This window comes from Desulfobulbus sp. (assembly GCF_030824455.1).
Classification (GTDB): Bacteria; Desulfobacterota; Desulfobulbia; order Desulfobulbales; family Desulfobulbaceae; genus Desulfobulbus.
In genome coordinates, this window is the sequence record NZ_JAVBXR010000109.1 from 1 (window position 1) to 48,571 (window position 48,571).

General features: G+C 56.0%; 40 protein-coding genes and 3 pseudogenes. 26 read left to right on the forward strand and 17 right to left on the reverse strand.

Annotated elements, in window-relative coordinates; genetic code table 11:
• Positions 1 to 133 precede the first annotated feature (133 nt).
• Positions 134 to 1,147: pseudogene (locus tag RCH93_RS13625) on the forward strand (reverse transcriptase domain-containing protein); the annotation flags it as partial.
• 472 nt (positions 1,148 to 1,619) lie between these two features.
• Here the strand turns inward: RCH93_RS13625 and RCH93_RS13630 are convergent.
• From RCH93_RS13630 to RCH93_RS13645, 4 genes are all read right to left on the reverse strand, one after another.
• Complete coding sequence (locus RCH93_RS13630; protein WP_306548967.1) at positions 1,620 to 1,931, reverse strand: hypothetical protein; 312 nt, start codon at positions 1,929 to 1,931, stop codon at positions 1,620 to 1,622.
• A 607-nt stretch (positions 1,932 to 2,538) separates the two neighbouring features.
• Positions 2,539 to 3,042, reverse strand: a complete 504-nt coding sequence (locus tag RCH93_RS13635; protein WP_306548968.1) for a hypothetical protein — start codon at positions 3,040 to 3,042, stop codon at positions 2,539 to 2,541.
• Between the two features lie 47 nt (positions 3,043 to 3,089).
• Positions 3,090 to 6,080: a GDSL-type esterase/lipase family protein gene (locus RCH93_RS13640; protein WP_306548969.1), complete on the reverse strand. Its 2,991-nt coding sequence runs from the start codon at positions 6,078 to 6,080 to the stop codon at positions 3,090 to 3,092.
• A gap of 650 nt (positions 6,081 to 6,730) precedes the next feature.
• A complete protein-coding gene (locus RCH93_RS13645) occupies positions 6,731 to 7,876 on the reverse strand; it encodes a hypothetical protein (RefSeq protein WP_306548970.1) in 1,146 nt (381 codons plus the stop codon).
• A 66-nt stretch (positions 7,877 to 7,942) separates the two neighbouring features.
• On the opposite strand from RCH93_RS13645, the pseudogene RCH93_RS13650 reads away from it, so the two are divergent.
• Positions 7,943 to 8,140 (forward strand): annotated as a pseudogene (locus RCH93_RS13650) (IS4 family transposase); the annotation flags it as partial.
• Positions 8,141 to 8,282: 142 nt separating this feature from the next.
• Here RCH93_RS13650 and RCH93_RS13655 read toward each other — a convergent pair.
• Positions 8,283 to 8,735, reverse strand: coding sequence for a hypothetical protein (locus tag RCH93_RS13655; RefSeq protein ID WP_306548971.1), 453 nt, complete (start codon positions 8,733 to 8,735; stop codon positions 8,283 to 8,285).
• 450 nt (positions 8,736 to 9,185) lie between these two features.
• Here RCH93_RS13655 and RCH93_RS13660 point away from each other — a divergent pair, with 450 nt between their 5' ends.
• The 5 genes from RCH93_RS13660 to RCH93_RS13680 all read left to right on the forward strand — a co-directional run bounded on the left by RCH93_RS13660 (position 9,186) and on the right by RCH93_RS13680 (position 15,725).
• Positions 9,186 to 9,404, forward strand: coding sequence for a hypothetical protein (locus RCH93_RS13660; protein ID WP_306548972.1), 219 nt, complete (start codon positions 9,186 to 9,188; stop codon positions 9,402 to 9,404).
• A 148-nt stretch (positions 9,405 to 9,552) separates the two neighbouring features.
• Positions 9,553 to 9,993 carry a hypothetical protein gene (locus RCH93_RS13665; RefSeq protein WP_306548973.1) on the forward strand — a complete coding sequence of 147 codons (441 nt, stop codon included), beginning with the start codon at positions 9,553 to 9,555 and terminating at the stop codon, positions 9,991 to 9,993.
• Positions 9,986 to 10,384: an antirestriction protein gene (locus RCH93_RS13670; protein ID WP_306548974.1), complete on the forward strand. Its 399-nt coding sequence runs from the start codon at positions 9,986 to 9,988 to the stop codon at positions 10,382 to 10,384. Before RCH93_RS13665 ends, RCH93_RS13670 begins: the two co-directional genes overlap by 8 nt.
• Before the next feature lie 852 nt (positions 10,385 to 11,236).
• Entirely contained in the window at positions 11,237 to 14,035 is a 2,799-nt protein-coding gene (locus RCH93_RS13675; RefSeq protein ID WP_306548975.1) for a phage/plasmid primase, P4 family, read from the forward strand.
• A gap of 511 nt (positions 14,036 to 14,546) precedes the next feature.
• Positions 14,547 to 15,725, forward strand: coding sequence for a site-specific integrase (locus RCH93_RS13680; RefSeq protein ID WP_306548976.1), 1,179 nt, complete (start codon positions 14,547 to 14,549; stop codon positions 15,723 to 15,725).
• Positions 15,726 to 15,919: 194 nt separating this feature from the next.
• Here the strand turns inward: RCH93_RS13680 and RCH93_RS13685 are convergent, their stop codons facing one another.
• The 5 genes from RCH93_RS13685 to def all read right to left on the reverse strand — a co-directional run bounded on the left by RCH93_RS13685 (position 15,920) and on the right by def (position 19,496).
• Positions 15,920 to 16,291 (reverse strand): hypothetical protein, encoded by a 372-nt coding sequence (locus RCH93_RS13685; RefSeq protein ID WP_306548977.1) that lies wholly within the window; start codon positions 16,289 to 16,291, stop codon positions 15,920 to 15,922.
• Positions 16,292 to 16,362: 71 nt separating this feature from the next.
• On the reverse strand, positions 16,363 to 16,821 hold the full coding sequence (locus RCH93_RS13690) for a phosphatidylglycerophosphatase A (RefSeq protein ID WP_306548978.1): 459 nt from the start codon (positions 16,819 to 16,821) through the stop codon (positions 16,363 to 16,365).
• Positions 16,822 to 16,828: 7 nt separating this feature from the next.
• Complete coding sequence (larC, locus tag RCH93_RS13695) at positions 16,829 to 18,049, reverse strand: nickel pincer cofactor biosynthesis protein LarC (protein WP_306548979.1); 1,221 nt, start codon at positions 18,047 to 18,049, stop codon at positions 16,829 to 16,831.
• Complete coding sequence (gene fmt, locus RCH93_RS13700; protein WP_306548980.1) at positions 18,049 to 18,990, reverse strand: methionyl-tRNA formyltransferase; 942 nt, start codon at positions 18,988 to 18,990, stop codon at positions 18,049 to 18,051. The genes larC and fmt overlap by 1 nt, the downstream gene beginning before the upstream one ends.
• A complete protein-coding gene (def, locus tag RCH93_RS13705) occupies positions 18,987 to 19,496 on the reverse strand; it encodes a peptide deformylase (protein WP_306548981.1) in 510 nt (169 codons plus the stop codon). The genes fmt and def overlap by 4 nt, the downstream gene beginning before the upstream one ends.
• Before the next feature lie 182 nt (positions 19,497 to 19,678).
• Between def and RCH93_RS13710 the strand changes: the two genes are divergently transcribed.
• Genes RCH93_RS13710 through RCH93_RS13720 form a run of 3 tightly spaced genes read left to right on the forward strand, consistent with a single transcriptional unit; the run spans position 19,679 to position 21,535 of the window.
• Positions 19,679 to 20,539: a YkgJ family cysteine cluster protein gene (locus RCH93_RS13710; RefSeq protein ID WP_306548982.1), complete on the forward strand. Its 861-nt coding sequence runs from the start codon at positions 19,679 to 19,681 to the stop codon at positions 20,537 to 20,539.
• A 37-nt stretch (positions 20,540 to 20,576) separates the two neighbouring features.
• The gene (gene plsY / locus RCH93_RS13715; RefSeq protein WP_306548983.1) at positions 20,577 to 21,206 is read left to right on the forward strand and encodes a glycerol-3-phosphate 1-O-acyltransferase PlsY; all 630 of its coding nucleotides are present in this window, start codon (positions 20,577 to 20,579) and stop codon (positions 21,204 to 21,206) included.
• Positions 21,203 to 21,535: a DnaJ domain-containing protein gene (locus tag RCH93_RS13720; protein ID WP_306548984.1), complete on the forward strand. Its 333-nt coding sequence runs from the start codon at positions 21,203 to 21,205 to the stop codon at positions 21,533 to 21,535. The genes plsY and RCH93_RS13720 overlap by 4 nt, the downstream gene beginning before the upstream one ends.
• Positions 21,536 to 21,569: 34 nt before the next feature.
• On the opposite strand, the gene RCH93_RS13725 is transcribed toward RCH93_RS13720, so the two are convergent.
• Positions 21,570 to 21,722, reverse strand: coding sequence for a hypothetical protein (locus RCH93_RS13725; protein ID WP_306548985.1), 153 nt, complete (start codon positions 21,720 to 21,722; stop codon positions 21,570 to 21,572).
• Positions 21,723 to 21,974: 252 nt separating this feature from the next.
• On the opposite strand from RCH93_RS13725, the gene RCH93_RS13730 reads away from it, so the two are divergent.
• Positions 21,975 to 22,847, forward strand: coding sequence for a methylenetetrahydrofolate reductase (locus RCH93_RS13730; protein ID WP_306548986.1), 873 nt, complete (start codon positions 21,975 to 21,977; stop codon positions 22,845 to 22,847).
• Here RCH93_RS13730 and RCH93_RS13735 read toward each other — a convergent pair.
• The 4 genes from RCH93_RS13735 to RCH93_RS13750 form a co-directional block, all read right to left on the reverse strand.
• The gene (locus RCH93_RS13735) at positions 22,801 to 24,225 is read right to left on the reverse strand and encodes an MATE family efflux transporter (protein WP_306548987.1); all 1,425 of its coding nucleotides are present in this window, start codon (positions 24,223 to 24,225) and stop codon (positions 22,801 to 22,803) included. The genes RCH93_RS13730 and RCH93_RS13735 overlap by 47 nt on opposite strands.
• Positions 24,226 to 24,443: 218 nt before the next feature.
• The gene (locus RCH93_RS13740) at positions 24,444 to 25,568 is read right to left on the reverse strand and encodes a glycosyltransferase (protein ID WP_306548988.1); all 1,125 of its coding nucleotides are present in this window, start codon (positions 25,566 to 25,568) and stop codon (positions 24,444 to 24,446) included.
• Between the two features lie 213 nt (positions 25,569 to 25,781).
• A complete protein-coding gene (cysS, locus tag RCH93_RS13745; protein WP_306548989.1) occupies positions 25,782 to 28,109 on the reverse strand; it encodes a cysteine--tRNA ligase in 2,328 nt (775 codons plus the stop codon).
• A 173-nt stretch (positions 28,110 to 28,282) separates the two neighbouring features.
• On the reverse strand, positions 28,283 to 28,966 hold the full coding sequence (locus tag RCH93_RS13750; protein WP_306548990.1) for an arginine N-succinyltransferase: 684 nt from the start codon (positions 28,964 to 28,966) through the stop codon (positions 28,283 to 28,285).
• 222 nt (positions 28,967 to 29,188) lie between these two features.
• On the opposite strand from RCH93_RS13750, the gene RCH93_RS13755 reads away from it, so the two are divergent.
• From RCH93_RS13755 to RCH93_RS13770, 4 genes are all read left to right on the forward strand, one after another.
• Positions 29,189 to 30,457, forward strand: coding sequence for a M48 family metallopeptidase (locus RCH93_RS13755; RefSeq protein ID WP_306548991.1), 1,269 nt, complete (start codon positions 29,189 to 29,191; stop codon positions 30,455 to 30,457).
• Positions 30,458 to 30,461: 4 nt separating this feature from the next.
• Positions 30,462 to 31,598: a DUF2786 domain-containing protein gene (locus RCH93_RS13760; protein WP_306548992.1), complete on the forward strand. Its 1,137-nt coding sequence runs from the start codon at positions 30,462 to 30,464 to the stop codon at positions 31,596 to 31,598.
• Between the two features lie 129 nt (positions 31,599 to 31,727).
• A complete protein-coding gene (gene speA / locus RCH93_RS13765) occupies positions 31,728 to 33,629 on the forward strand; it encodes a biosynthetic arginine decarboxylase (protein ID WP_373693298.1) in 1,902 nt (633 codons plus the stop codon).
• A gap of 285 nt (positions 33,630 to 33,914) precedes the next feature.
• Positions 33,915 to 34,307 (forward strand): hypothetical protein, encoded by a 393-nt coding sequence (locus RCH93_RS13770; RefSeq protein WP_306548994.1) that lies wholly within the window; start codon positions 33,915 to 33,917, stop codon positions 34,305 to 34,307.
• Positions 34,308 to 34,764: 457 nt separating this feature from the next.
• Here the strand turns inward: RCH93_RS13770 and RCH93_RS13775 are convergent, their stop codons facing one another.
• On the reverse strand, positions 34,765 to 36,078 hold the full coding sequence (locus tag RCH93_RS13775; protein WP_306548995.1) for a transposase: 1,314 nt from the start codon (positions 36,076 to 36,078) through the stop codon (positions 34,765 to 34,767).
• Between the two features lie 94 nt (positions 36,079 to 36,172).
• Between RCH93_RS13775 and RCH93_RS13785 the strand changes: the two are divergent.
• The 8 genes and pseudogenes from RCH93_RS13785 to RCH93_RS13820 all read left to right on the forward strand — a co-directional run bounded on the left by RCH93_RS13785 (position 36,173) and on the right by RCH93_RS13820 (position 45,637).
• Positions 36,173 to 37,410: pseudogene (locus tag RCH93_RS13785) on the forward strand (ISAs1 family transposase).
• Between the two features lie 79 nt (positions 37,411 to 37,489).
• Entirely contained in the window at positions 37,490 to 38,053 is a 564-nt protein-coding gene (locus RCH93_RS13790; RefSeq protein ID WP_306548997.1) for a transposase, read from the forward strand.
• A gap of 36 nt (positions 38,054 to 38,089) precedes the next feature.
• A complete protein-coding gene (locus RCH93_RS13795; RefSeq protein WP_306548998.1) occupies positions 38,090 to 39,280 on the forward strand; it encodes a saccharopine dehydrogenase family protein in 1,191 nt (396 codons plus the stop codon).
• Positions 39,280 to 40,473 (forward strand): carboxynorspermidine decarboxylase, encoded by a 1,194-nt coding sequence (gene nspC / locus RCH93_RS13800; protein WP_306548999.1) that lies wholly within the window; start codon positions 39,280 to 39,282, stop codon positions 40,471 to 40,473. Before RCH93_RS13795 ends, nspC begins: the two co-directional genes overlap by 1 nt.
• Positions 40,474 to 40,709: 236 nt before the next feature.
• A complete protein-coding gene (locus RCH93_RS13805; protein ID WP_306549000.1) occupies positions 40,710 to 41,903 on the forward strand; it encodes a Xaa-Pro peptidase family protein in 1,194 nt (397 codons plus the stop codon).
• Positions 41,904 to 42,167: 264 nt separating this feature from the next.
• Positions 42,168 to 42,680 carry a DUF4388 domain-containing protein gene (locus RCH93_RS13810; RefSeq protein WP_306549001.1) on the forward strand — a complete coding sequence of 171 codons (513 nt, stop codon included), beginning with the start codon at positions 42,168 to 42,170 and terminating at the stop codon, positions 42,678 to 42,680.
• A gap of 239 nt (positions 42,681 to 42,919) precedes the next feature.
• A complete protein-coding gene (locus RCH93_RS13815) occupies positions 42,920 to 44,797 on the forward strand; it encodes a GspE/PulE family protein (protein ID WP_306549002.1) in 1,878 nt (625 codons plus the stop codon).
• Complete coding sequence (locus RCH93_RS13820; protein WP_306549003.1) at positions 44,798 to 45,637, forward strand: HDOD domain-containing protein; 840 nt, start codon at positions 44,798 to 44,800, stop codon at positions 45,635 to 45,637.
• Positions 45,638 to 45,711: 74 nt separating this feature from the next.
• Here the strand turns inward: RCH93_RS13820 and RCH93_RS13825 are convergent, their stop codons facing one another.
• Positions 45,712 to 46,134, reverse strand: coding sequence for an acyl-CoA thioesterase (locus RCH93_RS13825; protein ID WP_306549004.1), 423 nt, complete (start codon positions 46,132 to 46,134; stop codon positions 45,712 to 45,714).
• Positions 46,135 to 46,368: 234 nt separating this feature from the next.
• Here RCH93_RS13825 and RCH93_RS13830 point away from each other — a divergent pair, with 234 nt between their 5' ends.
• From RCH93_RS13830 to RCH93_RS13840, 3 genes are read left to right on the forward strand one after another with little or no spacing between them, the layout of a single operon-like run.
• Complete coding sequence (locus tag RCH93_RS13830; RefSeq protein WP_306549007.1) at positions 46,369 to 46,662, forward strand: ArsC family (seleno)protein; 294 nt, start codon at positions 46,369 to 46,371, stop codon at positions 46,660 to 46,662.
• A 6-nt stretch (positions 46,663 to 46,668) separates the two neighbouring features.
• Positions 46,669 to 47,850: an 8-amino-7-oxononanoate synthase gene (locus RCH93_RS13835; RefSeq protein ID WP_306549005.1), complete on the forward strand. Its 1,182-nt coding sequence runs from the start codon at positions 46,669 to 46,671 to the stop codon at positions 47,848 to 47,850.
• Between the two features lie 4 nt (positions 47,851 to 47,854).
• Positions 47,855 to 48,511 (forward strand): DUF452 family protein, encoded by a 657-nt coding sequence (locus RCH93_RS13840; protein WP_306549006.1) that lies wholly within the window; start codon positions 47,855 to 47,857, stop codon positions 48,509 to 48,511.
• Positions 48,512 to 48,571 lie beyond the last annotated feature (60 nt).

Below are 48,571 nucleotides of genomic sequence, written 5' to 3' on the forward strand. Positions count from 1 at the left end.
GGTAGCGAGTCCTTGGAGGCTTTATGGTAACATAAAGTTTTAAGCGTAGGATAGCAAGCAGGCAGGCCGTAAGCCGAAAGGTTGAAGGGATTGAGCCCCGTAATTCTCGTAATAGGAAGTACCATGTTTTGAAGACAAACTTGTCCAGGCAGGCTTTGTCCGCATACTGGAATCGGTATATGAGCAAGATTTCATAGAAGACTCATACGGATTCCGGCCTGCCCGAAGTTGTCATGATGCTCTCAGAGCATTGAGCACGACGGTAGAGTACCAGCCGGTCAACCATATTGTTGAAGCGGATATAAAAGGCTTCTTTGATAATGTGAACCAGGAATGGCTATTAAAGTTTCTGGCACATCGGATTGCTGACAAACGGATTCAGCGCATGGTGAAGCGTGTTCTCAAGGCAGGGGTAGCAGAGGATGGAAGCGTGACGATTAGCGACGATGGTACCCCGCAAGGCGGTGTTATCTCTCCGCTGTTGGCGAATATCTATCTGCATTATGCTCTTGATCTCTGGTTTGAAAGGATCTACCGCAAGAGTTGCGCTGGCTATGCCCGACTCATCCGCTATGCCGATGATTTCGTTGTTTGCTTCCAATACAAGGTAGACGCTGAGCGGTTTCGGACAGAATTAGGGCAACGTCTGGGAAAATTTAGCCTTGAGGTGGAACCGACAAAGACCAAGGTGTTGGAGTTTGGCAAATTTGCCGTCCGAAATGCGAAGAAAAGAGGGGGCCGGGCAGAGACGTTTGATTTTCTTGGCCTGACCCATTATTGCGGTACAAGACGGAACGGTATGGGGTTTCGGATGAAGCGGGTTACTGCCCGTAAGAAGTTTGTCGCCAAGCTAATAATCTTCAAGGAATGGCTGAAGAAGGCCAGGAATCTGAAGACCAATGAACTCTGGAAAATAGCCAGTGCCAAATTGAGGGGTCATTATAACTACTACGGGGTAACCGACAATTATCGTGGGCTTATACGATTTGAACAAGCAGTGAATAGGCTGCTGTTCAAGTGGCTGAACCGTAGAGGAAAAAGAAGCTGTCTTAATTGGGAAAAATTCAATGAAATGCTGAAGCGATTCCCTCTGCCGAAACCACGAATTGTGGTCAGTATGTTCGTAATTCCTGTGAATACTATGTGAGGAGCCGTGTGCGTAAATAGCGCAAGCACGGTTCTGAGAGGGGCCGGGGACAACGGTGAAAACAAGTCAAAAGGCAGAACACGTAATAGCTGCGTGCGGCGAGGCGTCAACAAAGGGCTTGCAGTGGTTATTTGTTTTCATTGGAGAAACCGGTCTACTCGACCTTTGGTAACGCAAAATACGCCTGCTCGTCGAGTGCCTTTGCCTACCGAATTCAATCTAACCTTGGCTAAACGGTGCATTTTCAATAGTTCATTGTTTTGTCCAATGTTCGTGCATTTTGGCGATTCGCAACCCCGTATCAATCCGCAATACCATTGTCAGTCATCAGACAAAATAATTCATTTTGTCCCATGTTCGCGGACAGAGAGGTTTGCCAATTTGAGAAGCAGGAACCTGAGTCAAAATATTTCAGAGATATCTTGACTATTTCAATTTTAGAAAAAAATAACTGCCGCCCAATTCTGTCACATTATAACTGAATATCGTCATACTCTGGTTCTTCAATTCCTATTTCTTTCCAATCAGCATGCTCAGGTAGTAAAACTAGGTCGCAAGGATAAAACTCACTGTAAGATTTTCTCTTCACATGCCATTTTGATTCCACTCGAAGGCACTTCACTGTCCCTGTGTCTGATGGCAATGAAACCAGCACGACTTTCTCACCACGCAGTTTCTTTGCTGCTGGGTTTATTTGGTCGATTTTGTAAAGTGATCCGATAATTATATGCACTGATCGAACATACTTGCGATTTGAATAACATTCAATATAATCAGACTTCATTTCAACTGCCTCCTCACAAATTTAAAGTAGTACATTTGAGATCATACTTTTGGCTTTTTCCTTTCACATTGCACACAACCAGCAACATCATTTCCAATCAACATCAACAGTAGGAATATGGACTCATGAACTGTGACATCGTCAACTTTCCGATTTTAACGGATTTCTGATGAGGTTCTCGAAAGTAAAAGAAAAATAGAACGCACTTGCCGCAATATATGCATTCACAATAAAATTGCTCCATTCAGAAAATATGCCAAACCCTCCGTAAGTATTAGCATAAACTATGACGACACCTGCCGACACAAGAAAAACAACGAGGAGATGTGCAGCTTTCTTTTCATTTATTCTCCAAAAAATAAATCGCCCTCGGCAGCATGATTTTCAATCAAGATAAACAGGAGAAATGTTGACTCGCCCACCCCAAGATTTCATCAAAAACAAGGGCATTGGAATTGCTGGTACCAGTGCACCAAGCCGGGATGGTCAGGAACCTGGTACTTTCTATACTGGGTTCGGTTGGGGTGGTTGGCAGTGGCGAGGTAAAAATGGAAAGGCAGAGCCCTGAGACCCTGCCTTGGCGTGACTGCTGTTGCGAGTTTGTGGATCAGGCTGCTGCTGCTCTCCTTCTTTTGCCCAATCCGGCAAGGCCGATCAGACCGGAGCCTAGGAGCAGGGCTGCACCGGGGACGGGGACAGGAGAAGCAGGAGTTGCTGATTCGTTGGAGTTGATAAGAATGGAAAATACGTTTGTCGGGTCAATCCGTTGTTCGAACTTTAAGAGAAACCCATTTAACGAATCTCCCGATGGGATGGAACTGCCCATGGGCTCATAAAAGGTAGCAAAACTCGGCAATAGACCCGAACCCTGCCCATAGATGACGTCCCAACCATTGTTTGTGCTTGCGCTAAACGGGAGGGTGTTGTCAAAATCAATAGTAACATCGAAAATGTTCTCGGTTGTGTCAGAAGAAACGAAAAGAGTCAAATCGTATTCAAATCCTCCAGTTACTGAGTTTTCTGTATAACTATAAGTGTAGGCGGCCAACACCTCGGTGGGAATTGTTGATAGAAAAAATAAACCTACAAAAACAAACGGCAGATATCGCATGGTTATGCTCCTTGGAATTGAAGTGTTTGAAGGTAAAGTTCCACTTGTTAATTGGTTTGGATGAAGTTGCCACCAGACAAGGTCATGGCTCCGGTGTCGAGGTGAATCCCGCTGCCCTGGGAAGCAGGTTGAATGATCGTCAGACCGAATCTATCAGCGGCGCCCTCTGGGGATCCATCCTCGATAAACGCCTTGTAACCATATCCGGCTGTGCCTTGAAGCGTTCCCTGACCGCTTACGGTGATTCGGAGCCGGTTGTCAACTATGGAAAAATCCATTTTATCAACGGTGGTTCCAATAAAGGACATTCTTGATTTGGATTCGTAGAATTTTACCCATCCAGCTGGGTTCGAGGGGCCATTGAGATTTACAGAAAAATTTGTTCTAAATGTCGTGTTTGGAGTGACAGCGTACCCTCCCCCAGTAATAGCGACAGGGTCACAGCTATCGCCTTTGCTGTCTCCGTCCCAATCTTCTTGATCGGTATTAGCCACCCCTTTGCAATTATCTAGAGAATCAGGGACATCGTCTCCGTCTGAATCTATGAGTTCGTTAGCCACATAAACAACGCCCGAAAGAACCAAAGCCGTTGTGCTGTTGGTCATGCCTCCGGCCTGAATAACTCGCAAGGCCTCTCTTTTGTCTGTAGCTAGGGGGGGCAAAATTATCTCGTGTTCCAGATGACCGTTTGTGTCTGCAAAGGTTTCTTCAAGTGCGGTGTATTCATCGTTCCTTGAATCTCGGTACAGAAGGATTACCTTAGCCCCTGGAAGAAATCCTTGTCCGTGAACAGTTGCGATATCACCAGGTAAAAAAATTGACGCCCCATCCTGAGGAAGATCTATGGTTAGCTTTCCAAGAGTTGCCATGGGGGGATTCGTCTCGTTTTGGGATTCGGTCTCTGTGATCTGTGGTGAATCGACGAAGGTAGAAGCCGTTAAGTTAAAAGAGGCTTGGGGGGGCTGAGCATTATTAGCCTTAATAGCATTGGAAAGTGCTTTCGCATATACGCCGTGCCCATACATGTTGGGGTGAAATGATTCATATGGAGATATGAACGGCGCATTCTTTGTAGCGCTGAACAAATCTATATTGTTAATATAAGCTTTTTTTGCACATGCTTCATGTCCTCTGAATTGGTCGACGACATCGACAAAATGGGCACCATAAGCTTCGCTGATATTGCGAATGGTGTCGTTAAGTTTATCAGTAAGCCTGTTTGCGGCTTCGAGTTCGTCCTGAGTTATTCCGTTTATGAACGGTTGGAGGAATATTCCATTTAGACAGTCCTCAATGGCTTGCACATCTTCTGTTGTTGAAATTTCTGGAAAAACATGTGGATAGCCAAGGTGATAAATCTTTGCTTCTGGCTTTGAGCTCTTAATTAAAACCTCATATGTTGCGCTTAACTTTGGTGCAATGATTAAATCAATACCCCGTGAAATGGCACTCTCCACAGTAAATGCCTTTCGCAATTCTTCGTTAAAAAGAGGAGTTCCATCACTATTATATATTTCATTCATTCCCAGTTTTTTGAACAATTCTTCGGGAAGGGCCGATTCAGTATATTTTATTTGTTTAAGCATTTCCTTAACGACAGGGCCAAATTGTCCGTCATTCCCACCAATAGTCAGGGAAACAATATCGGCGTGCTTTAAACCGATTCGGGTAGCTTGTTCTGGCTCTGCATCATTTGTATAACCCTCAGCGCCTGCCCACAATAGTGGTTCGTTTTGTGGTATAATGTTTATTGTTTCTGCACCGTTACATGCATAAAACCATCTTCGCAATCGAAAGCTAGGGTATAGTTTATCAATTTCATCGCTCATGGAATATGCATTTCCCGAGCGGTGGCACAAATTGTTGCCGTTTGAATGTTTTGAGGGCAGGTCAAAATAATTGCCTGCACCAGTCCCAGCAGAATAGGAATCACCCAAGGCTACATAGTCGAGTGTCGGGATATCGAGAACAGGCAAGTGTAGAGGCTTTTCAAGCTGAGCAATAGGAGCGTTCCATTGCTTTTTATTGATGTCAAATGAAGATATCGCTATTATGTTATCTTTGTAATATTGCGTATAGGCCAGATCACTGTCGGGGTCTTTTGGAAAAAAGAATGCTGCGTGGGGATAAGCTTTGGATGAAATGTTGCTTACGTCACTTGACCCCAAAGAACTTCTAAAGAAAGAAGCCCCGCTGTCATTAATTTCAAGTGGTGAACCAAACACTACGAAACTACCTGTGGAGAAAGCAAATTTAAGCCCAAATAGAGTCTGTGAATAAGGGTCGTACGTCGACACACTTGCGAGAGGTGGAATTGCTTCTTTGTTAACGACTGTAAGTGATAACCCGTTTCGATCTTTAACTTGAGTCTGCCTAATTTTCTCAAAATCAATTTCAATTATAGGGTTCGTGTCGTCAGGCTTGAATTGCTGAAGATAGATGCGACTCTTTTCTAAATTATGCCCAAGAATGGTTGGATTAAATATACCACCATTGTTCAGTTCGGTCGGTGAGTAGGACAAGGTTATCTCTCCAGTGTTTGGGTTGACACAGGAAAAAGTTTTTCCGAAAATACGATATCCTCCTCTATTGGGGATGAAAAAATTGACAGGTCCTGACACCTCATAGACTAACCCGCACAAATCCCCAGTATGACCATCGACCACGAAATTAGCAAATGGTGGGGACACCAACGCAAGGGGAGAGAGTGCATTGCTTTCTAAATTGATAGCGATCAACTGGTTGTGGCTAATATCATTTGGCGCCCGCCTTTGAAGATAAATTTGAGCGGAGAAAGGATCTTTAGCATACGCTGTCGAACTGTACCACCCGGTAGGTAATTCTACGATATTCTCGGATTTGCCGTCGGACAAACTTATGCCGACCAGTTTTATTCCATTATACCAAAATCCAGCACCATCAAACCCACCTTTACTGTCCGTAAGAAGTCCAACAATCTGACCTGGTTCAGATCTGCTGATAGATGTCCCAAGGAACAAAAATGGAAGAATTACTAATAAAAATGCCCTACGTAACATATGATGATCTCCTGGAAACTTGTTGGAATGGTCAACTGTGGCACTTTTCTGTTTAAAAATAATGTTTAATTAACATTATTCTGAAAAACAGGCAAGTTATGCTTTGGTTATACTCCTGTTAGCTCGCAATTAATGCGCTACTTTGTAGGATAAACACAACGCCATTCTTCTTTGATAGCAAGCCCTCCATGGTACTTGGAGGGTCAGGTGCTGAATAATGGTTAAAAATGGAAGATGACCAATAGCTGGCCTTCATGCAGAACGGTGATCGTATCGCCATCGGCAACAGATATGACTTTGCCTGGCCATGAGAAGCGAGTCACCGGTATGGAGAGTAGATTGTGGAGCTTGACTCAATCCGTATCTCAGCAGGCATAATAACTTCACCATGCCAAGAATCGGTTTGTAAGCACAACTGAGGTTTGAGCTTTTTTCTGATTATCTCTGGTGAATGGGCGAGTAAACATATTTCCAATAATTTTTGACCAGGAAGATTCTTTGGGAACAAATTATCCTATCGCATATGGCTGCTGATGAGCTGTTGTCACGATCACATACCTCTGCATTAACGTCTAGCTTTCTCTCTGGGCGATATATGCGCTAGGCGCCAAGCGTCGCATTTGGTCTGGATAAATTAGTGGAGTTTATTTTTAAAGCGTATTGTCGATTGAAGGTGGTTTGGGTTGTATGCTGTAGATTCGTTTAATAAGGGGGAATAGTGCATGCCATGGGAGCCACGTCGCGCAACAAACAGCTATAATTCCATATAACAACCAAATCGGTGCCATCAGCAATAAGCTGGCAACCAGCCGGAAAATTTCACCTTTGTAAATCGTTTTTGAAGCTCGGGCGGAGTATTTGCTAAATTGAACAGCCCCGACTTTATCAAGTGTGCGCAACCCGTTTTGGCCAAAAGTTGCGGCTAGCTGAACAATATCTTTTCCTGTCTTGCCAAATTTTTGTGCGGAATTAACGATTAGGTCGCCTCCAATGTGATAGAGAGTGACACTATTCGAGCCGAAAGTTGCAGCGAATGTGCCCATACGATTGAGCGATGCGGCATCTTTAGTCATGCTTAATAAATTGCAACCGCCACGTGTCTTGGCAAGTGTGCCGACATCACCGAGAACACCAGAGATTGTGCCTAAATTTTTGGTTTCCTTTGTCATCTTGACCGCTTTAATGATAGCTTCGCCCAACCACGGCGGCAACTTCCCGAGTTTCCGGGCGATCTTTAGCGCGGTAAGGCTACCTTTAGCTGCAGTTGTTCCGGCCACAGTCGGTGCAGCCATTCCGCCTGTTGCAACAGTCCCCGCACCGCTCGCGACCTGCGCGCCCGTTGCGATCACCCCCAAAGAGGCTAAGGCAACCAGAACTTCGTCAGTATCCTCTCCCTTGATGTGCTTTACGCCCTGTTTGGCCAGATCACGTAGATCGCCAATGACCAGAAAATCGGTGATAACTCCCGTCACCTTCCCTGTTGCTTCATCGCTAGTGCCTTGAATCAACCCTTCGGCAAATTTGCTAGCTTGATAGCGCCAGTTCTCGCGCTTATTTGAGATGTTTCGGTACAGTAACTGTGCGTCGGGATTTTGGCTGACATAATCGTAGCCCATGAAAAAACCAAGATAATCGGCAGCCTCTGCATAATGTTCCTTTGCAACCATTACGCGGGTTTCTGGTATTGGATCGATCTGGTTTAAGGCGAGAATGCACAGTTGCGCCTGTTGCCAGATTATACCGCCAGAAATGACAGCAAGTATTAGGATTACGAGTTTGACGAGACGCTTAATCATGCACTCCTATTACAGTCTCCAGAGTAAAGTCATATCGTTGCAGCAATTTCAAATGACGAGGATCCGACCTTCCTCGGCACCACAAGCAACGCGGTGCTAACCCATGTTTGGATCGACCTCTGCGTTTATTTCATGTTGGTCTATTTGAAATTCAAAGCCAAATTGGACAGTTCCATGCAACAGATGCTTCGTCTCTTGCAACTTAACCTCTTCACCAGAAAAGATTTGATCGAATTATTTAAACCGCCATTAGTTCATGCTACTGTTTCTCAACAAATTTCACTGTGGAAAAATTTACGAGACAGCGGTGCCTTTCGAAGCTTCCTGTTTGATATATATTTGATATTAAAAGCTGTCTCGGTCAGGTTTGGTCGAATTTTTGTATCCTCAGCGGGAATGCTAAGTCTTAATTAGGTGTATTTCGGGGGAGGGGCTGGCCTGCTTTTATGATATCTACCGCCTGGGCAAACCTTTTGTGATATGTACTTTCTGTCAGAGTTGTTGCAACGTTTACGGTTATCCTGCGCTTGGTAACAACAGTGACTTTAGTATTGTTTTTATCAATAGGCTCAAACCACGCCCCCATAACTGCTCCCCACGAAACCATGTTCATCCCACTACTGGTTAACATGTACCTTTCGACCTTATGTTCTTCGATTGCATCCGAACCTTCCCAACGGAAAACTGATTTCGATATTTCCCATGCCTGATCCATGGTAACCGGATAAACTTCTGTCGTACCTTCCGTCCCGGCTTCCTTGACACGTACCACGTCATTCATCGTGGCGCACCCGTTGATAAGAGCCGCTAAAGACAAGAAAATAAAGGTTATCATAATTTTCACTTTGTTTTCTTTCATGTCATTTCCCTCCTTAAGATTATCTAGTAGCAGCTGGTTAATGGTAAAACTATGGCTTGCAAATCCTGTAAGGCTCATATCCCTTGGCAGCAGCCTCTCCCTCGTTTTGAATACTTGCGAGCAGTTAGGACAAATTAACTGTGGGCAACTAGAGCGATGCAATTTGTGACTATTGACATTGCCGTGGTAGAAGAGAAAGGTGAGGTGGGAACAACTCATGCAGATCTCCCCTGATTTGTGTTGAATCTTGGTTGTCTACCGTATCGCAGACAAGAAATCAATCCGGTAATGGCACTTATTGCCCATGATATCAGATAAATAACCACGGTGTGGCATCGCGCAACTCCTGCCATCTTATATGAAATAGGCTGAAATCGTTTCAGCCATCCCCATTCTAGCCCCTTCGGTCATTGCGACCCGAGGGGCTTTTCTTATTTAAGGAGACGCAACATGAAGATCGACCCCAATGAAGTCATCCACAGCATCACCGTGCACGACATTATCCGAGCCCTTGAACGTCGTATAGGCAAGGAGGAGGTAAATAACCTGTCAGAAGACGATCTGGCCTTAGTCAAGGCGGAGGTGGTGGCCGTCATCGAGCACAGTCTGGACATCCGTGACCACATTGAGGAGGGCATCGAACTGTGGCTGGAAGCCCGGAATCTATGACCAGGAATCAGAAAGCAAAATTGGTGGCCCGAGTTGCGACTTTCATCGTCGTCTTTTCGTTGATGGTGGTTTGCATCCCCTATGTGGCAATACCCCTGGCTATTTGCTTTGCCGTGAAGGCGGCCAGACAATTATGAGGAGAAAAATTATGAGTGAAGATATCCGTGTTTTGAAAGTTGCATCATGTCCGTCCCTGTCCAGCCGTTCAACCCTGACCTACCAGATAGGATGCAAGGGCGAGGAGGTTTTTCTCAGCCTTCAGGGAAACAGTTCTGGGGGCATGTTCTCTGATGAGTGGATCAGGCTTGATCTGTTCGAGCTGACCAAGGATGAGTCCATCTCCGCTCGGTCCATCCATAAGCACTATCAGGGGAAATCGATCAACAGTGCCGGCTTCATGATGGCGGTATTGAAAGACTTGGGCTTGATCCAGCCTTTGGAGGTGAAAAGCCGTACATACAAGCGGTGCAATCCGGCTCAATTCAAGGTGGCCATGCAGGCGTTGATGGAAGCCGAGGTTATGCCGGAAACACAGGAGGAACCTAATCCAATATCATTACGGAAGAAAGGGAGGAAAACTCATGAATAGAGAATTGTTGCATGACGACGATCGCATCAATATCCCTGCCGATTTGTTTGGTGTCTATTTTTCATGTCGCGTGGAACCGACTATCTATGTCACCGCAGACCGTTTGTCCGGGGATTACCGTGGCGGTTACTGGCACATGTACCGGCTTGAGAATGGCGGCTTCTATATGGCCCCTGATGGCAGCCAGTTCCGCGTGATCTGCATGAACGGCTACCAGGGTGGTCTGTCGGGAGATGCGTTTGGCATTGTCGCCTGCTTGTACGCGTATAGTGAAGTGTCGTTTACTGGTGTCCCCGGCCTCGTTGAAGCATGTGCCGCGCAGTATCACTGCCTAAGGGCGTACCTGTTTGAGCATCCGGAGGCAGAGGGCATCCTGAAGGCTATCGACTGACGCAGCGGAAACGGTCCGGTCGTCGGAGGCTAGACGGCGGGAGTGGTAAAAGTGGGTTTTTCGAGCGCCCTTGGGCTGGCTCAAAAAAAGTGCGCCTCGACGTGATTTTCACCGGGGCAGCGTAGTGAGGCTCAATTGTCCACTTTTATCGCTTCGGAATTGCTTGAGGGCGAAAATGCCGTGAGCTGCCAAGTGGTAAAAGTGGATTTTTCTGGTGGGGCTAGGGGGGGCACAAAAAAGTGCGCGTGCTCTTGGTGGCGGTGCAGTCGAGTTGGCGGTGAAATTTGGCACTCCTTAACTGGCGACTTGGAGACGGGCCCGCTGTGGTTCTGCCGTAAGCAACAAGCCGTTGCAGCTTACCAGAGTGCCATAACTAAGGATAAATTATCTTCCAATGGTTATGGCACGTCCATAAAGGTATTTGTGATATTAAGTTTTAAGGTCCATAAATATTGATATTTATTTATTGTAATATTTACATGATTTGAACAGCGAATATTATTTATATAATGTTTGTATGTCTTGCTAGGAAATTTTGATATATTTCGAATATTTCAGCGATTTTTTTTGAATTAATACTATTGCATCAAGTGCTATAATGTGCTTTTCTAAAATAAAAAATGTGTAATTAAATATTATTGAGGTGATATTGAGGAAAATGACATGTGATATGTAAATGGTAACTCAGCAAGCGCGCCGGTATTGGATGATCAATACGAGGGCGTCACAGCCAAAGGGCAAGAGTTCCGGAGTGTTTCCGGAGCCGAGTCGGGGATACAGTGCAGCGTGTCTTTGGCTTCAAATTAACGAAGTCTAACGATAAGGAAAAAAATTATTATGAAGAGATAATTTATGGATATCAATCTTGATCAGCCACAAGTTAGTGAACCTACTCCAGGAGCCAGCACATCAAAATCATCAGCTGTCCCATCTCCAGGCATCATCACCGTTGTACGCGACCCGCATAATACCCTCGGGAAGGGATTTGCGATAAATCCCGACGGTGCGATCAGCAAGGAAGCTAAAGTTAATGTTTCTTCCGGTGTTGCAGTTCAACATCGCGTCGAAACCCTCGAAGACCTCGCCAAATTGTTGCAAGATGTCGGTGATAATCCCAATGCGGCAATTATCAATTCCTATTTCCCCGATATTCCGGCTGGTGAAGAGTTTGTCATTCTGTCCGCCAAGGAAATTGAAAAACATACCGGCATTCCAACAAACAATCGCGAGAAACAGAAGGGCATCCATGAAATCACGTATGAAGGCAAAACCTATAAAGCCGTCGGCCGGTTCAAGGAAAACGTCCTTCCCTCTTCTTGGCAATACTTCGACCGCGACATCGATAACCATACCCCAGAAGCTTTTGCCAACCTCTCAACCGAAGAATGGCTGGCCAAGATAGCGGTGTTCGTGCCAGGTATGGCCGACGTATCTTATCTCCATGTCGGCTCGACTTCCGCCAGGGTGCTCCGTGATGGTGTTCCGGTCAGTGCTGGCAGTGGTCATTTTTGGTTCAAGGTGCTTGACCCCTCTGACATTGAACGCTTCCGAACAGCCATACTCATCGCTGCCGCCCAAGCGGATATGACGTGGTCGAAGCCGCGCTATAGTCGTACTGAACCGGGCAAAGTAGTTGGCCACAACCTTACCACTATCCTTGACCCCAGCGTCCTGACACCTGGACGGCTAACCTTCTCCGGACAGCCTGTGGTCAGTGAGGGTCTGACCGTCAGGCCCTTGCAGTGTCCCATCCATAAGGGCAAAATCAATGTTCTCGATACCTCCAAGGTTGTTCTCCCGGAGCCTGAAAAGATTCGTGAGATAACCCGCAAGGTGGGCGTCGTGATGGAGGTGACGAGCGGTGGCAACGGACTGCGAATCACTGCCAATGATTTGACCCTGGATGCCGAGATCGAGACCGAAGATCACGAGGTAATAACGGTCCGGGAATACATCGAGAAAGGGCATGGAAAGCTACGCTGCCAAACACCGTTCAGGGATTCATCCAGTTTTGCTGCCTTTATTAGTGTCGGGCAGGATGGCAAGCCATTTATTTACGACTCCGGCACAGGAATCACACACTGGCTGGGTGACAAGGAACAGGACAAATTCGAACTGGTTGCCGCTCGTGGAGTCGTAAAGCGTGTCATAGAAAGGGCGAATAATGACTGCGGTGCTCCATTCGAACCCGAGGCAATTAAAGCGCTGGCTGTCATTAAAAAGCATGATTCGGCAGGGTTTGCCCGGATTCGTTCTAATTTGAAAAAGGCCAATAAGGATATATCGGTTGTCAACCTTGATAAGGCCATTAAGGAAACTGCCACCAAGGATAATCTTGCCCAGACACATCATGCCTACGCAACCAATGTGCTCAACAGTCTGACCGTTGGTGGATGGCGGCCCGTGGGATACCAGGGCAGCCTCTATGTGGTGGATTCCGCCACGGGCAGATGGGTTCCATATTCCCTTGAAGCACTGGCACGACGTGTCGCCGAAGACCATGACGGCAAAGATAATTGCGAAAGGAGTTCCGATTATAGAGGAATCGCCGATCATGCGCTCAAGCTTGCCACCGATGCTACATTCTTCGCAAACGCACCGGTTGGCTTGGCCTGTCCCGATGGTTTTTATCAAATTAAAGAAAATGAGATAATCCTTGAACAGCTTTCGCCCTCGCATCGGCAGCGGGTGCTGATCGATGTAACACCCCAGCAGCGAGATACGCCGATGTTTGATGCATTTATGCATGAGACATTCAAATCCGACGTATCGGGAGAGGAGGAGCATCAACTGGCGTTGTTACAGGAGATCGCCGGGGCCATCATGCTCGGGCTCATGGCCAGGCATCAGAAGGCCGTGCTATTTTATGACCCGTTTGGCCGCGCCGGTAAGGGGACGTTGGAGCGAATATTAACGCGGTTGGTTCCGCCTTCTTTCACATCAGCTGTATCGCCGCACAAATGGGACGGAGAATACTACCTTGCATCGTTGGCGGGCTCCCGACTCAATACCGTCGGCGAATTGTCCGATTCCAAGCCCATTCCTGCCGCTCCATTTAAAACCGTAACCGGTGGCGATCTCCTCACGGGGCGTCATCCCTCTGGCCGGCCCTTTACCTTCAAGAATGAAGCCGCTCATTTGTTTATGTCGAACCATCTCATCACTACGAATGACCACAGCGAAGCCTTTTATACGCGGTGGCTGCTTGTCGATTTCCCTAATAGTCGACTTTGTACTGGATTGCCGATCGATCCAGGCCTTGCTGATCGCATGATACAGCACGAGCTTCCGGGGATAGCTCATTGGGCTTTGGAAGGAGCCAGACGACTCATGGCGAACGGTAAATTTTCGCCATCAATTGTCCATGACCAACTCCTGGCCAAGTGGCGACGGACCACCAATTCTTTGGAAGAGTTCATCCATGAAGATTGCGAACTAGCCGGCGAATACAGTATGCGCCGCTCTAAGTTTTATGAAGTGTATAAAATCTGGTGCGGCGAAAATGGACGGCGGCCTTTCTCGAAAGGTAGAGTTTTGGAATTGCTCGCCTACAATATTAAACTGGGTGTTCGGCGTGGTGGTGAAGATGGTTATGAAGTCTTTCGAGGCTTGAGAATGAGAGAGACCCCTGCTGTTACCTCCGTTGATTAACCAATTGGGGGTAATGCGCCAAATCCGGTTCATTGCCCCCGGTGGTCTTGCAGTAGGAGTGGATCAAGTGGATGATTTGAGCAATGGGGTTGCTCGAAAAAAAACATAAAGGGGCAGGGGGAGGCGACTTTTAGTTGGACGTGGAGGGGGGTGTGAAAAAATCCACTTTGTCCACTAGTTGCTGACTGTTGCCCCGCATCGGTTTGTGGGCGACGTATGCACCTGGCCCCCAGTTGGCCCGCTCTGCACGCGGTCGCCCCGACCATCCTCGCCCCATGCCGACCCCCAAAAATTGCCCTCCGGTGCAGCTGGGACACGACTGGAGCGCCCCCGCCTCACCCTGTGCCCCGCCCGTCGAAGCCCCGGAGTTGGCGTTTGAAAAGCACGAAATTTCAAACTGATGTGCAATAAAATGCGCAAAATTGCCACGGAGAGGACGGGTTGGCGGCATCCGCAAAATAAACCGCTGCCGTTATTATTCGCAGCACTACTACACATAAGGAGGCTAATTATGCCTGTCGTTACATTATCAGCGGAATTTACCCGCAATGTTGTCTGCCCAGAGGGCAAGACCAAGGAAAACTTCTATGACACAAATATCACCGGCTTCATCCTGGAGGTCAGAGCCAGCGGTGGTAAGACCTTCGCGCTGCGGTATAAGGACGATCATGGTCGCCAGATCCAGCACAAAATTGGTGACGCCAAGGATATCACCTTTGACAAGGCCAAGAACACAGCCAAGGTTCTACGGTCAAAGGTCGTTCTCGGCGATAACCCTTCAGCGGACCGCAAGGTAAAGCGGGCAGTTCCGACGCTGGCAGAGTTCACTGCCGAAAAATTTATCCCTTACATTACAAGCTACAAACGCAGTTGGCTTAAAGATGAATCTTATTTGCGCAATCATGTCCTGCCAAAGTTTGGCTCTCTTTGTATGGACGAGATTGGCCAGGAAGCGATCATCGAACTTCAGCAATCGATGAAGGCCAAAGGATATGCGTCGGGGATGGCAAACAAAGCTGTGATCCTGCTGAAGTATATGTTTAATTTGGCGATTAAAAAGTGGTCTGTTCCAGGAGTCAAAGCCAATCCGGCTATCGGCGTCAAGCTCTATGTGGAGATAATCAGAGAACGGTATCTGACAGTTGAGGAGACGCAGCGATTGCTTGCCGAACTGGAAAAAAGCAGGAATAAGCAGCTCAAATATATTGTCTCTTTGCTCCTGTTGCTTGGTTGCCGGAAAAGAGAACTGCTTGATAGCCGATGGAATGAGTTTGATCTGGAACGCCGTAGTTGGCGAATTCCGATGTCAAAATCAGGTAAGGCTCGCCACGTGCCTTTGCCTCTAGCCGCCGTCGACATGCTCAAGAACTTGCCACGGTGGGAAGGTTGCCCGTATGTCATACCCAATCCAAAAACTCTAGCGCCCTTTGTGCAGATACAACGACCTTGGGATAATGTGAGAAACGCAGCCGGTCTGCCAGATGTCAGGATACACGACCTGCGCCACAGTATGGCTTCTAATATGGTCAACTCCGGCCAGTCGCTCTTTCTTGTGAGCAAGGTGCTCGGCCATAGCACTCTGAGAATGACTGAGCGGTATGCGCATCTCAGTCAAGATACCCTGTTGGCCGCCGTGGATGCAGCAGCCACCGCCACCGGGACGAACTGGGGGCAGAAAGATAACCGTTGACACCATACCTTCATCCACCCAATCGGCAGTCGGTATCAGCTGGGTTGGGTGGATGGTGGGTGAAAATTTAGAAGCCGATTTGGGCAAAGAATTTATTCTGGAAAAACGGAGGGAAAGGTGCGGCGAGCAGTTGGGTGATGGCTGGGTGAGCGTGGGGCGAGGCAGAGGAAAATGGCGTAAGACGTTGAAAATAATCAAGAATTGCGTATGATTTTTTCTAACTGATAATAGGAGTGCATCTTCACCCCTTTGAAGCCCGCGTCATGGATGAGTTGCACATGCTCAAGCAGGTCGGGATCTTCAGGGTGGAGCGAGGGAAAGGGGATGATGCGCTCTGAACGGACGGCTTTGCACCATTCCAGGATGGGGGTGAACTGTTCCGGGCGGGTGGCTATTGAACAGAGCACCGACTGCTCGACGCCGCTGCGGTCCATGGACTGAAGTAGGCCCGCCACCGTGCCGTTGAGGTACGCCTTGATGTTGCCCTCGCGCTCCAGTGCCGGGATGGCAATCTTGGCGATGGGGTCGGGAAAGGCGTGGGTGTGAATGTCGATGATGCCGGCCATATGGAACTCCTGGGCGCCCTGATTGGACTTCGTGTACCTTTCCGTTGTTACAAGCTTACAGCATTACAGCATTACAGCAATCTGAACAGCCACAGTCCCAGTTGCAGCACGATCAGGGCATACAACCCGGCAACAACGTCGTCGAGCATGATGCCCAGGCCGCCGTGCAAATGGTTGTCGATCCAGTTGGCCGGGAAGGGCTTGAGGATGTCAAAAAAACGAAACAAGCAAAATCCGGCCAAGGCGGCGGCCGGATGGGCGGGGGCCAGACTGAGGGTGATCAGTTGGCCGACGATTTCATCAATGACCACAATGCCCGGATCGCCCTGGTCGACAATTTTCTCCGCCGCGCCGGCGCTGAACACGCCGATGACGAACAGGGCGGCCAGGATGGAAAAATAGGGCCCCATCTCCAGGCGGCTGAGCAGCAGCCAGACGAGCACGCCCACTGCGGAGCCCCAGGTGCCGGGCGCCTTGGGCAGATAGCCGCTGTGGGCCCCGGTGGCGATGAACATCAGCAGGCGATCCATGGCGTTTCTAGGGGCGGGTTGCAGGCGTGTGGCTGCGGACGGCGGCGTACACCTCCTGGAGCGGAACCTGATGCGCTTCCGCAACCTTCCGGCAGGCCTCGTATTCTGGGGTGATGACTGTGCCATTGGGGGTGCTGATTTTCTTTGCCGCCAGATCGCCCCAGGGCGTGGCGACCATCACCGCCTCTCGAGGCAGGGTAAGGCGCTGCTCCCGTCGCGTTCGCAGGCCGATGGCGCTGGTTTCGCTGAAAAGGACCGTGGCGACGGCGGCGCTGACGGCCGGTTCGACGATCACCCGCAGCAAAAATCCAGGCCGCCCTTTTTTCATCTGCATCGGAATCAGGCAGACGTCGAGGGCGCCGGCGCTCATCAGCCGCTCGCTCACATAGGGCCAGAGCTCGGGGTTCCAGTCGTCGAGATGGGTTTCGATCACCTCCACCTGTTGGGCCTCGGCAACTTCGGCACTTTGACCGATGAGCAACCGGAGGAGATTGGGGCGTCCGTCGCGGCGTTCCATCGAACCAGCCCCATAGCCGGTGCACGACAGCCGCATCGGCGGCATCGGGCCGAAGTCCTGGGCCAGTTCGCACACTAGGGCCGCGCCGGTGGGGGTAACCAGTTCCTGGTCGATGTTCTCGCCGTAGACCGGCGCCTTTTCGAGCAAACGGCAGACCGCAGGGCCGGGCAGAGGAATCTCACCGTGGGCGCATTGAATCCAGCCGCGGCCCATGGGCAGGGGCGAGCAGATCAGGCGGTCAATGTTGAGATAGGCAAACCCGGCCACCGTGCCGACAATGTCGACAATGGCGTCCACTGCGCCGACTTCGTGGAAATGGATCTGCTCGAGGGTTGTGCCGTGGACCGCCGCTTCAGCCTCGGCCAGACGGGTGAAGACCGCGAGCGATTTGTCCCGGATCTGCGCGGGGAGCTCGGCTTTGTGAAGCAGGTCGCGGATCTCGGCCAGACCGCAGTGTTGGTGATGGGCATGGTCCGGCGGGGAGCCATGATGATGCTCATGTCCGTCGCCGTCGCCGCCGCATTCCACCGTTGCCCGCGTGGCGGCAAAACCCTGCGTCACAATGCGCTCTGCGGTCAGGGTAAAGTCGTGCAGCGGCAGGGCGGCCAGCACTTGGCGCAGATGGGCTTCGGGCACGCCGGCGTCCATCAGGGCGCCGAGCAGCATGTCGCCGCTGACCCCGGAAAAACAGTCGAGATAGGCGGTGTTCATCAGCTGATCAGGGCGCCTGGGGCAATGGCGGCGCCGCGAAGACAGGCGGCCACGTCCATTCGTTTTTTGCCCTCGGGTTGGATTTCCCGAATAAGCAGACAATCCTCGCCGGCGGCAATCAGGAGCCCCTGGTTGTCGGCGCGACAGATGGTTCCGGCCGGTTGGGGGGAGGTAAGGCGAACGATCTCGGGATTGAAAAATCGGTGCCGCTTGCCGTCGATAAACCCGTAGGCCGAGGGCCAGGGATCAAGGCCGCGAATCAGGCTGTGGAGACGCGCAGCCGGCAGGCTCCAGTCGAGATGGCCCATTTCCTTGCTCAGCATCGGAGCGGCGCTGGCCAGGGCGTGATCCTGGGCCTGCGGCGCGAGTCGGCCCTGTTTGAGCTGTTCGACGGCTGCGATCAGGGTCTCGCCGCCCAGCAGCGACAAGCGGTCAAACAGTTCGCCCGCCGTTTCCTGCGGGCCAATGGCCACCGGCGCGCTCAGGAGGATGTCGCCGGTGTCCATGCCCTCGTCCAGCTGCATGATGGTGACGCCGGTCTCGGTCTCGCCGTTGATCACCGCCCACTGGATTGGGGCCGCGCCCCGGTATTTGGGCAGGAGCGAGCCATGGACGTTGATCGCCCCCAGGCGCGGCAGCTGCAGCAGGGCGGCGGGCAGGATCTTGCCGTAGGCCACCACCACCAGGATGTCCGGCGCCAGCGCCCGCATCTGTTCAAAAAACGGTTCCTTGCGCACCGATTGCGGCTGCAGCGTCGGCAGGCCGTGCCGCTCGGCCAGCACCTTGACCGGCGGCGGGCTCAGCACCTTGCCCCGGCCGCGCTGGCGGTCGGGTTGACAGACCACGGCAACCACCTGATCCGGGCCGTCGAGCAGCGCCTGGAGCGAGGGCACGGCAAAATCCGGCGTGCCCATGAAGACGATCCGCAACGGCGCGCTCATTCCTCCCCCTGGAGGAGTTTTTTCAGCTTTTTCTTATACAGCGCACGTTTGAGCGAGCTAAGCCGGTCGATGAACAGGGTGCCCAGAAGATGGTCAACCTCGTGCTGGATGATGCGGGCAAAACGGTCCTCGGCGTCGAATTCCAGGGGATTGCCGTCCGCATCCTGGGCGATGACGTGGATCTTGCGGAAGCGCTTGACCTTGGCGTAGCACTCGATCACGCTCAAACAGCCTTCCTCGTCGACGATGCTGCCTTCGCCGCCGGTGATTTCCGGATTGATCAAGGTGAGGAATTTTCGCTCGTTTTCCACCGTGGAGCGGTCAATCACCACCAGCTGACGGGCGATGCCGATCTGGTTTGCCGCCAGGCCGACGCCGGGGGCCTTGTACATGGTGTCGGCCATATCCTCGATCAGGGTTTTCAATTCCTGGTCAAAGACGGTTATTGTTTCCGCCTTTTGCCGGAGCACCGGATGCGGGTAGGTGATGATCGTTCTGATAGCCATAATCGTGTCGTGTTCGTGGCGCCGAGCGCCGTTTTTATGCGGGAAGACTCCAGCGTATGTAATCAGTTTGGGTGGTAAAGTAAAGACGTCTGCGCCTGCGTGCGCTGGGTTGGGCGTGGTGGCGGCTTGTTTTTCAGTTTTTTTTTGTGTAGGGTGCGGGCTTAACTTTTTACGGGAGCGAAATGATCGAGAAAGAAGCGTTTGCAGCCGGAATCGGATTGCTGCGGGAACCGGTTCTGCCCCTGGTGTCCATTGTTCAGTTTTTATACCTGACCGGCGATTTTGCCGCTGTAGACGAGGTGATCAGCCAGCTGCCCGCAGACATTGAAACCGGCTCAGCCCTCTACCCGGATGCGACGGCGCTGCTGGCGCCCTACGTCGACCTGCTCCAGCCCCTGGCGGAACTCAAGGCCGGCCGGCCGCCGCAGGAACTGGTGGTGGACCTTGAGGGCAACCCGGTGGACGCCATGACCGCGACCGTTGCCCTGGTGGCGCAGAGCGTCCTCAGCCGCGAGCTGGAACGGATCAACAGCCTGCTCTGTGCGCCGTGCAACTGCACCCTCTGCTGCGTTGGTCCGGACGCGGACATGGCCCAGGAATATTTTGAGATTCCGTTGCAGCCGGTCGAGACCGACCTCTTTGCGCTGGAGCGAATCGACACCGAAACGTCCAGGTCGCAGTCCATCGACCACGAGCCGCCCCTGCAGCTTGGCGGCCGGGATTTTTTCAACCGACCCGATCCGGCGCTGATCCGCTGGCAGGCGGGCTGGAGCCTGATGCTGCCCCGGGCAAGCCAGTGCCCCAGTCTGGAAGCGTCGGGCCGCTGTCGGGTTTACCCCGACCGGCCCGAGGTCTGCCGACGGCCGCAGATCTTCCCGTATGTGGTGGAACCCATCGAGGGGCAGAGGCAACCGACTTTGCGCCTGCGTCAGGCCCTGCTGGCGGTGGCGGACTGTCCCTATGTCCAGTTGCTGCAGGACGAGATCAACGCCTATGCCGCAGCCAGCGAACTGGATATGATCTTCCGGCGCAACAAGGCCTGACCGCGCCTGCCGATTTCTAACCCTCAACGAAACCCCTATGAACAGCACTGCAATTTTCTCTATTTTCGCCGCCTATCTTCTCGGCGCCGTCCCCTTTGGCCTGCTGCTGTCCCGCGGCAGCGGCATCGACATCCGCACCCAAGGCAGCAAGAACATCGGAGCCACCAATGTGGCCCGCCTGCTGGGCAAGAAGATTGGCGCCCTGACCCTGGCCTTCGATGTCCTTAAGGGCTTTGCGCCGATGTTTCTCGCCGCCCTGCTGGTGCAAGACGATCCCCAGCGCGATCTGATCATCGCCCTCTGCGGCGCAGCCTCGGTTCTGGGCCACATGTTTCCGGTCTACCTGCGGTTCAAGGGCGGGAAAGGAGTGGCCACCGCCCTGGGCGCATTTTTGTATCTGGCTCCGCTGGCGGTGTTGGGCTGCGTGCTGGTCTTTGTGGCGGCGGTGTACCTGTCCGGCTTTGTCTCCCTGGGTTCATTGCTCGGTTCGGCCTCGATCCTGCTTTGGCTGACGCTGCTCCAAGCGCCGATCTGGAAACTGGGGCTGGCCGCGTTCATTGTTGTGATGATCTGGGGCAAGCATTATCAAAACATTGGCCGCTTAGTGCGCGGCACAGAAAAATCCTGGAAGAAAAAGGCTGAGACTGCGGCAGAGGCAGAGGGGTGAACGCCAAACAGTGGCAGGCCATTGAGCAGGCAAGAGAGGTGCTGGGCCTCGGTGATCGCGCCACCTTGGCCGAGATCAAGCGGGCCTACCATCGTTTGAGCAAGCTCCATCATCCGGATACGGCCGAAGCTGCTGGCGACAACGAGCAGATGTACCGGATCACCGCCGCCTACGAGTTGTTGAGCCAGTACTGCAACGAGTACCGTTATCCCCTCAAACGAGACGATGCCGGCAGCGAAGAACTCGACGTCTACGACCCCGAGGACTGGTGGCAGGCCCGATTTGGTCAGGACCCGATATGGAGCGGCAAGAAAACCAGGCGACGTTGAGAGAGGCAACGGCTCCTGGGCGGGGCAACCGCCATCAGGTGACCAGCGGTTTTTTCAGGGGGATCGGGCAGGGCCATGCGGCAAAGAATGCGCAATAGTCGCGCACCAGTTGTTTGCGGGCCGCCAGATTGATCATCCAGTAGCAGGGACTGAGCATCAGGATATGGATGGCTTGTTTCGGCGTCATGGTTCACCCTCCGTGGCAAACGAGAAACTTTCCTGATGTTCGTATCGGCGTTGTTTGCCCAGGCGTTTAGCCTGCAGTCGTTTTGACGCCTGCAGGGCACCTGTCGCCTCAATGCCTTTTTTCGACGTTTTTATAATAGAATCGAGGGCGAGAAGTCGTCCCGCCCTCTTACCTCGTCACCAACGATTCCAACGTGACGGTCAGGCTCGTTGCAACCGCCTCCCGCCACGATCATACCCAAGGAGTACAGCGATGCAGATTCCTCAATTAATCCAAGAGCGCAGTCCGTTTGTTTCCCTGGAATTTTTCCCGCCGAAAAAGCAGGAGGAGTGGCCGGGATTTCTTGAAACGGCGAGCGAGCTGAAGCAGCTGCGGCCGCTGTTTGCCTCGGTGACCTACGGCGCCGGCGGCTCCACCCAAAGCAACACCCTGGAGATCTGCGAGCGGCTGATCGCCACCTGCGGCTATGAGATCATGCCCCACCTCACCGGGGTCACCGCCGACCGGGACAAGGTCAACGGATTTTTAAGCGCGATCAAGGCGATGGGCATTGAAAACGTCCTGGCCCTGCGCGGCGACCGTCCCGCCGGTTTTGCCGGCACGGATGCGGAGCTGTTTGGCGTCTTCCCCCACGCCTCGGATCTGGTGGCGTTTATCCGCGAGCATCATCCGCAACTGGCCATCGGCGTGGCCGGTTTCCCCGAAGCCCACGGCGAGGCGCCTTCCTTTGCCGCCGATCTGGCAGTCATGCGGCGCAAGGTGGAATGCGGGGCGGATTTCGTCATCACCCAGCTGTATTTCGACAACCGGATCTATTTTGACTACGTCGAACGGTTGCGGGCCCAGGGGGTCACTGTGCCGGTGGTTCCTGGCATTCTGCCCATCCGCAGCCTGGCCTCGCTGCGTTTTACCCTCCAGCTGTGCAACGCCCGGGTGCCGGGGCAGCTGATCAACGCCCTGATGAAAGCCCACGAGCAGGGCGGGGCCAGCGCGGTGTATGAGATTGGCGTGGCCTACGCCCGCGAGCAGGTCAAGGGGCTGCTCGACGGCGGCGCTCCCGGCGTCCATCTTTACACCCTCAACAAGGCGGACATGTGCCTGGCGGTGATGGACGGCCTGTTGTGACCGGCTGTCCCGCCTGACGTTCCAATCTGCGCAGCATGATCCGCACCCGACAGCCCAGCAGGGCGGCGGCGGCCGTCAATGCGCAGATCAATCCTATCCAGAAGCCCTGGGGGCCGGGTTCCATGCCCCCCAGGCGCGCCAATCCCAGTCCATAGCCCATCGGCAGTCCAATCCCCCAGTAGGCCAGCAGCATCAACAACAAGGGCACGCGGGTGTCCTTGCAGCCGCGCAGAATGCCGCCGCAATTAACCTGCATGGCGTCTGGCAGCTGGAAAATCGCCGCGAACACCAGCAGGGAGACGGCCAGCTGCTGGACCACCGGGTCCGCCGTGTACAGGGCCGCAATATCATGCGAAAAACCCAGAATCAGCAAACAGGTCAGCACCGCCCCGCCCAGGGCCAGCCCTAATCCGGTGCGGACAGTGCGGCGCAATCGTCGAACGCGTTTTCTGCCGATGGTGAAACCGACGCGAACGGTCAGGGCGGTGGCCAGACTGTAGGGCAGCATGTAGAGCATGGAGGTGAAGTTGAGGGCGATCTGGTGCGCGGCCACCACCTGAGCCCCCAGTTTGGCGATGAACAGGGCGATGACCGTGAAGATCGAGCATTCGATGAACAGGGTTGCTCCCAGCGGCGCCCCCAAGCGGAGAAAAGAGGCCAGGCTTGCTCCCGACGCCGACGTCCCTGCGGACGTGAACGCAAAGAGCCGACCCGTGCCGGCAATCCGGCTTTTGGCCAGCAACAGGGCCATAAAGCCGAGCATAACCAGGATTGAAAGCGAGGTCGCCCAACCGCAGCCCACCCCGCCCATGGCCGGCAGGCCGAGTTTGCCGTAAATCAACAGATAGTTGGCAATGATGTTGACCACTAGCCCGAGAAAACCGGCAAACATCGACAGGCGGGGTTTGCCCAGGCCGTCTCCGCCGCCCTTGAGGGCAAAAAAGACGCCGCCCAGCGGCAGCCCCCAGGAGATGGCGAACAGATAGCGGCTGGTGATCGGGATCACCTCGGGACTCACCCCCATCCAGACCATGCAGGGCTGCATCAACCAGAGGCTCGGCATCAGCAGCAGGCCGGCCGTCAGCCCGACGACCATGCCCTGGCGGATGGAGCGCCGCAACGCCTGGCTGTCGTCCCGACCGTGCGCCTGGGCCACCAACGGGGTTACGGCGTTGAGCAGGCCGATCAGAAACAGGTAGACCGGGAAAAAAATCGAGGAGCCCACGGCCACTGCGGCCAGATCGACCGCACTGACCCGCCCGGCCATGACCGTGTCGACAAAGCCCATGGCCGTCTGGGACAGCTGAGCCAGGACCAGCGGCCCGGTGAGCGCAAGGAGGACGCGGGCTTCGTGGCGAATAAGGACGAGGGCTTTCACAAACAGATCGGGAAGGGAAAAAGGGAAAAGGAACTGGGAACAGGGAACAGGGAAAGGGCCGACTCTCTGCGAGGAACACAGGAGCAAACCCATTTGTCAGGTGCACGCCAGTTTGCGGGGCAGCAAAGAAACAGCCGCAACCGAGCAGGCGACGGGCGGACAACCGGGCCAGCGGAGGACAATCCTTATTTTAGAGACGAAACAGCATCTTCCCCTGCTCAATCAGGCTGTTGTGCGGCAACCACCCCATATCGGGCGTAGGTGGCCGTCAAGATCCTGACCATGCCCTGCAGCCCGTAGCGCTCGGCAATGATGCGATGCTGCCGTTCCATCCGCTCCGGGTCGCGGCGGGGCAATTGGGCCAGTTCGGCCAAGCCCTGGCTGGCGGCGGGGACGTCGTCGTACTCGACTAGGCGGTAATCCTCGATGTGGCTGAGCGGTTCCATGGTCGAGGGGATGCGGCTGGCGAGCACCGGCAGGCCGTTGAGCAGGCTCTGAATCAGGGATTGGGAAACGCCCTCGGCCTCGTTGGAGGAAAAGAAGAACAGATCAAAGGCGCTGAAAAACTGTTCCGGCTGTTCCTGATGACCGGCAAAAACGATCCGATCCGCCACGCCCAGCGCCTCGGCCTGGGCCTGGAGTTTGCCTAATTCGTCGCCGCCGCCCACCAGCATGAACCGGTACTGGGACGGCATGGCCGCCGCGGTTTTGACAATGAACGGATGCCCCTTGTAATGACGGAGGAAGCCGACGTTGCCCACCAGGACCTCGTCCTCGCCAATGCCGTACTCCTGGCGAATTTTGCGGCGGTTTTCCGGCGAAAAGCGAAAGCGGGCCTCATCGTTGCCGGTGGAAAGCACGGCTGTTTTTTCTCGCGGCACGCCCTGGGCGACCAGCTGATCGGCAATGGCCGCGCTGCAAGTGAAGACGACATGGGGAAAAAGGGTGTAGCACAGGGCTGAGGAGATTGGCGCGAGCACGTGGCGGGTGCGGACGATCAGCGGAATCCGGCACAAGCGGGCAATGGCGCCGGCCATCCAGGAATCTTCGGACGAATGGGTGTTGACCACCGTGGGTTTGAGCGCCCGGATGAGGCGATACAGCTCCCACCAGGAGGCAAGGTTGAGCTTGGCAAAGGTCGAGACCCCATGCACGGCAATTCCTTCGGCGGCGGCCCGGCGCGCCAGTACGGAGTCGCGGGGGACAATCAGGGCCACGCGGAAGCCCAGCCGGCGCATCTCGCGCAGTTCGGTCAGGACGCGAATCTCCTGGCCGCCCCAGGACCGGCTCCACTCGGTGTGGACCACCAGCGGGCTCTGTTTCATCGGTTGTGCGTCCACCATATTCTCCTTGGGTAAAATAAACGTCTTTGGCTGCCCCGGCGCGTTAAAACGCCGCTTGCGATCAAGACGACGGCGCAGAAGGACGCAAGGCTTACGCCGCGTCCGAGCAATGTCTGTTGATGCAGGACAGTGATTGATCCGGGGGTGTTGGCATGTTCCGGGCCGCGCACGCGCCGTCCTCCCAAGGCAGGGGGACGGAGCGGTGCGACCGGTTTATTCGGCGCCTTCCTCGAGCTGTTCCCAGATGGGACCGGCGGCGGTGTCGAGGATGGTCACGCCCTGGCGCAGCAGTTCCTCGCGGGCGGAATCGGCGGCGGTCCAGTCCTTGAGCTGCCGGGCCTGCTCGCGCTGGCGGATGAGCCGGTCAATCTCCGGCGTCAGGGGACAATGTTTGAGGCGGAGCACGCCCAGCACGGTGTTGACCATGCGCAGCGCTTCCAGCACGTCGGTTTTCTGCTCCAGGTCAAGATGCCGCAACTGCACTAAGTGATTGGTCTGCTTGATAAAATTAAACAAGGCGCCAATCGCTCCGGAGAGGTTGAGATCGTCGTTCAGGGCGTCGATAAAGCGTTTTTCCAGCTCAGAGACGTAGGAGGCCACCTCGGGATGGGGCAGGCCGGCGGGCAGGCACCGCAGTTTGCAGGTGTATTCGTCAATCCGCCGCAGGGCGGTTCGGGCCGCGTCCAGCCGCTTGTAGGAAAACATTTGGGGTTTGCGGTAGTGCACGCCCATCAGCATGAAACGGAGTTCCCGGCCGGTGTAGCCTTTGGCCAGCACCTCGTTCAGGGTGACCACGTTGCCGGTGTCGCTGGCCATCTTGCGGCCGTCCTTGAGCAACTGGCCGGAATGGAGCCAGTAGTTGGCCAGCGGTTTGCCGGTGAGCGCCTCGGCAATGGCGATCTCGTTTTCATGGTGCGGAAAAAGCAGATCCTGGCTGGCGGTGTGGATGTCCAGGGTTTCGCCGAGATACTTGGTCGACATGGCGGTGCACTCGATATGCCAGCCGGGCCGGATGTTGCCCCAGTCGGTCTCGTAGAACAGGCCCGCTTTCAGTTCCGCCAGGGTCGAGCGCTTGAGCAGGGTGAAGTCGCGGGGATTGTCCTTTTCGTAGTTGTCCAGGTCCACGGTCTGGCCGAGCTTGATCTTGCTTAAATCAATCCCGGACAGCCGCCCGTAGCGCTTGAATTTGGAGATGTCGAAATAGATCGAGCCCAGTTTTTCGTAGGCGTAGCCCTTGTGGATCAGGTCGTGGGCAATTTCGATCATGTCGCCGACGTGTTCGGAGGCCAGCGGATAGCCGGTCGCCTTCTCCACGTTGAGGATCTCGACCGCCTGTTTGAATTCGTCGATGTACTTGCCGGTGAACTCGCGCAGGTCGGCCCCCGCATTGATCGCCCCGGTGATCGTGTTGTCGTCGAGATCGGTGAAATTCATGTACAATTCCACTGCATACCCGCGAAACCGGAGATACCGGTTGATCAGGTCGGCGACGATGAAGCGGCGGCAATGGGCGATATTGGGCGACTCGGCGGCAGTGGGGCCGCAGGCGTAGAGGGTCACCCGGTTGTCGCGGATCGGGCGGAAGACCTCTTTTTTGCGGCTCATGGTGTTGAACAGCCGCAGTTGCGAGGTCTCTTCTTTGACCTTTTCCTGGGGTTTGAACAGGGTCGTGCTCAGGTAGCGCTCGCCGCCGTCGGGCAGAATCACGACAATGCAGCCCTCGCCGATCTCCTTGGCCCGCTCCATGGCCACATACATGGCGGCGCCGCTGCTCATGCCGGCGAAAATGCCTTCCTCGGCGGCCAGCAGGCGGACGGTGCGAAAGGCGTCCTCGTCGTCGATGTCGACAATGGCGTGGGGCAGGGTTTTGTCAAAAATGCCGGGCTTGTACGATTCCTTCATGTTCTTCAGGCCCTGGATCTTGTGGCCGCGATGCGGCTCCACCGCAATCACCCGCACTTCCGGATGATGCTCGCGGAACCAGCGCGACAGCCCCATGGCCGTGCCCGAGGTGCCCAGGGTGACGATGATGTCGGTGACCCGACCGCCGGTCTGCTCCCAGATTTCCGGGGCCGTGGATTTGCAGTGCGCCTGCCAGTTGGCCGGATTGTTGAACTGGTCGGCCAGGAAATAGCGCTCCGGATGCTCGCGCGCCAGGGCGTAGGCCTTTTCGATGGCCCCGTCGGTGGCGCGTTTGGCCGGGGTGAGGATGATTTCCGCGCCATAGGCCTGCATGATCAACCGCCGTTCGATCGAGGCCGATTCGGGCATGATCAGCTGGCAGCGATACCGTTTGGCGGCGCAGACCATGGCCATGCCGATGCCGGTGTTGCCGCTGGTGGCTTCAAGCAGGATTTTGTCGCGAGTCAGTTCACCGCTTTTTTCAGCGGCTTCGACCATGGAGAGGGCGACCCGGTCTTTGATCGAACCGCCGGGATTGCGAGATTCAAGTTTGCCCAGCAACTGGACCTTGTCTGCGACGGGATTGAGCCGGGACAGCTCCACCAGCGGGGTATTGCCTATTAATTCAACAAGTTTCATGATGCTCAAAGAAGTTTCAATGGATCAAAACAATATAAAGCGATATGGACGCCCGCAACATAGTCTATTTCCAGGCAAAGCGCAAAACAACCGCCCGGCTGGCGAGAAATTTGTCGCTGCAGGCGCGGGGCGCGCAACCGGGGAGAGACGTCTCCGGCCGCGCTACTCCTTGGCTACTCCCTGAGCACCACCCGCAGGTTGCCCTCGCGGACCTCAATGGCGGCGACGCCGTCGGAAAATCCCTGCCAGAAGCCGGGCTCCGCGCCGAACACCTCAATCAGATCGATGTTTTTCAGGCCGCCCAGCCAGGCGTTGGGCAGGGGCACGCCCATCACCGAGACGCCGCGCAGGATCACCACCGGCCGGCCGGACCGGAAGGCCAGTTCCGCCCCGGCGCGCACCTTGAGCACCTTGCCGCCCATGATGGGAAAATCCGGGTCCACCGGGATAAGCAGCTTGACGCTGACCAGGTCGTTTGCAAAATCAACCGCCATTTTGCTGGCCAGATCGGGGTTCTGGCCAATCATGCCGTTGATTTCCCGCTCGCTCAGCCGAATCTCCCGCGACGCGCCCTCCTCGCTGTAGGGCTCGGGCCGCAGTTCTTCCCGGCTTGGCGTTTCCCCTTGCCGCGCCGGCAGCGGGCGGCGGGCGCCGCCAGCAACCTGCTCAAACCGTTCCAGCTTGTGTTCCAGCCGCTGCTCCTCCGCCGGGCTGAGCACCACTGGCTCAAAGGGTCCAGGAAACAACCAGCTCTTGACAATCAATAGGGTGACCACCATGGTGAGCAGCATGGCGGCAACAACAATGCCGATTACCTTGGCGGTGGAGAGGCCGGATTTTTCTTGAGGGATTTCCATGGCGATTTCCTTTGGATGCAAGCGGTTTTCCCCTTCTATACGCCACGCGTCCGCCACTGTCAAACACCGTGCGCCACTGAGGGGAAAACAGGCGGGAAACAAACAAAACAACAAAATGATAGGCCCATGCCAACATAATTGGCTTGCACCGTTTGGCAATCTCCTGTAAGTGCATCGCACTCCAGCAACCACACAACTTTTCCCCAGGGATTTTCACCTTCAATGAACGGCTATCTCCTTTTCATCCTGAGCGTTCTGCTGTTTGGCCACCTGCTGGACCTGACGGCGGCGCTGCTCAATCTCCGTCGCCTCAGCCCGGAGCTGCCGGCGGAGTTCGTCGGGGTCTTTGACGACGCCCAGTACGCCCGTTCGCAGGCCTACACCCGCGCCACCACCCGGTTCGGTCTGATCCAATCCACGGTAAGCCTGGCGCTGACCGTGGCCTTTATTGTCGCCGGCGGATTTAATTATGTGGATCTCGCCGCCCGCAGCTTCGGCTTTTCCTCGATTCCCACCGGCCTGCTGTTCACCGGGATGCTCGCTCTGTTGTCGAACATCGCCGGGCTGCCGTTTTCGGTGTACTCCACCTTTGTGATTGAGCAGCGCTTTGGCTTCAACACCACCACCGTCGCCACCTTCATTCTCGATGGCCTCAAAGCCCTGCTGCTGGCCGTGGTCCTCGGCGGGCCGCTGTTGGCCGCCATTCTCTGGTTTTTCGAGACCAGCGGTTCAGCGGCCTGGATCTACTGCTGGATCGCCGCCGTCGCCTTTGTCCTGGTTGTGCAGTTCCTGGCCCCGGTGGTGATCATGCCCCTGTTCAACAAGTTCACGCCGCTGGCCGAGGGCGAACTCAAAGCGGCCATCACCGGCTACGCGGAGCGACAACGGTTTGCCATCCAGGGGATTTACACCATGGACGGGTCCAAGCGCTCCACCCGGGCCAACGCCTTTTTCACCGGTTTTGGCCGCTTCCGCCGCATCGTCTTTTTCGACACCCTCACCGACAAACTGGCCGCCAGCGAGATTGTCGCCGTGCTCGCCCACGAAATGGGCCACTATAAACTCAAACACATCCCGATGATGATGGCGCTGTCCATCCTGCAGATGGGGCTGCTGTTTTTCATCCTCTCGCTCTTCCTCGGCAACCAGGGGCTGTTTGCCGCCTTTGGCATGGAGCACGTTTCGGTGTACGCCTCGCTGGTTTTCTTCGGCTTCCTCTACTCGCCGATTTCCACCCTGCTGGCGATTGGCTTCAACGCCTTTTCGCGGCGCAACGAGTATCAGGCCGACAGCTACGCCGCCCAGACCCTGGAGTCCGACGGGGGCGGCGAATCCCTGATCAGCGGGCTGAAAAAACTCAGCGTCAGCAACCTGAGCAACCTGACCCCGCATCCGCTCCAGGTGGCGCTCAACTACAGCCATCCGCCGGTCCTGGCCCGGATCGCGGCCCTGCGCCGCTTGCTCCCGAGCGCCAGCGCGGCGGGAAACTGAGGCTATGGATCAGATGGACAGCCGCCTGCACGCGGCCTGGCTCAGTCAACTCACGCGCGAATACAACGACATCTGCTATCAATACCGGGTCCGCCTGCAGCCGCCGGTGCTGACGATCAGCCGCAACCGCAAGCAGCTGGGCAGTTGGTCGGCCGGCGACCGGACCTTGAGTCTCAGCCATTTTCTGATCAGCGGACACCCCTGGAACCTGACCCTGCAGGTGTTGAAGCACGAGATGGGCCACCAGATGGTCAGCGAAATTCACCGCCGGGACGACGTAGGCCACGGGCCGCTCTTTCGCGAGGCCTGCGCCCGGATCGGTCTCGACGCTCCCTTCCATCGGGCCAGCGCCGATCTGGAAGAAGGGATTGCCGATGCGGGGCAGGCAACGGCCGCCACCGAGCAGGGACGGCAGGTGATCGACAAGGTGCGCAAACTGCTGGCCCTGGGCGGGTCGGACAACGAACACGAGGCGGCGCTCGCCGTGCAGCGGGCCGGCGAACTGCTGACCCACTACCGGCTGGACTTCGACGCCCTGGCCGAAGACGAAGGGTTGACCCATCGCACCATCAACACCGGCGGCCGCACTCTGCCGGCGCACCGCAAGGCGATCTGCTCCCTTCTCGAATCCTGCTTTGCGGTGCGGGTGATCTGCGCCTCGACCTACGATCCGCTGACCGACCAGGTGTTCAAAACCATCGAACTGCTGGGACGCGAGGAAGAAACGGCGATTGCCGAGCACTGCCATCATTTCCTCGAAAACCGGCTGCAGATTCTGTGGGAGCGGAACCGGCGCGGTTTTACCGGCAACAGCCGCATCGCCAAAAAAAGCTATTACCTGGGGGTGTTGGCCGGGTTTCGCGAAACCCTGGAACGCTCCCGGCGCAGCGTCGCCTCGGCCGCGCCCGTCCCCGCACCCGGACCGCATCAGACCGCCGATTTGCCGGCGCATCGGGCGCTGCAGGCCCAGCAACGGCTGGAGGCGTTCGTTGCCTTTCGGTTTCCCCGGTTGCGGCAGATGCGGGGCAAAGCCACCGCCATGCACGGCGAGGCCTACCGCCAGGCCATGGCCGAAGGCCGGGAATTGACCCTGCACCGGCCCATGGACGGCAGCGGCGCGCCAACCCGCCTGTTGTCCTGAATTCCTTTGTATTATTAGGTTTGCATGAGCGCGCGCCGGTGGCCTTGACGCCGGACGGCCGCGTTTATTATAGAAGATGTGAGAAGCGCAGCATGTTGTTGCAGGAGGAGCATACGGGTGAACTATACCATGGAACGTTGGAACATTAACAAATCGTCGGATCTCTACGGGGTTACCGAATGGGGCGGCGGTTATTTTTTCGTGGCCGAGAACGGCGACATGATGGTCATGCCCGAGCCCGGCGCGGTCAGTCGGGCGGTGAGCATCGCCGAGATTTCGGGCGGCATCCGGGAACGCGGCTTTGACATGCCGGTGCTGCTGCGGATCGAGAACATCCTCGACGCCCAGATTACCAGCTTGAATGAGACCTTCCGCTCCGCCATGGAGGAGTTGGGCTACCAGGGAACCTTCATGGGGGCCTACCCGATCAAGGTCAACCAGCAGCAGCAGGTGGTGGAAAAAATCACCCAGTTCGGTTCGCGCTACCATCACGGCCTGGAGGCCGGCTCCAAGGCTGAGCTGATAGCCGCCATGGGTATGATGCGCGACAAGAAGGCGGTGCTTATCTGCAACGGCTACAAGGATGAGGAATTCATCGATCTCGGCCTCTACGCCACCAAGATCGGCTTCACCTGCATCCTGGTGGTGGAGATGCCCGACGAGCTGCCGCTGATCATCGAGCGCTCAAAAAAGCTGCAGGCCAAGCCCATTCTGGGCATCCGCATCAAGCTCTCGGCCCAGGCCGGCGGCCATTGGTCGGAGTCCGGCGGCGAGCGCTCGATCTTTGGCCTCAACACATCCCAGATCATCCAGGCGGTGGATCTGCTGTCCAGCGCCGGCATGCTCGACTGCCTCAAGCTGGTCCACTACCACCTGGGCTCGCAGATCTCCAACATCCGAGAAATCCGCACCGCAGTCAACGAGGCCTGCCGGGTCTACGCCGGCCTGGTCAAGGAAGGCGCCCAGGTCGAATACCTCGATCTCGGCGGCGGTTTGGCCGTGGATTACGACGGCTCCCAGTCCAACTTCCTCTCCAGCCGCAACTACACCCTCAAGGAGTACTGCACCGACATCATCGAGGCGGTGATGACCTCGCTGGAGGATGAGAACATCCCCCATCCGACCATTATTACCGAATCGGGCCGGGCCCTGGTGGCCTACTACTCGATCCTGCTGTTCAACATCCTCGACGTCACCCAGTTCCAGGCCGATCCGCTGCCCGAGAAGCTGCCTGAGGGCTGCGCCCCGCAGCTTGAATACATGGTCCAGGCGCTGAAAGACCTGACCGTGCGCAACATTCAGGAGGTGTTCAACGACGCCGTGTTCTACCGCGACGAGACCCGGCGGCTGTTCCAGAACGGCAAAATCAGCCTGCGCGAACGCTCCCTGGCCGAGCAGCTGTTCTGGACCACAATCAACGAAATCAGCCGGTTGTCTAAAGAGTTGAAAAACCCCAGCACCGAACTGATCGACCTCGACCGGGTGCTGTCGGATTTCTACTACTGCAACTTCAGCGTGTTCCAGAGCCTGCCCGACGCCTGGGCCATTGGCCAGCTGTTTCCGATTATGCCGATCCACCGGCTGGACGAGGAGCCGGTCCGCAAGGGCATCCTGGCCGACATCACCTGCGACTGCGACGGCAAGATCGACCAGTTCATCGACAAACGGGGCGTCAAACGCTACCTGCCCCTGCACGAACTCAAGCCCTACGAGGAGTACTACCTTGGGGCCTTCCTGGTCGGCGCCTACCAGGAGACCCTGGGCGACCTGCACAACCTGCTGGGCGACACCAACGTGGTCACCATCCGCATCAAGGACGGCGGCGAATACGAATTCGTCAGCGAACAGGAAGGAGACACCGTGGCCGAGGTGCTGAGCTACGTCCAGTACGACCCCAAGCGGCTCTTTGTCCGCTTCCGCGAAACGGCAGAGCAGGCGGTGCGCTCCGGCCGGATCAGCGCCCAGGAACGACGGGAAATTGTCGAAGCGTATGAGGCGGGGTTACGGGGGTATACGTATTTTGAGAGGTAGGACTGAAGGTTGATTAGACTGTAGCCTGTTAGACTATTAGGAAAAACACCTGCATCCCGGTAGGTTGGGCTGAGCACAGCGATGCCCAACAACGCACTGACACCGATGCAACCGTTGGGGTTCACGATACAGCCGTTCACCCCCAACCTACGGACTGCGCGATCCTCGACTGTTCTTGATCGTTCGGAATCAAAGGGACACTGGAGCGTTCAAAGTACGTTCCCACGCTGGAGCGTTGGACGATCAAAATTGATATCATAAACTTGTAATGAGATGATCCTAAATTTGGAATATTTTAAAATAGTTACAACCATATTCCTTGCGGTTATCGGATGGATCGTGGCGCATTACTTCACATCAAAGCGAGATATAAGCAATAAACGACGTGAGATTTCTATTGAGCATCTGGTTAATGCGTATCGAGTTTTAACGAATGACGTCTCGCACAGAAAGCTCAATGACGACCGCAAGGTTGCTCTTGAAAATTTGCTTTCTGACATTCAGTTATTCGGCTCTGTTGAGCAGGTAGCTATGGCAAAATCTCTTGCTGATGAGGTGGCAGCAGGAGGGGCTTTCGAACTTGACCCATTAATCAACAGCCTCAAAAATGATTTGAGAGCTCAATTAAAACTTGAAAAAGTTCAAGGCAATGTACGTTGGTTGCGCTTTGAAAAGTAGCCGGCATCGTAGGTTGGGGTGAGGAACAGGGCCAGCGCATCAAAATATCCTAACGATGGCTATTTAGAAGTAGGCACTTGCTGGGTTAGCGTGAAAAATCATATTAAATCGAATTATTATTCAATCTTGTTCCCATATCCTCTATAAACCACCCTTCAAAAATTACTCAATTGGAGAAGGGGTATGAAAACACAGCAACCAGATATCGCCTCCCATTTCGAAAGCTTGAACCTAAAAACGGCAGTTACCCAGTAAGAGCAGCTGCCGGCGGGGGCAGCAGTCCCGCAATGGCAGCCCGTTTGTCCAACAAATAGCGGAACGCCTGTTGCGTGATGAGCCCGAGGCGATCCAGAGACCGTAACTGCTCCGCAGCATTCTGCAACAGGTTCAGGAATCGCGTCAGTGCTCGCAATGCGGACTGAACGGTCTGGGATCTGGCGTGGCTGCTGGTGATGGTTCAGTTCGTTTGACCGGCGTGTCTTGTCTGCCGGGCAACGCCATGGAGCAGCAAAGGCCGGCTGGTTATTGCCTCGGCATGCTTCTGGGGCTGGGCAAGGCGGACAAACAGGTTCCACCAGTTGTAGACCAGGGCAACGAGGCGGCTGGTCAGACGGCAGCACTTGAGCTCCTTGGTTGTGTAACCATCCCAACCCCACTGGTTCTTGAGTTCGTCGAAACAGTTTTCGCAATCGGCCCGATCGCGATACAGCTGGGCCAAGGTGAGTATCTCCGAGGGCAACGAGGGCACCAGCACGGCATATTCATAACGGCGCATGGTCGCGGGGCCGTCGATAAAAGCCAGGCGTAACTGGACAGGGCCTTCGTCGGCCAGGGCTACCTCCCCGGCCAGCGGCCGACGCAGGACGATCACCCTCCGCTCCTGGCTCCATCCGGTGAGCTTGAGTCGGGATTCGGCTCCCTCGAAGCCCTTGCCGGCATCGACCCAGTCGGCCTGGCGAAACAGCCGGGTCATGCACCGTTTGACGCCGGTGGTCATGCGCAACTTGGTGAGATAATGGGCGCCTCGTTGTTCGGCCGCAGCCAGAAACCCCTCGTTGCCGAGAAAGAGGTCGCCGCGGATCAGCGCCGGCTTCTGATTGTCCGCCAACCCGTCGTAGTATCGCCACAAAGATGGCGTCACATGGGAGGCCGCCTGACGGTTGCCGGGATTGACCTCCACGGTCAGTGCCAGGCGGGTATTGCCCATGAAACAGGAGTGATAGTTGTGGGAAGGCCGTCCTTTCTTCTGCGGATTGTAGCCGACAACCGCCCCTTCCTGTTTGCCGTAGAGACACTTGACCGTGGTGTCGGTGTCGAGAATCCAGGAGCCCAGCGACAGAGCGGATGCGGTGGACGTGTGCAACTGGTCATCGAGCCAGGCGATGGCCGCCTCCTCGTCCATCGCCTTGAGTGCCCTTCGCGTGGCATCCTCGCTGATCACCCTGCTCATTCCCAAGAGTTCCGGGTTTACCGCATCGAAGCGCAACGAGGTGATGTGGGCGTAGCGGTGATGACCGGCAAGAATCGACATCAGCAGAGTGCCAAGCACATCCCGCTTGGCCGGGGCGTTGGGGCTGGCATACGACAAGGGGCAGGAGGCGACGAAGTCGTCATACAACCCGCTCACCTTGAGAAAGGAGATGAAGAAGGGCAGCTGCCCCAGCGGTGTGACCGCCGCCTGCGGATCCCATTCCACATGGATCTTGCCGGCATAGGTGTCTAAACCGACACGCTCATCGGATGGAACCACCAAATCGTGCTGCTCACCCATTTGGTGAATACCTCGGTGGATATATTGAGTGAATTTACATCGCTACCAAAGAACGTTACACGAAAACAGACACTATTCAACTGCCGTTTTTGGGTTGAAAGATCCGAGAGTCGAAGGGAAAAACCAGCACCTGCTCATCGATATTATTATCATTGCCATTTGTGCGGTAGTCTCTGGTGCATCTGGTTGGGAGCAGATTGAAATTTTTGGAAAAGCCAAGCAGGAATGGCTCTCTACTTTTTTAGAGCTTCCCAACGGCATGCCTGGGCACGATACATTTCGACGAGTTATATCTCGTCTTAACTCTAAATGGCTATTAATAAAACTCAGCACAATTTGATGTGAAGCCACGCCCGAGTTGGCATTGCGACAAAAAGTTAATGCCATCTTCCCACCCAGGCGTAAATGCTGATACAAGGCGAGTGGGCAACGGATCAGGCTGAGTTTCATTTAGAGCCACATAACTCTAAGATTTTTCAAGAATGCTTTCTGAGTTGGGTGCACTCCATAGTCAAGGTTGTCGATGGCGAGGTTATCCCTATCGACGGAAAAACCTTGAGGCGATCATACGACACTGGTTCCGGTAAATCAGCCATTCATATGGTGAGTGCATGGGCGGCGAAAAACCGACTTGTTTTAGGGCAAGTCAAGACCGAAGAAAAATCCAACGAAATCACAGCAATCCCGGAATTGTTGAAACTGTTGGAAATCAAAGGCTGTATTGTGACCATTGACGCCATGGGGTGTCAGAAAAAGATAGCCGCACAGATTATCGAGCAGGGTGGTGATTATGTGTTGGGATTAAAAGGTAACCAAGGCTCCTTACTCGAAGCCGTTGAAACAGTTTTCAGCCAGGCGGATGTAGCGACTTTTAACAGTGAAACCTTCGATTTCTATCAAGTGGAAAACAAGGGCCATGGTCGCCATGAAATCCGCTCCCATTACACAACCGATGCAGCCGAGCTTCCCATGCTCTCTCAATGGAAGGGACTGCGGACAATAGGTGTTGTCGTTTCAGAACGGACAGAGAAGAACAAAAAAAGCACAGAGTGTCGCTACTATATTTCGAGTCAAGAAAACAAGGCAGAGCTCTTTGCCAAAGCGGTCCGATCTCATTTGGGCATAGAAAATTCACTCCATTATGTGCTTGATGTCACTTTTCGAGAAGATGAATGCCGAATCAGGAAAGGTGACGCCCCGGAAAACTTTGCAGTGTTGCGGCATATAGCCCGCAATCTTCTCCAGCGGGAGAAAACCAAAATGAGTGTCAAGCAAAAACAATTCAGAGCAGCATGCAACAACGCTTTCCTTGCCAACGTGCTGGCGGGCTAGGATTTTCGTGCGCTTGCCCTGGGGTGAGGAACGAACCCCAACGTCCAACGTCATAATGTGTCGACAATAGAGAATCATCATGCAGTACCGTCGGGCTAGAGCTCCTGGGGGCGCCTATTTTTTTACAGTGAATCTGTTGGAACGGCAACAGGACCTACTCGTTCAACATATAGCGGTGCTGCGCACGGTTGTGCATAAGGTAATGGTCACTCATCCGTTTCACATTGACGCCATGGTTGTTTTACCCGATCATCTCCACGCTGTCTGGACGCTGCCGAAAAACGATGCGGAATTCTCCACCCGCTGGGGATTGATCAAAGCCGGGTTTTCCCGTTGTCTTCCGGCTAACGAACAACGCAATGCGAGCCGTACCTCGAAAGGGGAACGGGGAATCTGGCAACGCCGTTTCTGGGAGCACCTGATCCGTGATGAACAAGATTACGCCGCTCATCTGGACTATTGTCATTACAATCCCGTGAAACACGGATATGTCGAATCGGCGGCGCAATGGCCATACTCCAGCTTCCATCGCCATGTGCAACACGGCGCATACAAGATGGGTTGGGGCTTATACAACGGAAAGGGCAGCGTTGGGGTTCGTTCCTCACCCCAACCTACGAAGCTTGCTCAACTAACAGACTAAACGCCTACAGACTATTCACCCAACCAAGGAGCCCCCATGTCCCACGTACTCATCATCGGCGCCGGCGGCGTCGGCAGCGTTGTTGTTCATAAATGCGCCCAGGCCAGCGAGGTGTTCAGCCAGATCACCTTGGCCAGCCGCACCCTGCCCAAATGCGAGGCCATTGCCGCTTCCGTCAAACAGCGCACCGGCGTTACCGTGGCGGTGGAGCAGGTCGACGCCGACAATGTGGCCGAGACCGCAGCTCTGATCCGGCGGATCAAGCCCGACCTGGTGCTCAACGTGGCCCTGCCCTACCAGGATCTGCCGCTGATGGACGCCTGCCTGGAAACCGGGGTCGACTACCTCGACACCGCTAACTACGAGCCGCCGGACGTGGCCAAGTTCGAATACAAATGGCAGTGGGCCTACAAAGAGCGGTTTGCCCAAGCCAACCTGATGGCCCTGCTCGGCTCCGGTTTTGATCCCGGCGTGACCAACGTCTACTGCGCCTGGGCCCAGAAGCACCATTTCGACGAGATCCACACCCTGGACATTATCGACTGCAACGCCGGCGATCACGGCCAGCATTTTGCCACCAACTTCAACCCGGAAATCAACATCCGCGAGATCACTCAGCGCGGCCGCTACTGGGAGCACGGTGAGTGGGTGGAAACCGACCCGCTCAGCTGGTCGATGAACTACGATTTCCCCGAGGGCATAGGCCCCAAGAAGTGCTTTTTAATGTACCACGAGGAGTTGGAATCCCTGGTGCAGAACATCAAAGGCCTCAAGCGAGCCCGGTTCTGGATGACCTTTTCCGAGAACTACCTTACCCACCTGCGGGTGCTGGAAAATGTCGGCATGACTCGGATCGATCCGGTCAAATACCAGGGCGCGGAGATTGTGCCGCTGCAGTTTTTGAAAGCGGTGCTGCCGGAACCGGCCTCGCTCGGCCCCCTGACTCAGGGCCGCACCTGCATTGGCTGCGTGTTCAAGGGCGTCAAGGACGGCCGCGAGAAGCAGCTGTACGTTTACAACATCTGCAGCCATGAGGAGGCCTACCGCGAGGTCGGCTCCCAGGCCATCTCCTACACCACCGGCGTGCCGGCGATGATCGGGGCGATGATGATGCTCAAGGGGTTGTGGAAGCGACCCGGCGTGTGGAACATGGAGGAGTTTGATCCCGATCCCTTCATGGAGGCCTTGAATCAATACGGCCTGCCCTGGCAGGTGGTCGAGCTGTAATGACCGACCGCTTGAACGGCCTTTTTAACGGCAGAAACGCCTGCCGGTTTGATCCGACGGGGGTGGAAACGCCCGCCTTTGTGGTCGACGAGGGGTTGCTGCGCGACAACCTCGCCGTCCTGGCTGGGGTCAAGGCGCGGACTGGTTGCAAAATCCTGCTGGCGCTGAAATGCTTTGCCATGCACAGCGTCTTTCCGCTGGTCCGGGAGACCCTGGACGGCGTCTGCTGCAGCTCGCCCCACGAGGCGCGGCTGGGCCGGGAGGAATTTGACCGCGAGGTGCACAGTTTTGCCGCCGCCTACTCGGCTGCGGATATTGAGCAACTGGCGACCACCTGCGACCATCTGGTGTTCAACTCGTTTGGCCAGTGGCAACGGTTCCGGACCCTGGCGGAACAGAGAGCGCACGCCGCAGGCCGGAGCCTCGAATTCGGCCTGCGGATCAACCCCGAGCATTCGGAAGGCGCGGTCCCCATCTACGATCCCTGCGCCCCCGGTTCCCGACTGGGCATCCGGAGGGCCGAGTTCCGGGAGGATCTGCTGGATGGGATCAGCGGCCTGCACTGGCACAACCTCTGCGAACAGGACGCCGACTGCCTGGAGCGGACCGTGGCGGCGGTGGAGCGCAACTTTGCCGACATCCTCCCGCGCATGACCTATGTCAACTTCGGCGGCGGCCACCACATCACCCGCGAGGGCTACGATCTTGAGCTGCTAATCGACATCGTGGGCCGCTTCCAGTCCCGCTGGGGAGTGCAGGTCTACCTGGAACCGGGCGAGGCGGTGGCGTTGAACTGCGGCTACCTGGTCGCCACGGTGCTCGACGTGGTGCAGGCCGACATGCCGGTGGCTATTATCGACGCCTCGGTTCCGGCCCACATGCCCGATGTGCTGGAAATGCCCTACCGGCCGCACATCATCGGCTCGGGCAAACCGGGCGAAAAGCCGTTCACCTGCCGCATCGGCGGCCTTTCCTGCCTGGCCGGCGACGTGGCCGGCGAGTACTCCTTTGACGCGCCGCTGGTTCCCGGCGATCGGCTGGTGTTCACCGACATGGCCATCTACACCATGGTCAAGACCAACACCTTCAACGGGGTGCAACTGCCCGCGATTATGCTCTACCGCCCGGAAACCGACCAGCTCTCCCTGGTGCGCCGCTTCGGCTACGAGGATTTCAAAGGCCGATTGAGCTGAGCCCTGTCCCGCTGATTCCCGTTCAAGGGAGTTTGCGGGACAGGTTTTTTTTTGCCGACGGTTTTCCAATCAATCGACTGTTCGATATACTGTCCCCTAAACTGGGTGGTTGCCAAGTATCCGTTCCCTCGAGCCGACTTGCCATTGACAGAACCGGTTTTGTTGAATACCGTGGCCTGCAACTTTGCAGTCAAACCGGGACCTTGTTTCAACCACACGCACAGGGGGACGTATTCATGACGGACATGCTGTACACGCCGAAAAGTGAAATTGACGCACGCATTCAGACCTTTCAAAAGACGCTGGAACAACTGGGCCTCGACGGCGCCCTGATCATCCACCACACCAACCTGTTCTACCTCAGCGGCACCTCGCAAAGCGCCCATCTCTTTGTGCCCCGCGCCGGCAAGCCCATTCTCATGGTGCGCAAAAGTTTCGAACGCGCCTGCCAGGAATCGCCAATCGAGGAGATCCTCGACGTCAAGAGCCTGAAAACCATCCCCGACCTGCTCAAAGAAAAGGGCTTCAGCATCGAGACGCTCGGCCTGGAACTGGACGTCGTCCCCTACAACACCTGGCAGTTCTATAATAAAATTTTCAAGGATTCCACCTTTAGCGACATCTCCGACGCCCTCAAGCGCATCCGCACGATCAAATCCGAATATGAGATTGGCCTGCTCCAGGGAGCCTGTTCCATCCTGGATCAGGTCTTTGCCGACGTCCCGGCCATGCTCCGCGAAGGCATGACCGAGATCGAGCTGGCCAGCCTGTTCGAGGCCGGGATGCGGCGGCGCGGCTACGGCGGTTGTTCCAAGATGCGTGCCTTTAACCAGGATTTCTTTCTCGGCAACGTCACCACCGGCGCAAGCGGCGCGGCCCCCTCCTATTTCGACGGCCCGGTGGGCGGCTGCGGCCTGACTCCGGCCAACAACCCGCACGGCGCCGGCTGGAAAGCCATCGGCCGCAATGAAGTGGTCTACATCGACTACACCTGCGTGATCAACGGCTACACCGCCGACGGGGCGCGGATGTTCGTCATCGGCGCGGTCTCGGAGCAGTTGCGCCAGGCGCACGCGGCATCCTTGCAAATCCAGGAGGCCATTGTGACCATGATCAAGCCCGGGGTGATCTGTGAGGACGTCTACGCCAAGTCGGCGGAACTGGCCGAGCAGATGGGCCTGCAGGACGCCTTCATGGGCATCGGCAACGACCGTGTGCGCTTCATCGGTCACGGGGTGGGCCTGGAACTCGACGAGTATCCGATCTTTGCCAAGGGCGTCAAAATGCCCCTGGCCGTGGGCATGACCTTTGCTCTGGAGCCCAAGTTCGTCTTTCCCGAAGGCGCCATCGGCACCGAAAACACCTATGTGCTCACCGCCGACGGCCCCAAGGCGCTGACCCACGCCCCGGAGACGATCATCGGGGTGTAAACGGGCAACGAAGGGCGCCACGTCGGGGCAGCGGCTTGACGCCGTTGCCCTTTTTTATTGCCGATTGCCGCAATCATCGCCCAGGGATTAACGCTTGACTCCCAGGCGGTTTTGCGCGAACCTTACATAGTCCGGTTTTATTTACCTTTCTCCACTTTACATGCGCCTATGAAATCAATTCTTCACACTTTTTTTCAATCGCCCGCCCCCAGACCCGAGCCATTGCCGGCGCTGGAGAAGGACGAGCACAGGGGCCAGCCCCCTGTGACGCCGCTCCCCGCTTTTGCAGGCGACATTGCCTCCATTGCCATCGAAAACATCTTTCAGCTGTTCGATTTGGCTGGTTTGAGCGGCAAGCTTGAAGTCTGTTCGCCCGCCAATTGCGGTGATTTCTATTTTCGCAAAGGGGTGCTGCTCCACGGATTGCTGCAGATCAACCACCGCAAGGTCGGTCAGATTCTCCTCGATTCCCAGGTGATCACCGAGACCCAACTGCAGGAATGCCTGATGCTCCATGAGCAGGGCAACCCGCCGCGGCGATTTGGCCAGATTCTGCTTGAACAAGGGTACGTCAAACCCGACAGCCTGGATACCACCCTGTTGCGCCAGGTCAAGGAAGCCTTTTTTGAAACGCTGTCCTGGAATGAAGGCGTCTTCCGCTTCTATCCGGATCTGGCGCCGGAACCGGACGCCGTCAAGCTGTACGCCCGCGTCGATCACCTGTTGCTCGAGGGCATGGTTCACATCGACCAGACCGCAGCGGACCAGGAAGAGTAACAACAAACCTGCGGGAGCTTTGCACCCGAGGCTATCGACGACGCCAAGGACGCCGCCAAGGCTTGAACGATCTTGCCGCCCAGACGCGGCTGGTTGATTCTGCAAGAGTAATAAAGTGACAGGTGCGCCTGGAATGTGTTGAACCGTGGTTTGCGAGCCCGTATACTTTGCCCTCAGACCATTTTACGATTTTAAAGGACAGGCAGGCCCGCGCGGCCGTCCTCCAGGCGACGTCCACTATGACTGCAACCCCGAAAGAAAGCTATAGCGCCATTATCCGCCTGCTGTTGGAGGCAAACAAGGTGACCCTCGCCCAGGTGGAGCATGCCGCCCGGGTGCAGGGCAAGCTCACCACCTTTCAGCCGCTCCTGAAGATCCTCAAGGATCTCAAATTCGCCACCGACCAGGACGTCAAGGACATCCTCCGCAAGACCTCGTCTTCAGTCCGCATCGGCGACCTTCTGGTGGAACTCGGCCAGATCTCCCCCGACGATCTAGAGTCCGCCTGCCGCATGCAAAAGGAAAGCGACTCCCAGGAAAAATTGGGCCGCATCCTGGTGAAACACAACTTCATCGAGGAACAGGCCTTTATTGAGGTCCTCTCCATCCAGATGGGCTTTCCGTTCATCGAGCCTGCCCTCAACAACATCGACCGGGCCTTGTGCGAGAAGGTCCCCAAGACCCTGATGGCCACCCACGGCTTTGTGCCCATCAAAAGCGACAAGAGCGAGGACGGGTCCGTCCGGGTCGCCTTTGCCGATCCGCTTGACCAGGACGCCTTGCAGGCCGCCCGCCGGTTTCTGGGAACCCGCGTCGTTCCGGTCATCGCCCAGAGTCGGACCATCAAGAAAACCCTCGAGCTGCTGGCCGAGAAAAAGGCGGGCCGGGCCCTGGCGGTGGACAACACCACCGTGGTCGGCACGGTCAATTCGATCATTCTCGCCGCCCTGAAGAACAACGCCAGCGACATCCACATCGAGCCCATGGAGGACTGCCTGCACGTTCGCTTCCGGGAAGACGGGGTGCTCAACCACTACAAGGATTTCCCCAAAGAGATCATCCCGGCGCTCTCCAGCCGGCTCAAGATCATGTGTCAGGCCGACATCACCGAAAAACGGCGACATCAGGGCGGTCGCATTCTCTTTGAGTACGACGAGGGTCAGTTGGACCTGCGCGTTTCTTTTTTTGTCACCATCCACGGCGAAAAAATCGTGCTCCGGCTGCTCAACCGCAAACATGAACTGTACGACCTGCAATCCATTGGCTTGTTGCCGCGCATGCTCGCCCGCTTCCTCGAAGACGCGGTGTATCATCCCAGCGGCGTTGTCCTGGTGACCGGCCCCACCGGTTCGGGCAAGACCTCCACCATCTACAGCTGCATCCACGCCCTCAAGAGCCCGCAGGTGAGCATCATCACCGCCGAGGAGCCGGTGGAATACGTGATCGAGGGCGTGGCCCAGTGTTCGATCGATCCCAAGATCGACCTCACCTTTGAGGAGACCCTGCGCCACATCGTCCGCCAGGATCCGGACGTGATCGTCATCGGCGAGATCCGCGACGCCTATTCGGCCGAGGTGGCGGTGCAGGCCGCCCTCACCGGGCACAAGGTGCTTTCCACCTTCCACACCGAGGACACCATCGGCGGTCTGATCCGGCTGCTCAACATGAACATCGCGCCCTTTCTGGTCTCCTCCACCGTGGTCAGCGTCCTGGCGCAGCGGCTGCTCAGGCGGGTCTGTCCGCATTGCGCGGTCGACGCCAAACCGACGCCGGCGCAACTCCAGCGGTTGCGCTGCACGGCCAACGATCTGGTCGGGGCGCATTTCAAGAAGGGTCGCGGCTGCCGGATGTGCAAGCAGACCGGCTATCGGGGGCGGATCGGCGTGTTTGAACTGCTGGTGCTCGACGAACCGGTTCGCGCCGCCATTCTTGATCAGCGAACCAGTTACGAAATCCGCGCCATCAGCATCAACCACTCGGGGTTGATGACCCTGTTGGAAGACGGCCTGATCAAGGCTGCCTCCGGGATCATCACGGTCGAAGAAATCCTGCGCTGCCTGCCTATTTTCAGTCCGCCCCGTCCCCTTGCCGAACTCCGCCGCCTGGCAGGTGAATAAATGGCCGCTCCCCTTTCTCTGGTTGAGGTGATCAACCGTTTTATCGAATCGGACGCAGTGACGCTGCCGGTGTTCAATTCCGCCTCCTCCCGCATCCAGCAGGAAATGGCGAAACCCGAACCGAGCATCCAGGTGATCGAAAAAATTATCACCTCGGATCAGGCCCTTTCCTCCCAGGTGCTGAAAATCGCCAACTCGTCCTTTTATCGCGGCTTGGCGGAGATCGGCACGGTGCGGGCCGCAATCTTGCGGCTGGGCTTCAAGGAAATTGAACAGGTCGTGGTCCTGGCCACCTCGCGGCAGCATTTCAAAAGCAGCGACAAGACGATCAATCTGCTGATGAAAAAACTCTGGCAGCATGCGGTAGGCTGTGCCTACGGCACGGTGTGGCTGGCCCGGCGCTACACCTACGGCGTCGATCAGAGTCAGGCCTTTTTCGGCGGCCTCTTCCACGACGTCGGCAAGCTGCTCGTTTTGGTGATCATCGAGCAGGTCAAACGCCGCAACAAGACCCTGAAAATCACCGACGCCCTGCTGCTGGAGGCCATGGACAAGCTGCATCCGCGGGAAGGGGCCAAACTGCTGGCGCAGTGGAACATGCCCGAATATTTTTGTGTGATCGCCCGCGATCACCACAGCGTGGAGATCGACGACAAGAATTTCCTGCTCCTGCTGGTGCGCATGGCCAACATGGTCTGCCACAAGCTCGGCATCGGCCTGAGCAAAAATCCGACGCTGATCCTCCCCGCCACCCTTGAGGCCGGCCTGCTTAACCTCACTGAGATCGATCTGGCCGAGTTGGAAATCGTCCTTGAAGACACCGCCGTGCTGGCCGATTAACTCCGGTTTGCGGTTGTGAGCGGGCGAGAAGGATCGCGAAATTTCTCAGGATAATTCGCAATAACCAACCCCCGTTACACCTGCAGCCGGTCCTTGTTGATCGGCTGTTTCATGCCGTCCTCGCCGATGGCCACATAGGTGATGGCCGCCTCGGTCACTTTGAAGGTGGTGAACTGGTCCTTGCCCGCGTGCAGAATCGGCCGCACCCAGACCTCGAGCATGATGGTCACCGAGGTGGTGCCGACCCGCAGCACCCGCCCGTAGCAGCAGACCACGTCGCCCACCCGCACCGGTTTGATGAACTTCATGCTCTCCACCGCCACGGTCGCTGTCCGCGTCCGCGTCACCTCCTTGGCCATCATGCTGCCGGCCAGGTCCATCTGCGACATAATCCAGCCGCCGAACACATCGCCGTTGAAACTGGTGTCGGCCGGCATGGGCATGGTCCGCAGCAGCAGGTCGCCCTGCGGTCCTTCGTGCTCCGTCGGGGTTGTCATCACTGTCCCTCCATTCTTTTGGTTTGTTGGTTCGCAACCGTCTTCCTATAAAGGATTTTTGCTTTTTCGGAAATGGCCAACCACCGGGAAAATAAGGTGGTGGTCCGGACCGTCCGGGACTATAATGGCCCGCCGTTGGACGGATGTCCTGTCCTTTTTGGTATTCTGGAAACACTCTTGGAGAGTCGTATGCGTATCGATTGGGCCTATCTACGAAAAGGCTGAGCGTCCTGCATCAAGGCACTGGATGTGCTTAAACGAAACAACCTGAATCCTGCGCAGATTGTTGACGCCAGGAAGGAACCCCTTGCCGGCGAAGAGGCCTGGCAGCTGCTGGCTTCCGCCCGCGAGATCGTGGTGGCCAAGGGCAAAAGCGCGGTGGCGTTTGATCCGAGCGTTGACGGCAAAGAGGCTATTCTGGCCCAGGCCCTGGGGCGAACCGGCAACTTGCGGGCCCCGACCCTGCGGCTCGGCGACCGGCTTCTGGTGGGATTCAACGACAGCCTCTACAGCCAATTTTCAGGATAAAACGCCATGTCCGTTTTGCATCAACAGTTGCGCGAACAACTCGACGCCATCGAACAGCAGGGACAGTTGCGCCGCCTAGCGCCGGTCACCCATCTCGACCAGGGGCGGATTGACATCGACGGCCGGCAATATCTCAACCTCGCCGGCAACGACTATCTGGGGCTGGCCACCAACCGGGAACTGCTGCAGGCCTTTTTTCGCGAGCAGACCGACGACAACCTTCTGGAGCGCTACGGCCTGGGCAGCACCGCCTCGCGCCTGATGACCGGCAACACCCTGCCCTATGTGCGGCTGGAAGAGCAGCTGCGCGCGCTCTACCAGGCGGAGGCGGCGCTGGTGTTCAACTCCGGCTATCACATCAACATCGGCATCCTGCCGGCGCTGTCCGGCAAACAGGACCTGATCCTGGCCGACAAACTCTGCCACGCCAGCCTAATCGACGGCATGCGTCTGTCGCGGGCCAAGGTGATCCGTTACCCGCATCTCGATTACCCGGCCATTGAGCAGGTGCTGGCCAAAGACCGGGAACGCTACCGGCAGGTGTTCATCGTCACCGAATCGATCTTCAGCATGGACGGCGACGCCGCCGATCTGGCCGAACTGGTGCGGATCAAAGACCGTTTTCGGGCCGCGCTCTACGTCGACGAAGCCCACGGGGTCGGCATCCGGGGGCAGAGCGGCTGCGGTTTGGCGGAGGAACAGGGCGTGCATCACAAGATTGAGATTCTCACCGGCACCTTTGGCAAGGCCTATGGCGGCCAGGGATCCTTTGTGGTCGGCTCCCAACTGCTGATCGACTACCTGCTCAACACCGCCCGCTCGCAGATTTTCTCCACTGGGCTGCCGCCGGTTTCGGTTCACTGGCTCTGTTTTGTCCTGCGGCAAATTCCCCTGATGCAGGCGCAGCGCGCCAAGGTGGACGAGATGGCGGCGCGGTTTCGCGACGCCCTGCGCGCCGCCGGCCTGCGCACCGACGGCAGCAGCAACATCGTGCCGGTGATGGTCGGCGATGCGGCGCGGGCCGTGGCCGCAGCCGAGCGCATCTGCGAGGCGGGCTACTGGGTCAAGGCGGTGCGGCCGCCCACGGTGCCGGCAGGCACCTCGCGCCTGCGCCTGTCGTTGAACGCGGCCATGGACTGGGAGCAACTGGCCCCGTTGCCTGCCATTATCAAAGCGTCTCTGGAGTAAGCCCATGCACGGCAACTGGCTGCACCGCAACAACCGGAAGGACTGCATTCTTTTTTTCAGCGGCTGGGGCATGGATGCGACCCCGTTTCGCTTTCTCTCCGCCCACGACCACGACCTGTGTCTGTTCTCCGACTACCGGCGCCTGCAGCCAATCGATTTGGCGCCCTTTGCCGGCTACGAACGGCTGCACCTGATCGGCTGGTCCATGGGGGTCTGGGCGGCGGCGCACCTTCTGGCCGATCAGGCCGAGCGCTTCGCCTCCTGCACCGCCCTTGGCGGCACCCTCGCTCCCATCGACAAGCAGCGCGGCATCCCGCCGGAAAGCTACGCCGCCATGCTCGACCCCTTTACTCAGGAGGTGCTTGACGGTTTTTACCGCAACATGTTCGACGACGAAGACCAGTTGGTCCGCTTTCTAGCCCATCGGCCGGAACGGGATCTGCCCGGCCTGCAGGAGGAGATGATTGCCTTCCGCGACGCCTTTCTCAACTTCGGCCCCGGTCGCGACCTCTACACCCATAAAATCGTCACCAGCCGCGACCGCATTTTCTCCGGCCGCAACCAGATGCGCGCCTGGGGCAAGGGCTGCGGAACGGTTCATAACTGGCCGCATTTCCCCTTCTTTTTATTTTCCGATTGGCAAGAGTTGCTGCCGTTGTAAATTTTCGCCCCTGACAAGGGGCCTTTGCAAAAACGCTGTACGCGCCCATCCGCCGCCACT

Excerpts from the sequence above, each read along its gene's own strand:
- RCH93_RS13730 (WP_306548986.1), top strand. The coding sequence starts at position 21,975 with ATGCAGATTCCTCAATTAATCCAAGAGCGCAGTCCGTTTGTTTCCCTG.
- plsY (WP_306548983.1), top strand. The coding sequence starts at position 20,577 with ATGAACAGCACTGCAATTTTCTCTATTTTCGCCGCCTATCTTCTCGGC.
- RCH93_RS13825 (WP_306549004.1), bottom strand. The coding sequence starts at position 46,134 with ATGACAACCCCGACGGAGCACGAAGGACCGCAGGGCGACCTGCTGCTG.
- RCH93_RS13840 (WP_306549006.1), top strand. The coding sequence starts at position 47,855 with ATGCACGGCAACTGGCTGCACCGCAACAACCGGAAGGACTGCATTCTT.
- RCH93_RS13660 (WP_306548972.1), top strand. The coding sequence starts at position 9,186 with ATGAAGATCGACCCCAATGAAGTCATCCACAGCATCACCGTGCACGAC.
- RCH93_RS13725 (WP_306548985.1), bottom strand. The coding sequence starts at position 21,722 with ATGACGCCGAAACAAGCCATCCATATCCTGATGCTCAGTCCCTGCTAC.
- RCH93_RS13710 (WP_306548982.1), top strand. The coding sequence starts at position 19,679 with ATGATCGAGAAAGAAGCGTTTGCAGCCGGAATCGGATTGCTGCGGGAA.
- RCH93_RS13795 (WP_306548998.1), top strand. The coding sequence starts at position 38,090 with ATGTCCCACGTACTCATCATCGGCGCCGGCGGCGTCGGCAGCGTTGTT.
- RCH93_RS13820 (WP_306549003.1), top strand. The coding sequence starts at position 44,798 with ATGGCCGCTCCCCTTTCTCTGGTTGAGGTGATCAACCGTTTTATCGAA.
- RCH93_RS13655 (WP_306548971.1), bottom strand. The coding sequence starts at position 8,735 with ATGAAAGAAAACAAAGTGAAAATTATGATAACCTTTATTTTCTTGTCT.
- nspC (WP_306548999.1), top strand. The coding sequence starts at position 39,280 with ATGACCGACCGCTTGAACGGCCTTTTTAACGGCAGAAACGCCTGCCGG.
- RCH93_RS13755 (WP_306548991.1), top strand. The coding sequence starts at position 29,189 with ATGAACGGCTATCTCCTTTTCATCCTGAGCGTTCTGCTGTTTGGCCAC.
- cysS (WP_306548989.1), bottom strand. The coding sequence starts at position 28,109 with ATGAAACTTGTTGAATTAATAGGCAATACCCCGCTGGTGGAGCTGTCC.
- RCH93_RS13805 (WP_306549000.1), top strand. The coding sequence starts at position 40,710 with ATGACGGACATGCTGTACACGCCGAAAAGTGAAATTGACGCACGCATT.
- RCH93_RS13690 (WP_306548978.1), bottom strand. The coding sequence starts at position 16,821 with ATGGATCGCCTGCTGATGTTCATCGCCACCGGGGCCCACAGCGGCTAT.
- def (WP_306548981.1), bottom strand. The coding sequence starts at position 19,496 with ATGGCTATCAGAACGATCATCACCTACCCGCATCCGGTGCTCCGGCAA.
- RCH93_RS13665 (WP_306548973.1), top strand. The coding sequence starts at position 9,553 with ATGAGTGAAGATATCCGTGTTTTGAAAGTTGCATCATGTCCGTCCCTG.
- RCH93_RS13775 (WP_306548995.1), bottom strand. The coding sequence starts at position 36,078 with ATGGGTGAGCAGCACGATTTGGTGGTTCCATCCGATGAGCGTGTCGGT.
- RCH93_RS13760 (WP_306548992.1), top strand. The coding sequence starts at position 30,462 with ATGGATCAGATGGACAGCCGCCTGCACGCGGCCTGGCTCAGTCAACTC.
- RCH93_RS13835 (WP_306549005.1), top strand. The coding sequence starts at position 46,669 with ATGTCCGTTTTGCATCAACAGTTGCGCGAACAACTCGACGCCATCGAA.
- RCH93_RS13750 (WP_306548990.1), bottom strand. The coding sequence starts at position 28,966 with ATGGAAATCCCTCAAGAAAAATCCGGCCTCTCCACCGCCAAGGTAATC.
- fmt (WP_306548980.1), bottom strand. The coding sequence starts at position 18,990 with ATGAGCGCGCCGTTGCGGATCGTCTTCATGGGCACGCCGGATTTTGCC.
- RCH93_RS13635 (WP_306548968.1), bottom strand. The coding sequence starts at position 3,042 with ATGCGATATCTGCCGTTTGTTTTTGTAGGTTTATTTTTTCTATCAACA.
- RCH93_RS13670 (WP_306548974.1), top strand. The coding sequence starts at position 9,986 with ATGAATAGAGAATTGTTGCATGACGACGATCGCATCAATATCCCTGCC.
- RCH93_RS13815 (WP_306549002.1), top strand. The coding sequence starts at position 42,920 with ATGACTGCAACCCCGAAAGAAAGCTATAGCGCCATTATCCGCCTGCTG.
- RCH93_RS13685 (WP_306548977.1), bottom strand. The coding sequence starts at position 16,291 with ATGGCCGGCATCATCGACATTCACACCCACGCCTTTCCCGACCCCATC.
- larC (WP_306548979.1), bottom strand. The coding sequence starts at position 18,049 with ATGAACACCGCCTATCTCGACTGTTTTTCCGGGGTCAGCGGCGACATG.
- RCH93_RS13630 (WP_306548967.1), bottom strand. The coding sequence starts at position 1,931 with ATGAAGTCTGATTATATTGAATGTTATTCAAATCGCAAGTATGTTCGA.
- RCH93_RS13675 (WP_306548975.1), top strand. The coding sequence starts at position 11,237 with ATGGATATCAATCTTGATCAGCCACAAGTTAGTGAACCTACTCCAGGA.
- speA (WP_373693298.1), top strand. The coding sequence starts at position 31,728 with ATGGAACGTTGGAACATTAACAAATCGTCGGATCTCTACGGGGTTACC.
- RCH93_RS13790 (WP_306548997.1), top strand. The coding sequence starts at position 37,490 with ATGCAGTACCGTCGGGCTAGAGCTCCTGGGGGCGCCTATTTTTTTACA.
- RCH93_RS13740 (WP_306548988.1), bottom strand. The coding sequence starts at position 25,568 with ATGGTGGACGCACAACCGATGAAACAGAGCCCGCTGGTGGTCCACACC.
- RCH93_RS13645 (WP_306548970.1), bottom strand. The coding sequence starts at position 7,876 with ATGATTAAGCGTCTCGTCAAACTCGTAATCCTAATACTTGCTGTCATT.
- RCH93_RS13640 (WP_306548969.1), bottom strand. The coding sequence starts at position 6,080 with ATGTTACGTAGGGCATTTTTATTAGTAATTCTTCCATTTTTGTTCCTT.
- RCH93_RS13680 (WP_306548976.1), top strand. The coding sequence starts at position 14,547 with ATGCCTGTCGTTACATTATCAGCGGAATTTACCCGCAATGTTGTCTGC.